The 56,383-nt window shown below is 70.2% G+C and carries 48 protein-coding genes and 1 tRNA gene; 26 read left to right on the top strand and 23 right to left on the bottom strand.

The window, feature by feature from the left end; all coding sequences use genetic code 11:
* The first annotated feature begins 57 nt into the window (after positions 1-57).
* Genes DY262_RS06030 through DY262_RS06015 form a run of 4 tightly spaced genes read left to right on the top strand, consistent with a single transcriptional unit; the run spans position 58 to position 5,393 of the window.
* Positions 58-1,029: a Bug family tripartite tricarboxylate transporter substrate binding protein gene (locus DY262_RS06030; RefSeq protein WP_116958067.1), complete on the top strand. Its 972-nt coding sequence runs from the start codon at positions 58-60 to the stop codon at positions 1,027-1,029.
* Between the two features lie 13 nt (positions 1,030-1,042).
* Positions 1,043-2,437 carry an aminotransferase family protein gene (locus DY262_RS06025; protein WP_116958066.1) on the top strand — a complete coding sequence of 465 codons (1,395 nt, stop codon included), beginning with the start codon at positions 1,043-1,045 and terminating at the stop codon, positions 2,435-2,437.
* Positions 2,434-4,701, top strand: coding sequence for a LamG domain-containing protein (locus DY262_RS06020; RefSeq protein WP_116958065.1), 2,268 nt, complete (start codon positions 2,434-2,436; stop codon positions 4,699-4,701). Before DY262_RS06025 ends, DY262_RS06020 begins: the two co-directional genes overlap by 4 nt.
* Entirely contained in the window at positions 4,698-5,393 is a 696-nt protein-coding gene (locus tag DY262_RS06015) for an enoyl-CoA hydratase/isomerase family protein (protein WP_116958064.1), read from the top strand. Before DY262_RS06020 ends, DY262_RS06015 begins: the two co-directional genes overlap by 4 nt.
* A gap of 42 nt (positions 5,394-5,435) precedes the next feature.
* Here the strand turns inward: DY262_RS06015 and DY262_RS06010 are convergent.
* From DY262_RS06010 to DY262_RS06000, 3 genes are all read right to left on the bottom strand, one after another.
* Positions 5,436-5,511 (bottom strand) — tRNA-Ala (locus DY262_RS06010).
* Positions 5,512-5,540: 29 nt separating this feature from the next.
* The gene (locus tag DY262_RS06005) at positions 5,541-6,449 is read right to left on the bottom strand and encodes an NAD(P)-dependent oxidoreductase (RefSeq protein ID WP_116958063.1); all 909 of its coding nucleotides are present in this window, start codon (positions 6,447-6,449) and stop codon (positions 5,541-5,543) included.
* Between the two features lie 95 nt (positions 6,450-6,544).
* The gene (locus DY262_RS06000; protein ID WP_116958062.1) at positions 6,545-7,282 is read right to left on the bottom strand and encodes a GntR family transcriptional regulator; all 738 of its coding nucleotides are present in this window, start codon (positions 7,280-7,282) and stop codon (positions 6,545-6,547) included.
* A gap of 119 nt (positions 7,283-7,401) precedes the next feature.
* Here DY262_RS06000 and DY262_RS05995 point away from each other — a divergent pair, with 119 nt between their 5' ends.
* Complete coding sequence (locus DY262_RS05995; RefSeq protein WP_245980843.1) at positions 7,402-8,283, top strand: alpha/beta hydrolase; 882 nt, start codon at positions 7,402-7,404, stop codon at positions 8,281-8,283.
* 16 nt (positions 8,284-8,299) lie between these two features.
* Here the strand turns inward: DY262_RS05995 and DY262_RS05990 are convergent, their stop codons facing one another.
* Complete coding sequence (locus tag DY262_RS05990; RefSeq protein ID WP_116958060.1) at positions 8,300-9,277, bottom strand: GMP reductase; 978 nt, start codon at positions 9,275-9,277, stop codon at positions 8,300-8,302.
* 209 nt (positions 9,278-9,486) lie between these two features.
* Between DY262_RS05990 and DY262_RS05985 the strand changes: the two genes are divergently transcribed.
* A complete protein-coding gene (locus DY262_RS05985) occupies positions 9,487-11,847 on the top strand; it encodes a UvrD-helicase domain-containing protein (protein WP_116958059.1) in 2,361 nt (786 codons plus the stop codon).
* 75 nt (positions 11,848-11,922) lie between these two features.
* Here the strand turns inward: DY262_RS05985 and DY262_RS05980 are convergent, their stop codons facing one another.
* Positions 11,923-13,041, bottom strand: coding sequence for a TIGR03364 family FAD-dependent oxidoreductase (locus DY262_RS05980; RefSeq protein WP_116958058.1), 1,119 nt, complete (start codon positions 13,039-13,041; stop codon positions 11,923-11,925).
* A gap of 86 nt (positions 13,042-13,127) precedes the next feature.
* Here DY262_RS05980 and DY262_RS05975 point away from each other — a divergent pair, with 86 nt between their 5' ends.
* Positions 13,128-13,670, top strand: coding sequence for an HD domain-containing protein (locus tag DY262_RS05975; RefSeq protein ID WP_116958057.1), 543 nt, complete (start codon positions 13,128-13,130; stop codon positions 13,668-13,670).
* Positions 13,671-13,865: 195 nt separating this feature from the next.
* Here DY262_RS05975 and asd read toward each other — a convergent pair whose 3' ends face one another.
* Positions 13,866-14,780, bottom strand: a complete 915-nt coding sequence (gene asd / locus DY262_RS05970) for an archaetidylserine decarboxylase (protein ID WP_116958056.1) — start codon at positions 14,778-14,780, stop codon at positions 13,866-13,868.
* A 56-nt stretch (positions 14,781-14,836) separates the two neighbouring features.
* Between asd and DY262_RS05965 the strand changes: the two genes are divergently transcribed.
* A complete protein-coding gene (locus DY262_RS05965) occupies positions 14,837-16,492 on the top strand; it encodes an aminotransferase class III-fold pyridoxal phosphate-dependent enzyme (protein ID WP_116958055.1) in 1,656 nt (551 codons plus the stop codon).
* A gap of 71 nt (positions 16,493-16,563) precedes the next feature.
* Here DY262_RS05965 and DY262_RS05960 read toward each other — a convergent pair whose 3' ends face one another.
* Positions 16,564-17,166 (bottom strand): hypothetical protein, encoded by a 603-nt coding sequence (locus tag DY262_RS05960; RefSeq protein ID WP_116958054.1) that lies wholly within the window; start codon positions 17,164-17,166, stop codon positions 16,564-16,566.
* A 176-nt stretch (positions 17,167-17,342) separates the two neighbouring features.
* Between DY262_RS05960 and DY262_RS05955 the strand changes: the two genes are divergently transcribed.
* A complete protein-coding gene (locus DY262_RS05955; protein ID WP_116958053.1) occupies positions 17,343-18,575 on the top strand; it encodes a glycosyltransferase family 4 protein in 1,233 nt (410 codons plus the stop codon).
* A 109-nt stretch (positions 18,576-18,684) separates the two neighbouring features.
* Complete coding sequence (locus DY262_RS05950; protein WP_116958052.1) at positions 18,685-20,625, top strand: PhoX family protein; 1,941 nt, start codon at positions 18,685-18,687, stop codon at positions 20,623-20,625.
* A 72-nt stretch (positions 20,626-20,697) separates the two neighbouring features.
* Here the strand turns inward: DY262_RS05950 and DY262_RS05945 are convergent, their stop codons facing one another.
* Genes DY262_RS05945 through DY262_RS05935 form a run of 3 tightly spaced genes read right to left on the bottom strand, consistent with a single transcriptional unit; the run spans position 20,698 to position 22,815 of the window.
* Positions 20,698-21,492, bottom strand: coding sequence for a BPSS1780 family membrane protein (locus DY262_RS05945; protein WP_116958051.1), 795 nt, complete (start codon positions 21,490-21,492; stop codon positions 20,698-20,700).
* Entirely contained in the window at positions 21,489-22,487 is a 999-nt protein-coding gene (locus DY262_RS05940) for a homoserine kinase (RefSeq protein WP_116958050.1), read from the bottom strand. The genes DY262_RS05945 and DY262_RS05940 overlap by 4 nt, the downstream gene beginning before the upstream one ends.
* 1 nt (position 22,488) lies before the next feature.
* Positions 22,489-22,815 (bottom strand): hypothetical protein, encoded by a 327-nt coding sequence (locus DY262_RS05935; RefSeq protein ID WP_116958049.1) that lies wholly within the window; start codon positions 22,813-22,815, stop codon positions 22,489-22,491.
* 77 nt (positions 22,816-22,892) lie between these two features.
* Between DY262_RS05935 and polA the strand changes: the two genes are divergently transcribed.
* From polA to DY262_RS05920, 3 genes are all read left to right on the top strand, one after another.
* Positions 22,893-25,688, top strand: a complete 2,796-nt coding sequence (gene polA / locus DY262_RS05930) for a DNA polymerase I (protein WP_116958048.1) — start codon at positions 22,893-22,895, stop codon at positions 25,686-25,688.
* Between the two features lie 73 nt (positions 25,689-25,761).
* Positions 25,762-26,661, top strand: a complete 900-nt coding sequence (locus tag DY262_RS05925; protein WP_116958047.1) for a dienelactone hydrolase family protein — start codon at positions 25,762-25,764, stop codon at positions 26,659-26,661.
* Between the two features lie 140 nt (positions 26,662-26,801).
* The gene (locus tag DY262_RS05920) at positions 26,802-27,617 is read left to right on the top strand and encodes a ZIP family metal transporter (RefSeq protein ID WP_116958046.1); all 816 of its coding nucleotides are present in this window, start codon (positions 26,802-26,804) and stop codon (positions 27,615-27,617) included.
* A 22-nt stretch (positions 27,618-27,639) separates the two neighbouring features.
* Here DY262_RS05920 and DY262_RS05915 read toward each other — a convergent pair whose 3' ends face one another.
* The 4 genes from DY262_RS05915 to DY262_RS05900 form a co-directional block, all read right to left on the bottom strand.
* A complete protein-coding gene (locus DY262_RS05915) occupies positions 27,640-30,237 on the bottom strand; it encodes a PAS domain S-box protein (protein WP_116958045.1) in 2,598 nt (865 codons plus the stop codon).
* Positions 30,237-31,088, bottom strand: coding sequence for a sulfurtransferase (locus DY262_RS05910; RefSeq protein WP_116958044.1), 852 nt, complete (start codon positions 31,086-31,088; stop codon positions 30,237-30,239). Before DY262_RS05910 ends, DY262_RS05915 begins: the two co-directional genes overlap by 1 nt.
* 45 nt (positions 31,089-31,133) lie before the next feature.
* Complete coding sequence (locus tag DY262_RS05905) at positions 31,134-32,024, bottom strand: DMT family transporter (RefSeq protein WP_116958043.1); 891 nt, start codon at positions 32,022-32,024, stop codon at positions 31,134-31,136.
* Positions 32,025-32,142: 118 nt separating this feature from the next.
* Positions 32,143-33,303 carry an aromatic ring-hydroxylating oxygenase subunit alpha gene (locus tag DY262_RS05900; RefSeq protein WP_116958042.1) on the bottom strand — a complete coding sequence of 387 codons (1,161 nt, stop codon included), beginning with the start codon at positions 33,301-33,303 and terminating at the stop codon, positions 32,143-32,145.
* Positions 33,304-33,544: 241 nt separating this feature from the next.
* On the opposite strand from DY262_RS05900, the gene xseB reads away from it, so the two are divergent.
* The 7 genes from xseB to dut all read left to right on the top strand — a co-directional run bounded on the left by xseB (position 33,545) and on the right by dut (position 40,902).
* Positions 33,545-33,796 (top strand): exodeoxyribonuclease VII small subunit, encoded by a 252-nt coding sequence (gene xseB, locus DY262_RS05895; protein ID WP_070398796.1) that lies wholly within the window; start codon positions 33,545-33,547, stop codon positions 33,794-33,796.
* Complete coding sequence (locus DY262_RS05890) at positions 33,793-34,695, top strand: polyprenyl synthetase family protein (protein ID WP_116958041.1); 903 nt, start codon at positions 33,793-33,795, stop codon at positions 34,693-34,695. Before xseB ends, DY262_RS05890 begins: the two co-directional genes overlap by 4 nt.
* A 33-nt stretch (positions 34,696-34,728) precedes the next feature.
* Entirely contained in the window at positions 34,729-36,636 is a 1,908-nt protein-coding gene (gene dxs, locus DY262_RS05885) for a 1-deoxy-D-xylulose-5-phosphate synthase (RefSeq protein ID WP_116958040.1), read from the top strand.
* Between the two features lie 170 nt (positions 36,637-36,806).
* A complete protein-coding gene (locus DY262_RS05880) occupies positions 36,807-37,886 on the top strand; it encodes a TRAP transporter substrate-binding protein (RefSeq protein ID WP_116958039.1) in 1,080 nt (359 codons plus the stop codon).
* Between the two features lie 148 nt (positions 37,887-38,034).
* Positions 38,035-38,631, top strand: coding sequence for a TRAP transporter small permease subunit (locus DY262_RS05875; RefSeq protein ID WP_116958038.1), 597 nt, complete (start codon positions 38,035-38,037; stop codon positions 38,629-38,631).
* Positions 38,632-38,642: 11 nt separating this feature from the next.
* Entirely contained in the window at positions 38,643-40,442 is a 1,800-nt protein-coding gene (locus DY262_RS05870; protein WP_116958507.1) for a TRAP transporter large permease, read from the top strand.
* A gap of 10 nt (positions 40,443-40,452) precedes the next feature.
* Positions 40,453-40,902, top strand: coding sequence for a dUTP diphosphatase (gene dut / locus DY262_RS05865; RefSeq protein WP_070398791.1), 450 nt, complete (start codon positions 40,453-40,455; stop codon positions 40,900-40,902).
* Positions 40,903-41,015: 113 nt separating this feature from the next.
* Here dut and DY262_RS05860 read toward each other — a convergent pair whose 3' ends face one another.
* The gene (locus DY262_RS05860) at positions 41,016-41,555 is read right to left on the bottom strand and encodes an FKBP-type peptidyl-prolyl cis-trans isomerase (protein ID WP_116958037.1); all 540 of its coding nucleotides are present in this window, start codon (positions 41,553-41,555) and stop codon (positions 41,016-41,018) included.
* A gap of 38 nt (positions 41,556-41,593) precedes the next feature.
* Between DY262_RS05860 and DY262_RS05855 the strand changes: the two genes are divergently transcribed.
* Together DY262_RS05855 and DY262_RS05850 are read left to right on the top strand one after the other, a co-directional pair.
* A complete protein-coding gene (locus DY262_RS05855) occupies positions 41,594-42,742 on the top strand; it encodes a JmjC domain-containing protein (RefSeq protein WP_116958036.1) in 1,149 nt (382 codons plus the stop codon).
* A 13-nt stretch (positions 42,743-42,755) separates the two neighbouring features.
* A complete protein-coding gene (locus tag DY262_RS05850) occupies positions 42,756-43,280 on the top strand; it encodes a hypothetical protein (RefSeq protein WP_116958035.1) in 525 nt (174 codons plus the stop codon).
* A gap of 27 nt (positions 43,281-43,307) precedes the next feature.
* On the opposite strand, the gene bamC is transcribed toward DY262_RS05850, so the two are convergent.
* From bamC to DY262_RS05830, 5 genes are all read right to left on the bottom strand, one after another.
* The gene (bamC, locus tag DY262_RS05845; protein WP_116958506.1) at positions 43,308-44,423 is read right to left on the bottom strand and encodes an outer membrane protein assembly factor BamC; all 1,116 of its coding nucleotides are present in this window, start codon (positions 44,421-44,423) and stop codon (positions 43,308-43,310) included.
* Between the two features lie 146 nt (positions 44,424-44,569).
* Positions 44,570-45,457, bottom strand: coding sequence for a 4-hydroxy-tetrahydrodipicolinate synthase (gene dapA / locus DY262_RS05840; RefSeq protein WP_116958034.1), 888 nt, complete (start codon positions 45,455-45,457; stop codon positions 44,570-44,572).
* Between the two features lie 69 nt (positions 45,458-45,526).
* Positions 45,527-46,081, bottom strand: coding sequence for a class I SAM-dependent methyltransferase (locus tag DY262_RS05835; protein WP_181936432.1), 555 nt, complete (start codon positions 46,079-46,081; stop codon positions 45,527-45,529).
* Positions 46,081-46,206: a hypothetical protein gene (locus DY262_RS22130; RefSeq protein WP_281272905.1), complete on the bottom strand. Its 126-nt coding sequence runs from the start codon at positions 46,204-46,206 to the stop codon at positions 46,081-46,083. The genes DY262_RS05835 and DY262_RS22130 overlap by 1 nt, the downstream gene beginning before the upstream one ends.
* Entirely contained in the window at positions 46,203-47,438 is a 1,236-nt protein-coding gene (locus tag DY262_RS05830) for an MFS transporter (protein ID WP_116958033.1), read from the bottom strand. The genes DY262_RS22130 and DY262_RS05830 overlap by 4 nt, the downstream gene beginning before the upstream one ends.
* 168 nt (positions 47,439-47,606) lie before the next feature.
* Between DY262_RS05830 and DY262_RS05825 the strand changes: the two genes are divergently transcribed.
* From DY262_RS05825 to DY262_RS05810, 4 genes are read left to right on the top strand one after another with little or no spacing between them, the layout of a single operon-like run.
* Positions 47,607-49,574, top strand: coding sequence for a DNA topoisomerase IV subunit B (locus tag DY262_RS05825; protein ID WP_116958032.1), 1,968 nt, complete (start codon positions 47,607-47,609; stop codon positions 49,572-49,574).
* Positions 49,574-51,919 (top strand): DNA topoisomerase IV subunit A, encoded by a 2,346-nt coding sequence (gene parC / locus DY262_RS05820; protein ID WP_116958031.1) that lies wholly within the window; start codon positions 49,574-49,576, stop codon positions 51,917-51,919. The genes DY262_RS05825 and parC overlap by 1 nt, the downstream gene beginning before the upstream one ends.
* 33 nt (positions 51,920-51,952) lie before the next feature.
* Entirely contained in the window at positions 51,953-53,083 is a 1,131-nt protein-coding gene (locus DY262_RS05815) for a DNA glycosylase AlkZ-like family protein (protein ID WP_116958030.1), read from the top strand.
* Between the two features lie 4 nt (positions 53,084-53,087).
* On the top strand, positions 53,088-53,267 hold the full coding sequence (locus DY262_RS05810) for a hypothetical protein (RefSeq protein ID WP_147326183.1): 180 nt from the start codon (positions 53,088-53,090) through the stop codon (positions 53,265-53,267).
* Between the two features lie 17 nt (positions 53,268-53,284).
* Here the strand turns inward: DY262_RS05810 and DY262_RS05805 are convergent, their stop codons facing one another.
* The 3 genes from DY262_RS05805 to DY262_RS21755 form a co-directional block, all read right to left on the bottom strand.
* Entirely contained in the window at positions 53,285-53,752 is a 468-nt protein-coding gene (locus DY262_RS05805) for a RidA family protein (RefSeq protein WP_116958028.1), read from the bottom strand.
* Between the two features lie 130 nt (positions 53,753-53,882).
* Positions 53,883-54,635: a hypothetical protein gene (locus DY262_RS05800; RefSeq protein ID WP_116958027.1), complete on the bottom strand. Its 753-nt coding sequence runs from the start codon at positions 54,633-54,635 to the stop codon at positions 53,883-53,885.
* A 10-nt stretch (positions 54,636-54,645) separates the two neighbouring features.
* A partial coding sequence (locus tag DY262_RS21755) for a hypothetical protein (protein WP_181936431.1) occupies positions 54,646-56,383 on the bottom strand: 1,738 nt, incomplete at its 5' end.

Genomic DNA, 56,383 nt, shown 5'->3' with positions numbered 1-56,383 from the left:
GGCCGCGGGCCTTTGCCAAATACTGCGCGGACCCTTTTCCATCCCACAGGTCCGCCCATGAAACTGTCCCGGTTCCTTCTTTGCTCCGCCCTGACGGCGCTGGCCGCGCTGCCCGCGATCGGCCACGCGCAGACCGCCAAGGCGCCCCTGCGCCTGGTCGTCGGCTACACGGCCGGTGGCTCGTCCGATGCGCTCGCGCGCATGGTCGCGGAGAAGCTCAAGGACGAGCTCGGCACGGCCATCATCGTGGACAACCGCCCCGGCGCGGGCGGGCAGATCGCGGCCGAGTACGTGCGCGCGTCGGCGCCCGATGGCAACACCATCCTGGTCGCCAACAGCCACATGATGGTGATGCTGCCGCTCACCACCAAGGGGGCGAAGTACAAGCCCGCCGAGGACTTCGCGCCCGTGGTGCGGCTCACCAGCTTCTTCGAGGCGCTGTCGGTGCCCAGCGGCGTGCCCGCGACCTCGATCGCCCAGTGGCTGGACCTGGCGCGCAAGAACCCGCAGGCCGGCAACTTCGGCGTGCCCGCGGCCGGCAGCGTGTCGCACTTCCTCGGCTACCGGCTGGGCCAGGACAACAAGGTCGATCTGCAGGCCATTCCCTACAAGGGCGCCGCGCCGCTGGTGCAGGACCTGCTGGGTGGCCAGATCCAGGCCGGCATCCTGCCCATCCTCGACGTCGCGCCGCACCACCAGGCCGGCAAGCTGCGTGTGCTGGCGGTGAACGGCGCCAAGCGCGCGCAGCTGCTGCCCACCGTGCCCACGCTGAAGGAACTCGGCATCGCCGGCTTCGACACGCTGGAGTGGACCGCGCTGCTGGCGCCGGCCGGCACGCCGGCGGCGCTGGTGGAGCGGCTCAACGCCGCGACGCGCAAGGTGCTCGCCACGCCCGACATCCAGGAACGCCTGCTCAAGCTGGGCATGGAAGCCAACCCCAGCAGCCCCGCCGAACTCGGCCAGCTGCTGGCCAGCGACCTCGCGCAATGGGCGCCGGTGGTCAAGGCCTCCGGTTTCACCGCGGACTGACGACGAGGTGGACATGCAGACAGCGACGGCCCGCCGCACGGTGGGCGATACGCCGGCGGGCGGATCGGTTCTCGGTTTCTACGCGCCCAAGGGCACGCCGCGCCCACCGCGCGTGGCGCGCGCCGAAGGGGTGTTCCTGTGGGACGAGGATGGCCGCCGCTACCTCGACGCCACCTCGGGCGCCGTGGTCACCAACATCGGCCATGGCAACCCCGCGGTGCTGCAGGCCATGCAGGCGCAGGCGCGCAAGGTCACCTTCGCCTACCCGCGCTTCTTTGAGAGCGAAGACAGCATCGCGCTGGCCGACCGCGTGTGTGCGCTCGCGGGCCCGGGCCTGGACCGCGCCTTTTTCGTCTCGGGGGGCTCGGAGGCCAACGAGTCGGCGCTCAAGCTCGCGCGCCAGTACGCGGTGGTCAGCGGCCAGCCTGGGCGCTGGAAAGTGATCTCGCGCAACCCCAGCTACCACGGCGCCACATTGGGCGCGCTCACCGTCACCGGCGACGCCAGCGCGCACGCGCTCTACGGCCCGATGCTGCGCGCCCAGCCCAAGGTGGCGGCGCCGCTGTCCTACCGCGTGCCGGACGGCCACAGCGTCGAGTCCTTCGAGGCGGCCTGCGCGCAGGCGCTGGAAGACACCATCGTGCGCGAAGGCGCCGACAGCGTGCTCGCCTTCATCCTCGAGCCCATCGGCGGACTGTCCACCGGCGCGGTTGTCTCGTCGCCGGCCTACTTCCGTGCCGTGCGCGAGATCTGCGACCGCCACGGGGTGCTGCTGGTGTTCGACGAGATCATGTCGGGCGCCGGCCGCACCGGCCGCTTCCTGGCCGCGCACCACTGGCCCGAGGCGCGGCCCGACCTGGTCACGCTGGCCAAAGGCTTGGCCGCGGGCTACACGCCGCTGGGCGCGGTGCTGGCGCCCGAGCGCATCGTCGACGCGGTCGCCGCGAGCGGCGGCTTCGTGCACGGCCACACCTATTTCACCAACCCGCTGTCCTGCGCCGTGGCCAATGCGGTGCTCGACGAGGTGGTGCGCCAAGACCTGGTGGCACGCGCGCAGGCCGCGGGCGCCTACCTGAAGGACCGGCTGCATGCGCTCGCGGCGCGCTCCCCCCTGGTGGGCGACGTGCGCGGCCTGGGGTTGCTGGGCGCGATCGAGCTGGTGGCGGACAAGGCCAGCCGACGGGCGCTGCCGGTGGACTTCAACGCCCCCGCGCGCCTCACGGAGCATGGCCTGCGCCACGGCATCGCGCTCTACAACCGGCGAGCCAACCGCGGCGAGTTCGGCGACTTCCAGATGGTCACCCCGCCGCTGACCGCCAGCGACGCCGAACTCGACCTGCTGGTGGAGTTGCTGGAGCGCGCGCTGGCCGACCTGCACGACGAGGTGCGCGGTCGGGGCCTCGCTTGAGCGCGGTCATCCCGCCGCACCGGGCCATCGCATTGCCCGGCCTGCACGCCTATGCGAGCGCCGTCAGCGTGGCGGCCGGCGAGGCCATCGGCTTTCACGTGAGCAGTTCGGTGCCTTACCGCTTTTCCTTCTGCGCGCTGGGGCCCGACGCCGACGACGCCTCGCGCGACCCGGTGCTGCACGCCGGCGGTGAGCACCCGGCGCGGGTGCAGGCCATCCACCCCGGCTCCTACGTGCACATCGAGCGCGGCCTGCCCGAGGACGCGCTCGAGGCGCTCACCCTGGAGTGCTGGCTCATGCCCTGGGGCTTCGGCGAGCGCCAGGCCGTGATCGCGCAATGCGACGACGAGGTGGCCGACGAAGGCGTCGGCCTGTTCATCGAGGCCGACGGCACGCTCATGCTGCGGCTGGGGCGTTCGCGGCTCACCGGGCCGGCCCTGGCGCCGCGCCAATGGGCGCACCTGGTGGCCGTGCTGCACCAGGGCCACCTGTCGCTGTGGATCGACGGCCGCCGGGTGGCGCAGGGCGCGGCGGGCCCTGGTCGGGCGGGCCGCGCCGCGCTGCGCCTGGGCGCCGCGTCGGCGGGGGGCGTGGCCACGCACTTTCTGGACGCGGACCTCGTGATGCCGGCGCTTTACGGCCGCGCGCTCGGCGCCGCCGAGATCGCCCAGCGTGGCGCGCAGCGCGGCCTGCAGGCCGCGCAGGGCCCCGGCGTGCTGGCCTGCTGGCCCTTGAGCGAGCAGCGCGGCGAACGCATCGCCGACGCCAGCGGGCAGGCCCGCGACGGCCGCCTCATCAACCACGGCACCTGGATGGTCGTCGGTCCGGCCTTCGACCCCGCGCGGGTGCCGCGCTTTTCGCGCCGCGAAGGCGAGTACGCCGCCGCCAGCGACCGCCTGCGCGGCCACGGCCTTCGCCTGGCAAGCGACGACCTCGTGGATTGCCGCTGGGCCGAATCGCACCGCGTGACGGTGCCGCGCGGGGCGAAGCCCGGCATCCACGTGGGCCGCTTCGAATGCGAAGTGGACGGCCGGCCCGTGCGCTACGACGTGAGCGTCGTCGTGCGGCCGGCCGCCGACGCCGCGCCCGCGCCGCTGCTGGTGCTGTGCGCGACCAACAGCTGGCGCGCCTACGCCGCGTCGCCGTTCGCGCGCAACGTGTCGGGCCCGGCGCACTGGCCGCGCCGCGCCGCGCCGCTGCCCAACAGCCACCCCGACGCCCCCGAGTACAACCACTACACGCCCCACCGGAAGGGCCAGCCCACCTACTACGCCGGCCTGCGCCTGCCGTGGCCCAACGCCGCGCCCGACGCCTTCTACGCGCCCGAGGGCAGCGGCTTCAGCCAGGGTCCGCGCCTGGAGCGCTGCCTGCACCGCTGGCTCGACGCGCAGGGCTACGCGTACGACGTGGTGAGCGACCTCGACCTTCACCGCGACCCCGGTCTGCTGCGCCGCTACCGCAGCGTGGTCATCAACGGCCACAGCGAGTACTGGTCGGCACCGGCCTTCGAGGGCCTGGACGCCTACCTGCGCGGGGGCGGCAGCGCGGTGGTGCTGTCGGGCAACTCCCTGTACTGGCGCGTGAGCTTCGATGAAGACGCCACGGTGATGGAGCAGCGCAAAACGCTGACACCCGCCGACGAGCACGAGGCGGCGCTGGACAAGCACGCGGCGCCCGGCGGCGTGCACGGCGAGCAGTACCACAGCCAGGACGGCGAGCGCGGTGGCCTCTGGCGCTTCAACGACCGCTCGTGCAGCGAGCTGATCGGCCTGGAAACTGCGGGCTGGGCCTTCGCCGATGCCTCGGATTTCGGTGTCTACCGCGTGCGCGACGCCGGCCATTTCCTGTTTCACCGGCCGCACGAGACCGGCCTGCGCGCCGGCGACAGCTTCGGCCACGGGCCCGGCGGCGCCCTGCCACGCGCCATCGGCCACGAGTGGGACCTGAGCATCGCCACGCTGCGCCGCATGACCCACCACATTCCGCGCGGCGCCGAGCTGCCGCGCGATCATCCCGGCCTGCAGGTGCTCGCCGAGGGCGTGCGCCGCGTGCCGGGCCGGCTGGACGCCTACCTTGACTTCTTCGAAGGCGCCACGCAGTCCCTCGACGGGCTGTCCGCCGAGATGGTCTACTGGGAGCGTCCCCAGGGCGGCCGCGTATTCAACGCCGGGGCCGTGGGGGCCAGCTGGGTGCTCGGGGCCGACGAGGCGTTCGGTGCCTTGCTGCGCAATGTGCTTCACCACTTTGGAGTCGAGCCCGCATGAACCCAGCCAAGCTTCTGGTCGAGGTCCGCGACGGCGTCATGGCGCTCACGCTCAACCGGCCTGAGAAACGCAACGCCATCGACAACGACCTCGCGCGCGCGCTGCTGGCGGCGATCGCGCTGGCCGAGCGCGACGACGCGGTGCGCGTGCTGTTGCTGCGGGGCGCCGGCCCGGTGTTCTGCGCGGGGCGCGACCTGGGGGCGCCGCCGACGCAGGACGACCTGCGGCTGGTGCAGGCCGTGGCGCAGGCCCTGGTGTCCCTGCCCAAGCCGGTGGTGGCCGCCGTGCAGGGCTGGGCCGTTGGCGCAGGCCTGGAGTGGGCGCTCGACGCCGACGTGGTGATCGCTGCCGAGGGCGCGCGGTTCAAGCTGCCCGAGGCCTCGCTGGGCGTGTTCGTCACCGGCGGCCTCACGGCCACGCTGCCCGCTGCCGTGGGCCTGGCGCGCGCCAAGGGGTTGGTGCTGCTCGGCGAGCCGATCGGCGCCGCGCAGGCCCAGGCCTGGGGCATGGTGTGGCAGGTGGTGGCCGACGACGCGCTCGACGCCTCGGCGCGGCAGGTGTGCGCGCGCCTCGCGCAACTGGCGCCCGAGGTGGCCGGGCGTTTCAAGAAGGTGCTCAACGAACTGGGCCTGGCCCATTTCCAGCGCGCGATCGAGGCGGAGAACACCGCGCAGCGCGGGCTGCCGTGCTGACAAGAAAAAAGGCCTTGCGGAGCAAGGCCTTTTTCAGTTCGGTGGTGGAGACGAGGAGGATCGAACTCCCGACCTTCGCATTGCGAACGCGACGCTCTCCCAGCTGAGCTACGTCCCCACGAAGCGCGCATTCTAGCGAATCTTTTGTCAGGCCATTCCGTTGCGGCTGGCGAGTTCCACGAACAGCGCGGAGTGGTCGAGGTCGGACAGGCCATGTTCCGCCGCCTCGGCGAACAGGCGCTCGAACAGCGCGGTGATGGGTGCCTCGAAGCCGATCTCCTTCGCCGTGCCGAGCGCGTTGCGCATGTCCTTCAGCTGCACCGCCATCGCGGCGCGCTTGCCGAAGTCGCGCTCCACCATGCGCTGGCCATGCACCTGCAGGATGCGGCTGTCGGCGAAGCCGCCGGTGATGGCCTGGCGCACCTTGGCCATGTCGGCGCCGCCCTTTTCGCACAGCAGCAGCGCCTCGGCCACGGCACCGATGGTGATGCCCACGATCATCTGGTTGGCCAGCTTGGCGAGCTGGCCCGAGCCGTGCGGGCCCACGTGCGTGACGCGGCCCAGCACCTCCAGCACGGCGCGCGCGCGCTCCACGTCGGCCGGTTTGCCGCCGGCCATGATGGCCAGGGTGCCGGCCTCGGCGCCCACGGTGCCGCCCGAGACCGGCGCGTCCAGGTGGTGCACGCCCCGCGCGGCCAGGCGGGCCGCGTGGTCGCGCGCCTGGCGCGGCTGGATCGAGGACATGTCGATCACCAGGCTGCCACGGGGCAGGGCCTCGGCCACGCCCTGGCGGAACAGCACGTCCTCCACCACCTCGCCGTTTTCGAGCATGGTGATGACGATGTCGGCGCCTTGCACGGCGTCGGCGGCCGTGCCGGCCACGCGCGCCCCAAAGGGCGCGAGCCGTTCGGCCTTGGTGCGCGAGCGGTTCCAGGCGCCCACGGCGCAGCCGGCTTCGCACAGGCGCCGGCCCATGGGGAAGCCCATCAGGCCGATGCCGAGCACGGCGACGGCGTGGGCGGGAGTGGTTGCCGAGGCGGCAGGGGAGTCGGTCACGGTGCGTGTCCCTTCAGGGCAGGGCGCGGAGGCGGCATTCGGGCAAAAAAAATCGCGGTCCCCGGCTCGCGCCGAGGACCGCGCAAGTGGACCGGCTATCGAGATAGCTGGGGACCACGGAGTTGAACGGTGTCGTCCTCGGCGGATTCGGCCGAGGCGTGGGCGATCTGCTCGGCCAGGGTGCCGCAGGCATTGTCGGCGTGTTCGGCGATGAGCGATTCGGCCCCGTCCGCGTCGCCCTGGGCGATGGCGCGGGCAATGGCCTCGTGCTCGTCCCACACGGGCTCGCGCAGGTGTTCCAGCTGCAGCGCCAGGCCCATGGCGCGGCGGATGTGCTGCCAGTGCAGCAGCGCGCTCTGCTCGATCAGCGGATTGCCGGCGGCGCGGTAGATTGCGGTGTGGAAGGCCAGGTCGGTGTCGATCAGGGCCTTCACGTCGTCGCGGCGCTCGGCGGCGCGGCCGGCCTCGAGCACGGCGGGGTCGATGACGGTGCGCTGCTGGGCGGCCAGCCGCACGGCCAGGCGGTCCAGCGCCACGCGCACCTGGTAGACCTGGGCGATCCAGCGCCCGTCCAGCGGCGTCACCTGCAGGCCGCGCACGCGGCCGGGGTCGCCGCTGGTCTGGGGCGCGTCCTGCACGAAGCCGTCCTTGCGCAGCAGGCGCAGGGCCTGCATCACCGGCTGGCGCGACACCGCGAAGCGCTCGGCCAGCTCTTCCTGGCGGATGCGCTGGCCCGGCCGCAGCGCGCCCGAGCTGATCGCGTCGAGCAAGGCCCGGTAGACCTGGTCGGCCAGATCGGGCGTCGATTCGATCCTGAACAACTGCGCGGTCATGGGGCCGAGGCGGGTGGTGCGAATTCTGTATACGGAATTCGCGCAGCATACCCCAGGCGGTGCCGGCGCCGGCGTCCTCAGAGGGAATACCCCAAGCCCCCATGACACAATCGCCCGCCATGCAATCGCCCTTCCCCCGAGACCCGGCCTGGCTGGACCGTGAATACAACAACCGCGCCCGGGTGCCCGAGCACCCGGCGTACTTCGAGCGCTGGGCCCGGGACTCGAAACAGGTGCGCGAGCGGGGTGGGGCGCTGATCGATCTGCGCTATGGGCACGGGCCCGCCGAACAGCTGGACGTCTTCCCGGCCCAGGGGGGCGCCGGCGGTGCCGCGCCGGTGCTGTTCTTCATCCACGGCGGCTACTGGCGCGCCCTGGACAAGTCCGACCACTCCTTCCTGGCACCGCTGTTCCAGCGCCTGGGCGTGTGCGTGGTGATGCCGAACTACGCGCTGTGCCCGGCCACCACCGTCCCGGGCATCACGCTGCAGATGGCGCAGGCCCTGGCCTGGACGCACCGCCACATCGCGGTGCACGGGGGCGACCCGAGCCGCATCACGGTGGCGGGGCATTCGGCGGGCGGCCAGCTGGCGGCCATGATGCTGGCCTGCCGCTGGCCCCAGGTGGGCGCCGACCTGCCCGCCGCGCTGGTCCGCAACGCGCTGTCGGTGTCCGGCCTGTTCGACCTGGAGCCGCTGCGCCTGGCGCCGTCCCTGCAGTCCTCGCTGAAGCTCACGCCGGACCAGGTGCGCAAGGCCAGCCCGGCGCGCCTGCCCTCGCCCGGGCTGCGGCAGGGGCGCGGCGAACTGGTGGCCGTGGTCGGTGGCCAGGAAAGCGGCGAGTACCACCGCCAGAACCACCTCATCCGCGAGGCCTGGGGCCGCGACGTGGTTCGGGTCTGCGAAGAACTGCCGGGGCGGGACCACTTCAGCGCGCTGGACGCGCTGGTGGAGCCGGGTCACCGCCTGCACCAGCTCGCGCGCGGCCTGCTGGGCGTGTGAAGCGCCGGGCGGCGCCTCACATCAAGAGGTGCTCGCCTGCGTTGTCCCCGCCCAGGATGACGTAGTTCACCTTGCGGATGTCCAGCAGCTTGGTGCCGCCGGCGTAGCTGATGGAGCTTTGCACGTCCTGCTCCATCTCGATCAGCGTGTGCGCGAGCGGGCCCTTGATCGGCTCCAGGATGCGCTTGCCTTCCACGTGCTTGTATTCGCCCTTGTTGAAGTCGCTGGCCGAGCCGTAGTACTCCTTGTAGAGCGCACCGTCGACTTCCACCGTCTGGCCGGGTGATTCCTCGTGTCCGGCGAACAGCGAGCCGATCATCACCATGCTGGCGCCAAAGCGCACGCTCTTGGCAATGTCGCCGTGGCAGCGGATGCCGCCGTCCGCGATGATGGGCTTGGTGGCCACGCGCGCGCACCACTTGAGCGCGCTGAGCTGCCAGCCGCCGGTGCCGAAGCCGGTCTTGAGCTTGGTGATGCAGACCTTGCCGGGGCCGATGCCCACCTTGGTCGCGTCGGCGCCCCAGTTCTCCAGGTCGATCACCGCCTCCGGCGTGCCCACGTTGCCCGCGATCACGAAGGCCTTGGGCAGCTTTTCCTTCAGGTAGCCGATCATCTTCTTGACGCTGTCGGCGTGGCCGTGCGCGATGTCGATGGTGATGTACTCGGGGCACAGGCCCTGGGCCACCAGCGTGTCCACGGTGGCGTAGTCGGGCGCCTTCACGCCCAGCGAGATGGAAGCGAAGCTGCCCTTGGCCTGCATCTCGCGCACGAAGGCCACGTTGTCCAGGTCGAAGCGGTGCATGACGTAGAAGTAGCCGTTCTGCGCCAGCCAGGTGCAGATGGACTCGTTGACCACCGTCTTCATGTTGGCGGGCACCACGGGCAGGCGGAAGCGCCGCCCGCCGAGCTCCACGCCGGCATCGCATTCCGAGCGGCTTTCCACGCGGCACTTGCGCGGCAGCAGCAGGATGTTGTCGTAGTCGAAAATTTCCATTGAAACCAAGCTCCAGAAAGCTGTTGTCGAACAGATGAGCGCTTGGCCTGGCCGGTTCTCCTGCCGCGGCGGGCAAAAAGAAACCGGGCGCAAGAATCTTGGGCCCGGTGCGCGATTCTAGACCGATGGCCCGTCCCTCGCCCGGTATGGGGTTCATATGCCCCCACGTATGGAGCGGCCTGCGCGCGGGCGCTTTCTACAATCCGTCGATGCCCCTGGACACCGCCCCGAATCCCTCGCCGCTGGTCGCCGGCCTCAATGCCGAGCAGGCCGCCGCCGTCACCCTGCCCGCCGAACACGCGCTCATCCTCGCGGGCGCAGGCTCGGGCAAGACGCGCGTGCTCACCACGCGCATCGCCTGGCTGCTGCAAACGGGCCAGGTGGGACCGGGCGGCGTGCTGGCCGTGACCTTCACCAACAAGGCGGCGAAGGAAATGGTCACCCGCCTGTCGGCCCTGCTGCCGGTGAACGTGCGCGGCATGTGGATCGGCACCTTCCACGGCCTGTGCAACCGCCTGCTGCGCGCGCACCACCAGCTCGCGGGCCTGCCGGCCACCTTCCAGATCCTGGATACCCAGGATCAGCTCTCGGCCATCAAGCGCCTGTGCAAGCAGTTCAATGTCGACGACGAGCGCTTCCCGCCCAAGCAGCTGCAGTACTTCATCGCCGGTTGCAAGGAAGACGGCCAGCGCCCGCGCGACGTGCCCGCGCGCGATGAAGAGACGCGCAAGAAAGTCGAGCTCTACGCGCTGTACGAGGAGCAATGCCAGCGCGAAGGCGTGGTCGATTTCGGCGAGCTGATGCTGCGAAGCTACGAGCTGCTGCGCGACCAGGACGCCATCCGCGCGCACTACCAGCGGCGCTTCCGCCACATCCTGATCGACGAGTTCCAGGACACCAACAGGCTGCAGTACGCCTGGATCAAGCTGTTCTCGCCGCCCCCCATGGAGGGCCTGGACGTGGCCGCGGGCAACGCGGTGTTCGCGGTGGGCGACGACGACCAGAGCATCTACGCCTTTCGCGGCGCGCGCGTGGGCAACATGGCCGACTTCGTGCGCGAGTACCGCGTGCAGCACCAGATCAAGCTGGAGCAGAACTACCGCAGCGTCAGCAACATCCTGGACGCCGCGAACCACCTCATCGGCCACAACCAGCGCCGCCTCGGCAAAAACCTGCGCACCGACGCGGGCGCGGGCGAGCCGGTGCGCATCAACGAGTCGCCCAGCGATTTCATCGAGGCGCAGTGGGTGGTCGACGAGATCAAGTCCCTGGTGCGCGAGGAAACGCCGCGCAGCGAGATCGCCATCCTCTACCGCAGCAACGCGCAGAGCCGTGTGATCGAGACCGCGCTGTTCAACGCCGGCCTGCCCTACCGCGTGTACGGCGGCCTGCGCTTCTTCGAGCGCGCCGAGATCAAGCACGCCCTGGCCTACCTGCGCCTGATCGAGAACCCGCGCGACGACACCAGCTTCCTGCGCGTGCTCAACTTCCCGCCGCGCGGCATCGGCGCGCGCAGCGTGGAGCAGCTGCAGGACGTGGCGCGCGCGGCCGGCTGTTCGCTGCACGACGCGGTGAGCGCGGTCACCGGGCGCGCGGGCACGGCCATCGCGGGCTTCGTCGCCAAGATCGACGTGATGCGCGAACGCAGCGAGGGCAGCCACCTCAAGGGCATCGTCGAACTGGTGCTGGAGCACAGCGGCCTGGTGGAGCACTACCGCCAGGAGCGCGAAGGCCAGGAGCGCGTGGAGAACCTGGAAGAACTGGTCAACGCGGCCGAGAGCTTCGTGATGCAGGAAGGCTTCGGCCGCGAGGCCGTGGCGCTGACGCAAAGCCCCGCCAGCCAGGGCCTGGACCTGAACGTCCCCGTGCTCGACGAGCCCCTGGCCCCCGACGCCGACACCGGCGAGACCCTGAGCCCGCTCGCTGCCTTTCTGTCGCACGCCGCGCTCGAATCGGGCGACAACCAGGCCCAGGCCGGGCAGGACGCGGTGCAGCTCATGACCGTGCACGCGGCCAAGGGCCTGGAGTTCGACTGCGTCTTCATCGTCGGCCTGGAGGAAGGCCTGTTCCCGCACGAGAACGCCATGAGCGACCGCGACGGACTGGAAGAGGAGCGCCGGCTGATGTACGTGGCGATCACGCGCGCGCGCCAGCGCCTGTACCTGAGCCATTCGCAGACGCGGCTGCTGCACGGCCAGACGCGCTACAACCTCAAGAGCCGTTTCTTCGATGAATTGCCCGAGCACTGCCTGAAGTGGCTGACGCCGCCGCAGCCTTCGGGCTGGGGCGGCACGGGCAGCGCGGGCTGGGGCGGCCACCGCGCGCTGGGCACGCCGGTGCCGCAGCCGGCGTGGTCGCCGGCCTGGAAGGCCGCCAGCGCGCCCGCGCCCGAACCCGACCGCGGCACGCCGATCAAGAGCGGCATGGCGGTGTTCCACAACAAGTTCGGCGAGGGCAAGGTGCTCGCGGTGGAAGGCGCGGGCGACGACGCGCGTGCGCAGGTGAACTTCCCGCGCCACGGCACCAAGTGGCTGGCGCTGAGCGTGGCCAAGCTCACGCCCATCGAGTAGTCCAGCGCCCGCACCGTCGAGGCGGGCGCTGGCCCTGGGCAGGCCGATGGCTGGCCCGGCGCCGACCCGGCCCCGTCACCAGCCCGCGAACACGTCCTCGGCGATGCCGAACGCGGTGCTGGCGCCGGTGCCGCTGGTCACCAGCGCCAGGCGCAGGTGGTCGGCCGGCGCGTGGATGAGCGCGTCGGCGCCGTGGCCGGTCGGATAGACACCGGTCCAGCGCTCCACCACCTCGCAGCGGTCCAGACCGACCACCTCGTGCAGGTGGCCCAGGATGCGCTCGTCCACCGCCTCGCTGGCGAAGGGCTCGGGCGTGGCGTGCGGGTGGTGCGAGTCGCCTACCACCAGCGTGCCGTCGGCGCTCTGCACGGCGATCAGGTGGATGCCGTCGTCCAGGCTGGGGCCGCACTCGGCGCGCAGTTGCTCCAGCAGCGGCGCCGAACTGGCGAGGTCGGCGTAGCCGTGGTAGCGCACCAGGCTGAGGTCGCTCATCACCGCCGCGCCCAGCCGCAAGCCGGCCGACGGGCGCACGCGCAGCATCTGCAGGCGCGTCAGCCGCAGCGCGTGGTCGGGCAGCAGGCGCCGCGCCACGCCATTGAGCTCGGTGCCGGGGCAGACCACGATGCGCTCGGCCGTCCACTGGCCTTGCGCGCCGTGCACCGTGGACCCCTCGATGCCCAGCACCTCCTGCCCCCAGATGAAGCGCACGCCCTGCGCCTGCAGCCAGCGCGCGAGGGCGGGAATGGCTTCGCGCGACTCGACGCGCAGCTCGTGCGGGCTGTACAGCGCGCCCGCCACGCCGTCGGACTTGAGCGACGGCATGCGTGCGCCCCAGGCCTGGCCGCGGTGCAGTTCGCAGCGCTCGCCCATCTCGGTGCCGACGAACTCGGCCAGCACGTCCAGCGCCCGCGCGCGCTGGGCCACCACCCACAGGCCCTGGTGCACGATGGGGATGCCTGCCTGCGGCGCCAGCTCGGCCCAGAGGTCGCGCGAGCGCCGGGCGCGCCGCCAGGTGTCGCCGGCGCGCTGGCCGGTCACGGTGACGAAGCCGAAATTGCGGATGGAGGCGCCCACGCAGCGGTGGTCGCGTTCGATCAGCGCCACGCGCAGGCCACGGCGCAGCCCCATCCAGGCATGGGCGAGGCCGGCGATGCCGCTGCCCACCACGATCAGGTCGAAACGCTTGTCGTTCACGGGAAAGGCGAAGGGGGTACTTCGAATGGACGTCGGGCCGTCATGTTGATTGCACACAATGAAAGCCCGTTGACAGTTCCACGCGCATGATCCCTTCCTTCGACTCACTCTGGGCTCTGCTGGCCGCGCGCGGCCACGAGCGTTACACCGGCGAGCCGGTGACCCACCTGGAGCACGCTCTGCAGACCGCTGACCTGGCGCGCCGCGGCGGCGCGGGCGAGGCCCTGGTGCTCGCCGCGCTGTTGCACGACGTCGGCCACCTGATCCATGGCGTGGCGGGCACGCCCAGCGCCGCCGGCGTCGACGACCGCCACGAAGCGATCGCCGCCGACGCGCTGCAGCGCCTGTTCGGCCCCGCCGTGAGCGGACCGGTCGGCCTGCACGTGATGGCCAAGCGGCGCCTGTGCGCCGATCCGCGCTACCTGCGGGCCCTGTCGGACGATTCGCGCCGCAGCCTGGCGCTGCAGGGCGGTCCGCTGGACGCGGCGGGCTGCGAGGCCTTCGACCGCCTGGCCCACGCGCAGGACGCGCTGCGCCTGCGCCGCTGGGACGACGCGGCCAAGCGACCGGCGCGCGAGGTACCGCCGCTGGACACCTACCGGGCGATGGCCGAGGCGCTGCTGCGCTGAGTCCGGGGCGGATAAAAAAAGCCCTCCGGCCAAATGACCGGAGGGCCCGCAGGGTGCGATGGCGAGCGGCTTCAGGCGCCGATCACCCCGCCATCGTTCTTCGTCGTGCCAACCGCGTCGTGCTGGCTGGTCGGCTGGGTTGCGCGCCATCGTCCGTGGCTGGCGTGACGGGCGCATGACAGGGTGGGCGCGCGCTCAGGCTGGCCGCGCCAGCAGCGGCCGGCCCATGCGAATGGACGCGCCCGGTGCGACCCCGGGCGCGGGCGTGAAGCCCGGCGGCACCAGCACGACGATGGTGGAGCCGTGTTCGAAGTGGCCCATCTCCTGGCCGCGCGCGTAGGCCGCCTCGCAGGGCAGCTCGTCGGGGCCGCGGTAGCGCGTGTTGAGCGGCAGCGGCAGGGCGCGCAGGCGCAGGCTGGCCACCAGGATGGCGGCCACGGGCACCAGCACCAGCGGCGTGCCGTCGGCCAGGCGCGCGAACAGCGCCGCGCGCTCGTTGCGGCAGAACAGGCGCTCCACGCGCTTGAGGGCGATGGGGTTCACGTTCCAGGTGTCGCCGCTGAAGTGCGTCACGTGCTCCAGCGTGAGCGCCTCGGGCGCGTGGAAGCGGTGGTACATGGCCGAGGTCAGGCGCAGCGTCACGAACTGGCCGCCGCGCAGGGCGGCGATGGCGGCCCGCGCGCGCGGCGAGTCGCCGAGCAGGTCGGTGAGCGCGTACGGAAAGCCCTTGGCCTGGAACACCTGGGCGCAGGGGTCTTCGCCGATGCGCCCGCTGGCGCCGACGATGGCGTCGCAGGGGCTGACCAGCACCGACGGCGTGGTGTCGACGGGCCTCGCACCCTCGCGCAGCTCGCGCGTGAAGCAGTCGTGCAGGCTGTCGAAGCGCGGCTTCTTTGCGTCGCTCAGGTCGAGGTCGGTGAAGGCCCTCCACACCGCCATGGACGCGTCGCGCACCAGGGGCTGGCGGATCCGACTGAACCAGCCCATGAAGCGCGTGAGCGCCAGGCGCGGCACGCGGTTGGTGAGCAGGAAGTTCAGGTCTTCGCTGAGCGCGAGGCGGCGCAGCTGGCGCCGCACAAGGCCGTGGGGATTCTGTCGCAAGGCTTTCATCGTTGGGTCATCCGGGGGCCATACAAGAGCGGGAACACCACGACGCCCCGAACGCCATGTCCCTTCTGCCTTATGCCTTGCCAGCCGGTTCGCTCCTGCTGGCCTTGCCGTACCTGAAACAGCGCCTCGAGCTTTCGCGCGCCAAGCACCGCTCGCTGGCGGGCCACTCGCGCTGGGCCAAGCGCCTGGCGGGCTGGTTGCCGGGCTACGCCTTCGACGAGCGCCGCTTCTTCCGGGCCGACGGCGCCGACGACGCGCTGGCCGCGCGGCGCCGCGCGGCCTTCGACGCCCTGTGCGCGGGCTACGCCCAGCGCTACGAACGCTCGCTCGCCCTGACCGCCGACGCGCGCGAGGGGCTGGCCGATCTGCAGCTCACCGGTGCCTACCGCGCGCCCTTTCCCTTCAGCCCCTACCTGCGCGAACGCCTGAAGGTCGGCGCCTTCGTTCGCTCGGCCGGTGGCCTGGAGGTGGAGGACCTCGACGGCAATCGCTTCCTCGACCTCACGGGCTCCTACGGCGTCAACGTCTTCGGCGTGGACTTCTACAAGGCCTGCATGGAAGAGGGCGCGGCCATCGGCCTCGAACTGGGCCCCGTGCTGGGCGCCTACCACCCGGTGGTGGCCGACAACATCGCGCGCCTGAAGGCGGTCTCGGGTCAGGACCAGGTGTCCTTCCACATGAGCGGCACCGAGGCCGTGATGCAAGCCGTCCGCCTGGCGCGCTACCACACGCGCAAGAAGCACCTGGTGCGTTTCTGCGGCGCGTACCACGGCTGGTGGGAGGACGTGCAGCCCGGCCCCGGCAACCCGATGCCGCCGCGCGAGACCTACACCCTCAAGGACATGGACGACCAGAGCCTTCGGGTGCTGCGCACGCGCCGCGACATTGCCTGCGTGCTCATCAACCCCTTGCAGGCCCTGCACCCGAACCGCAACGCGCCGGGCGACTCCACGCTGATGACTGGCCTGCGCCAGGCGGGCTATGACCGCGAGGCCTACACGCGCTGGCTCCAGCGGCTGCGCGAGGTCTGCACCGAACGCGGCATCGTGCTGATCTTCGACGAGGTTTTCTTGGGCTTTCGCCTGGCGCCCGGCGGCGCGCAGGCGTACTTCGGCGTGAAGGCCGACCTGGTGACCTACGGCAAGTCGGTCGCGGGCGGCTACCCGGTGGGCGTGGTCTGCGGACGCGCCGATCTGATGAAGCGTTTCCGCGCCGAGCGCCCCGCCGACCTGTGCTTCGCGCGCGGCACGTTCAATGCGCACCCGCACGTGATGGGCGGCATGCACGCCTTCCTTCGTCGCCTGGAAACGCCTGAGTTGCGAGCGGTGTACGCCGGCGGCGATCAACGCTGGAACGCGCGCCGCGAGCGCTTCAACGCCGCCATGGCCGACGCCGGCCTGCCGGTGCGCGCGGCGAACCTGCACAGCGTGTGGACGCTGGACTACACGCAGCCGGGCCGCTACCACTGGATGTTCCAGTACTACCTGCGCTGGCATGGCCTGGCCTTGAGCTGGGTGGGCACGGGTCGGTTCATCTTCGCGCTGAACTTCGACGACGCGGCGTTCGATGAAGTGGTGCGGCGTTGCGTGGCGGCCGGCCGGGCCATGCAGGCCGACGGCTGGTGGACGCTGCCCGAGGGCGTGGACGCCAAGGCGATCGGCAAGCAGTTGCGCAGGGAAACCCTGTCGGCGATGTTCCGCCAGAAGGGCTGAGCCCTGCAGCGGCCCCGAGCCCGAGCGGGGTGTTCGGGCGCCAGGCACCCAACACCCACCATCCCAGGACGTCAGCGGTGCCCGACGCCCGGGTCGATGAGCTGGCCCTTCATGAGGTACAGGGGGGCCTTGTGGTACAGCTTGATGTCGTGGAACGGGTCGGTGAGGATCTTGGTCGCCCACACCAGGCCCGTCTGGATGTCCTGCAGGAAGAACAGGTGGATGGTGCGGAACAGCAGCCCACCGATGCCCAGCCCCAGCCACAGCGTGCCCACGTGGCGCGTATAGCCCCAGTGGTCGTGGTGCGCCTCGAACAGGCCCATCACCGTCGGGTCGATCCAGACCAGCACCGGCACCAGCGCCCACAGGCTCATGAGCACCACCTTGCGCTGCAGGTTGTAGCCCACCTTGATCTCTTCCTTGTACTCGTGCGTGGCCTGGTTCACGTGGTCGTAGCCCTTGGGCTCGAAGAAGAAATGGCCGGCCTGGCGCGAGGTCATCGAGACCAGCCAGGCGATCAGCGCGGAAATCACGGGATCGAACCACAGCATCACGTACGCGACCACGAAGCTGATCGCGCTGACCAGGTGCAGCGACTGGTTGATGCGGCTGTGGTGGTAGTAGCGGTGGTCGTCCCAGCGCTGGATCTCCAGGGTCTTGAAGAAGTCGTTCAAGGCGGTCTCCGTCGGCAATGAGGAAGAAGGTGAAAGAAGGGGAAAAGCGGCCGCATGGTGGTTGCCACGCGTGACAGCGCGGTGACATCGCCGGTGCGTCACCGCGCGGGCACACGCGCGTCACGCCGCTGTCGCGGTGTCATCAATCTGCCGCGAAGCCGCCGCACCATGCCCCCATGCCCGACACGAGCGCCGAAACGATCCTGGTGGAGGCCTTCCCGGCCGCCCGCCCGTCCCTGCGGCTCGCCGTGGTGACGGAGACCTGGCCGCCCGAGATCAACGGTGTTTCGCTCACGCTGTCGCGTCTGGTGCAGGGCCTGCGCGCGCGCAACCACGAGGTGCAGCTCGTCCGCCCGCGCCAGACGCGCGAGGACGCCGCGCGCAGCGACCCGGGGTTTCACGAGGTGCTCATGCGCGGCATGCCCATCCCGCGCTACCCCGAACTCAAGCTCGGCCTGCCCGGCAAGGGCGCGCTGGTGCGCGCCTGGACCCTGAGGCGGCCCGATCTGGTGCACATCGCCACGGAAGGCCCGCTGGGCTGGTCGGCCCTGCAGGCAGCGCGCCGCTTGCGCCTGCCGGTGACGTCCGACTTCCGCACCAACTTCCACGCCTACAGCCAGCACTACGGCGTGGGCTGGCTCAAGACGCCCATCGTGGCCTACCTGCGCAAGTTCCACAACCTCACGCGCTGCACCATGGTGCCCACGCAGAGCCTGCGCGCGGAGCTGCAGGCCATCGGCTTTCGCAACGTCAGCGTGGTGGCGCGCGGCGTCGACACGCAGCGGTTCAACCCCGCGCGGCGCAGCGCCGAGCTGCGCGCCAGCTGGGGGGCGGGCGACGGCAGCCTGGTGATGGTGGCCGTCGGCCGCCTGGCGGCCGAGAAGAACCTGGGCGTGGTGCTGCAGGCCTATGAGGCCATGCGCGCGCAGAACCCCGACGTGAAGCTGGTCTTCGTGGGCGACGGCCCGCAGCGCGCGGCCCTGCGCCAGCGCTGCCCCGAGGCCGTGTTCGCCGGCATGCGGCGCGACGAGGACCTGGCCGCGCACTACGCCAGCGCCGACCTGTTCGCCTTCGCGAGCCTGACCGAAACCTTCGGCAACGTCACCATCGAAGCCCTGGCCAGCGGCCTGCCGGTGCTGGCCTTCGACACCGCCGCGGCGGGCGACTGGGTGCGCGGCGGGCACAACGGCTGGCTGCTGCCGGTGGACGACGAAGCCGCCTTCGCGCGCCAGGCCGCGCTGCTGGCGCGCGACCCGGCGCTGGTGCGCGCGGCCGCATCGCAGGCGCGCGCGCAGGTGGCGGCGCTGGACTGGCGGCACATCGCTGGCCAGGTGGAAGGGATCTTCCTGCAGACCGTGGGCTGGCCGCACGCGCTGCCCGACAGCTGGAGCCCGTCGCTGGCGTTGTGAGCCGCCACCCGCGGTGCGCTCGAGCGCCATGCCACCGGATTCACGAGGTTTTCACGAGGCCTGCGTAGCCTTCTCGCCTGTCGTATTTCCCAACCCCACAGGACATTCCATGACCCTCGACTTCGATAGCGAAGACCTGCCCACCAACACCAGCCGGAACGAGCACTTCCAGAACGTGGTGAACCGCGCGGTCAACCGCCGCGGCTTCCTGTTCAAGACCGGTGTGGGTGCCGCTGCCGTGGCCTTCCTCTCCGCCGGCCTCGCGGGCTGCGGCGGTGGCGGCGGCGACGCCGACCCGACGCCCGTGCCGCCCGCGGCCGATCCCGACCTGCTGGGCTTCACCGGCATCGCCATCGGCACCGACGACAGCGTGCACGTCGCCCCGGGCTACACCGCCTCGGTGCTGGCACCCTGGGGCACGCCGCTGTTCTCCACCGGCGCGGGCTCGACCTGGGCCGGCGACGCCAGCGAAGACGCCGCCGCGCAGGCGCGCCAGATGGGTGACAACCACGACGGCATCCACTACTTCGCCCTGGCCGGCCGCAGCGATGAAGGCCTGCTGGTGATGAACCACGAGTACACCAACCCGCAGTACCTGTTCACCGACGGCGTGGTCAACAGCCTGGACGACGCGAACAAGGACCTCAACGCGCACGGCGTGAGCGTGGTGCACATCCGCCGCACCGCCGGCGTGTGGAACATCGTGCTGGACTCCACCTACAACCGCCGCATCACGGGCGATACGCCGATGCAGCTGACCGGTGCCGCCGCCGGCCACGCGCTGCTGCAGACCACGGCCGACGCCACCGGCACCGTCGCGCTCGGCACGCTGAACAACTGCGGCAACGGCTTCACCCCCTGGGGCACCTACCTGACCTGCGAAGAGAACTTCAACCAGTACTTCGGCACCACCAACACCGCCGTTCCCGGCATGACGCGCAACGCGAACCAGCTGCGCTACGGCCTCTCCAGCGCCGGCACCTCGCGCAAGTACGAGCAGTACCACGACCGCTTCGACTGGCAGAAGGAACCCAACGAAGCCAACCGCTTCGGCTGGATCGTCGAGATCGATCCCTTCGACCCGGCCTCCATGCCCAAGAAGCGCACCTCGCTGGGCCGCATCAAGCACGAGAACGCCGCCTACGCCATTGCCGCCGACGGCCGCGTGGTGGTCTACATGGGCGATGACCAGGCCAACGACTACATCTACAAGTTCGTGACCGCCGGCCACTACATCGAAGGCGACACCGCCAACAACCGCGACCTGCTCGACACCGGCACGCTGTATGTGGCCAAGTTCAACGCCGGCGCCGTGGCGAACGACATGATGGGCACCGGCGAGTGGATGCCCATGACCACGGCCAACCCGGCCCTCGCCGCCTACGCCACGCAGGCCGAGATCCTGGTCAATACGCGCCTGGCGGCCGACGCCATGGGGGCCACGCCCATGGACCGCCCCGAGTGGGTGGCGGTGCATCCGCAGACCCAGGAGGTCTACGTCACGCTGACGAACAACTCCGGCCGTTCGACGACCGACGACGCCAACCCGCGCGCGGCCAACGTCTACGGTCAGATCATCCGCTGGCGCGAGACCGGCGGCGACCCGACCGCCCTGACGTTCGAGTGGGACCTGTTCGTGCTGGCCGGCAACCCCACCATCGCCCAGGCCAACCCCTTGAACAAGGGCTCGGCCAACGTGACCAGCGACAACACCTTCAACAGCCCCGACGGTCTGGGCTTCGACCGCGATGGCCGCCTGTGGATCCAGACCGACGGCAACTACAGCAACACCGGCAACTACGCCAACCAGGGCAACAACCAGATGCTGTGCGCCGATCCCCGCACCAAGGAGATCCGCCGCTTCTTCGTCGGCCCCGTGGAGTGCGAGGTCACGGGCCTGACCTTCACGCCGGACAGCAAGACGCTGTTCATCAACATCCAGCACCCGGGCGAGGGCGGCAACAGCCACTGGCCCGAGGGTGGGGCGGCGCTGCCGCGCTCGGCCACCGTCGTCATCACCAAGGACGATGGCGGCGTGATCGGTACCTGACCCGGCGCTCGCGCCAGAACAAAGCCCGCACCCTTGGCCGGTGCGGGCTTTTCTTTTGGGCGCCCGCGGGGCTCAGGCCGAGGGGGGGGTGTTCGGTTCGGGCGCGTCGAAAGCGAAGCTGTCGCGCACGGTGAACCACAGCGAGGTGTGGAACATCGAGGCCATGAACAGCACGATGGGGTAGACCACCACCTGCATCACCTCGGGGCCGCCGACGATGGAGCCCAGCATGCCCAGGAGCAGGCCGGTCAGCATGAAGACCACCGTCCAGCCGGCGACGAAGAGCAGCATCGCGCCCTTGTTGCTCCAGCAGGCCACCAGGCTGAAGAACAGGCTCTTGGCGGGCGGCACGCCGTGCCAGAACACCAGCGCCGGCGCGTGCCAGAAGGCCATCAGCACGGGCAGGTAAGCCAGCAGGGCCGCCCACAGGCCGGGGCGGCCGATGGCGGCGCCCACCATGTCGGGCGTGACCTCGGCGGTGCCCTCGGGCAAGGGGGTGGGCGAGCCGTCGGCGAACAGTGCGCCGACGCCCATGACCAGGAACAGCGCCACGGCGTACATGGCGCCCAGCAGCAGCATGCCGCGCCGGCGCTCGGCCCCGCCCCGGAAGGCCGTGAGCAGCAGCGAGGGCATGGGAAAGCGGCCTTGCTCGGCCTCGCGCGTGGCGGCCATCAGACCCAGCGTGGCCGCGGGCACCAGCGCCGCCGCGACCGCCGTGCCCAGGATGGGCACGATGGACAGCACCGAGACCAGGGCCATGAACATGAAGAACAGGCCCGACATCGCGAGCGGCTGGCGCAGGAAGGTGCGCATGCCGAGCTTGACCCACATCCAGCCCAGGCTGGCCTTGTTGACCTGGAGCTTCATGCGGCCATGGCCTCCGGCGCCGCGCTCGGCGCGGGCGCGTTCGGCAGGCGGGCGCGCAGCACGCGCTGGAAGTGGCCCGGGTCGTGCGCCTGCAGCATGGCGGCCTCGCGCGGCAGGTGCAGGTCCCACAGACGCGACAGCCAGAAGCGCAGCGCGCCCGCGCGCTGCATGGCGGGCAGCAGGCGGCGCTCGGCCGGCGTCAGCGGACGCACGCCTTCGTAGGCCGAGAGGAAGGCCTGCTCCAGCGCGGGCTCGGGCTGGCCGTCGGTGTCGCCGCCGTGGCGCACGCACCAGTCGTTCAGGCACACGGCGATGTCGAACAGCCAGGTGTCCACGCCGGCGAAGTAGAAGTCGAAGACGCCGCTGACCGCGCCGTCTTCGAACATCGCGTTGTCGCGGAACAGGTCGGCGTGGATGGGGCCGCGTGGCAGGGCCAGGTAGGCGCTGCTCTGCGCCACGTGGTTCTGGTAGGCCAGCTCGGACCGCAGCAGGGCGGCCTGGGCGTCGTCGATGAAGGGCAGCACCACGGGCACGGTCTCGTTCCACCAGGGCAGGCCGCGCAGGTTGGGCTGGCGGCGCTCGAAGTCGCGGCCGACCAGGTGCAGGCGGGCCAGCAGCGCGCCCACCGCGGCGCAGTGCGCGGCCGTGGGTGTCAGCTCGCTGGCGCCGCGCAGCTTGTCGACCACGGCGGCGGGCTTGCCTTGCACGCGGTGCAGGATCTCGCCCTGGGCGTCGGCCGCGGGCTCGGGCACCGGGATGCCGTGCGTGGCCAGGTGCTTCATCAGGTGCAGGTAGAACGGCAGCTGCTCGGCGCTCAGGCGCTCGAACACCGTGAGCACGTGCTCGACGGTCTGGCCGTCGCGTTCGCTGGTGACGAAGTAGTTGGTGTTCTCGATGCCGCCCTGGATGCCGCGCAGCTCGGTGAGGGTGCCCAGGTTCAGTCGTTCGATGAGGGCGGCGGCTTCGGCGAACGGGACCTCGGTGTAGACGGCCATGTCAGAAGTTGAGGAGGCGCCAGCTGCTGCGGCCGCTGTTGCCCGAGGGGCGGCCCGCGGTTTCGCCGGGGGTGTTGGCGGCGCCGCGCGGCTGGATTTCATAGGCTGGCGCGCCGTTCTTGGGCTGCACCTGGATGGATTGGGTCTGGCCGTCCACGCGCAGTTCGTCGATGCGGGTGAGCGCGTCCTCGTGCGTGATGCGCTCGATGCGATCGCCCGGGGCGCGCTGCAGCGGCACGGACTCGGCCGGCGCGGGCTGCTGCGCCAGGGCCGGTGCGGCCAGCGCGGCGAGCAGGACCGCGCGCAGAAGGGAAGGGGTGGAGGCCATCCGCGCATTGTAGGCACCGGGGTGGCCCCGCGTGGCATGGGCCCGCCGCCGGCACGGCCTTCCCCCACAATGTCGGGATGACCCAGGACGCCACCCGAACCCTGCTGCTGATCGACGGATCGAGCTACCTCTACCGCGCCTACCACGCCATGCCCGACCTGCGGGCCGTGCCGGGCGACCCGACGAGCCCCGCCACCGGGGCCATCCGGGGCATGATCAACATGGTGCAGAGCCTTCGCAAGGAGGTGCCCGCGCTGTTCGCCGCCTGCGTCTTCGACGCCTCGGGGCCGACCTTCCGCGACGCGATCTACGCCGAGTACAAGGCCCACCGCAGCCCCATGCCCGAGGACCTGCGCGCGCAGATCCCGCCCATCCACGAGGTGGTGCGCCTGCTGGGCTTTCCCGTGCTGGACGTGCCCGGCGTGGAGGCCGACGACGTGATCGGCACCCTCGCCCACGCGGCGGCGGCGCAGGGGTTCGACGTCGTCGTCAGCAGCGGGGACAAGGACCTGGCCCAGCTCGTCAACGAACGCATCGCCATCATCGACACCATGAGCGGCAAGCGCCGCGACCTCGCGGGCGTGCAGGCCGAGTTCGGCGTGCCGGCGCACCTGATGGTCGACTACCAGACCCTGGTGGGCGACGCGGTGGACAACGTGCCGGGCGTGGACAAGGTGGGCCCCAAGACCGCCGCCAAGTGGCTGATGGAATACGGCTCGCTGGACGCGCTGGTGGCGCGCGCCGGCGAGATCAAGGGCGTGGCCGGCGAGAACCTGCGCAAGGCGCTGGACTGGCTGCCCACGGGGCGCCAGTTGCTGACCATCAAGACCGACTGCGACCTGAACGGCTTCGTGCCCGGCCTGCCCGCGCTGGACGCGGTGCGCCTGGGCGAGCCCGACCACCAGGCGCTGCAGGCCTTCTACGACAGGTACGGCTTCAAGTCGCTCGCCGCCAAGGCCGCGGCGGGCCAGGAGGCACCGGTGGCGCCGGGTTCGACCGCCGTGGCGCCCGGCGCCACCGAAGGCCTGTTCGACGACCCGCCCGCGCCCGCGTCCGGCCAAGCGCGTCCCGCGCTGAAGTACGACACCATCCTGAGCTGGGACCTGTTCGACACCTGGCTGGCGCGCCTGCAGGCGGCCGAGCTGACCGCGCTGGACACCGAAACCACCTCGCTGGACGAAATGGTGGCCGAGATCGTCGGCATCTCCTTCAGCGTGACGCCCGGCGAGGCGGCCTACATCCCGCTGCGCCACGTGGGCCCGGACGCGCCGGAGCAATTGCCCTTCGACGAGGTGCTTGCCCGGCTCAAGCCCTGGCTGGAAGACCCCATGCGGCCCAAGCTGGGCCAGCACGTCAAGTACGACCGCCACGTCTTCGCCAACCACGGCATCGAGGTGCGTGGCTACGAGCACGACACCATGCTGCAGAGCTACGTGCTGGAGGTGCACAAGCCGCACGGGCTGGAAAGCCTGGCCGAGCGCCATACCGGCCGCAAGGGCATCAGCTACGAGGCCATCTGCGGCAAGGGCGCGCACCAGATCCCCTTCGCCCAGGTGGACGTGGCCAAGGCCGCCGAGTACTCCTGCGAGGACAGCGACCAGACCCTGGACGTGCACCGCGTGCTGTGGCCGCGCCTGCAGGCCGATGAGAAGCTGAGGTTCATCTACGAACTGGAGATGGCCAGCAGCGAAACGCTGTACCGGGTGGAGCGCAACGGCGTGCTGATCGACGCGCCCACGCTGGCCGCGCAGAGCCACGAACTGGGCCAGCGCATCGTGGCGCTGGAGCAGGAGGCCTATGCCATCGCCGGCCAGCCCTTCAACCTGGGCAGCCCCAAGCAGCTCGGCGAGATCTTCTTCGACAAGCTGGGCCTGCCCGTCATCAAGAAGACCGCCACCGGCGCGCGCAGCACCGACGAGGAGGTGCTGGAAAAGCTCGCCGAGGACTACCCGCTGCCGGCCAAGATCCTGGAGCACCGCGGCCTGTCCAAGCTCAAGGGGACCTACACCGACAAGCTGGCGCAGATGGCCAACCCGCGCACCGGCCGCGTGCACACGCACTACGCGCAGGCCGTGGCCGTGACGGGGCGCCTGTCCAGCAACGACCCGAACCTGCAGAACATCCCCATCCGCACGCCCGAGGGCCGGCGCGTGCGCGAGGCCTTCGTGGCCCCGCCGGGCAGCGTGATCGCCAGCGCCGACTACTCGCAGATCGAGCTGCGCATCATGGCCCACATCAGCGAGGACGCGGCCCTGCTGCGCGCCTTCCAGGAAGGCCAGGACGTGCACCGCGCCACCGCGGCCGAGGTGTTCGGCGTGGAACTGCAGCAGGTGAGCAGCGAGCAGCGCCGCTACGCCAAGGTGATCAACTTCGGCCTCATCTACGGCATGAGCGCCTTCGGCCTGGCCAAGGCCCTGGGCATCGACAACACGGCGGCGAAGAACTACATCCAGCGCTACTTCGAGCGCTTCGAGGGCGTGAAGCGCTACATGGAGCAGACGGTGGCCTCCGCGCAGAAGAAGGGCTACGTGGAAACCGCCTTCGGACGCCGCCTGTACCTGCCGGAAATCAACGGTGGCAACGGCCCGCGCAAGAAGGCGGCCGAGCGGCAGGCCATCAACGCGCCCATGCAGGGCACGGCGGCCGACCTCATCAAGATGAGCATGGTGGCCGTGCAGGCCGCGCTGGACGACCAGGAGCGCCGCACCAAGATGATCATGCAGGTGCACGACGAACTGGTGTTCGAGGTGCCCGCGGACGAGGTCGATTGGGTGCGCAGCGAAGTGCCGCGCCTGATGGCCGGCGTGGCCGAACTCAGGGTGCCGCTGCTGGCCGAGATCGGCGTCGGGCCCAACTGGGACAAGGCCCATTGAGCGCCGGCGCGCCTGAACTTCGGTCCCTGGGCCGAGTCAGCTTGACTTTCCACCACCCGTCAGGAGACAACCCATGCTCGAACAAGACATGACCCGCGACGCCGAAGCCCTGTTGGGCGGCAGTGCCGATCAAGCCGGGGCCACCCGCCGCACCGCCCTCAAGGCCGCTCTGGGCGCGGGCTATGCCGCCGCCGCCGCGCCGCTGATGGCCCAGACGGCGATTCGCACCCCGTCCGACGGCCTGACCGTGGGCGAGGTGATGATCGACGTGGCCGGCTTCAAGATGCCGGCCTACCGCGCCGCGCCGGCCGGCAAGACCGGCTTGCCCGTGGTGCTGGTGTTGTCCGAGATCTTTGGCGTGCACGAGTACATCGCCGACACCGCGCGCCGCTTCGCCAGGGCGGGCTACCTGGCCATCGCGCCCGAGCTGTTCGTGCGCCAGGGCGATGCCCAGGGCTACGGCGAGATGGCCAAGCTCATCGCGGAGGTCATCAGCCAGGTGCCCGACGCCCAGGTGATGGGCGACCTGGACGCCACCGTGAAGTGGGCGGCCGCCAACGGCGGCGACGCCAGCAAGCTGGGCATCACCGGCTTTTGCTGGGGTGGGCGCCAGGTCTGGCTGTACAGCGCGCACAACCCGGCGGTGAAGGCGGGCGTGGCCTGGTACGGGCGCCTGGTGGGGCAGCAGAATGCGCTCACCCCGAAGAACCCGGTGGACGTGGCCGGCCAGCTGCACGGCCCGGTGCTGGGGCTCTACGGCGCGGCCGACACCGGCATCCCGCTTGACACGGTTGATAAGATGAAATCGGCCTTGGCGGGCGGCAGCGCGGCGGCCAAGGCGTCGAGCTTCGTGGTGTACCCGGACGCACCGCACGCCTTCCACGCCGACTACCGGCCGAGCTTCCGCAAGGAGCCGGCCGAGGACGGCTGGAAGCGTGCCCTGGCCTGGTTCAAGCAGCACGGCGTGGCCTGAAACGAGACCCCCCGCCGCGCTTTGCGCGACCCCCTCAAGGGGGCGACACCGGCGGCCCGGCACAGCCGGTTCCGCGGTGTCACTCGGTTCGACCGCCCGTGCTCCGCAGGTCTTGTTCTACCGAGTAACTGAATACTGATATGACCTTGTTGGCCATTCTTGTCGGCACCGTCGCGGCCGGTGTCGGCAGCGTGTGGATCGCGGCGCTGTTGGGCTACGCCATGCTGGCGCGCTTCACGCAGCACATGCTCAGCCTGGCGGCCGGCGCCCTGCTGGCCACGGCCTTCATGCACCTGCTGCCCGAGGCCTTCGAGAGCGCGGCCGGCGCGCACGAGCTGTTCGCGCTGCTGCTGGGTGGCCTGGTGTTCTTCTTCCTGCTCGACAAGGCCGAGCTCTGGCACCACGGCCACGAGCATGGCCATGAACACGGCCAGGAGGCCGGGGACGGGCACGCCCACCACCATCAGCACCACCACGGGCACCACCACCACGAGGAGCGGCGCACCGGCGGCTGGGCCGTGCTGCTGGGCGACAGCGTGCACGCCTTCGGCGACGGCATCCTGATCGCCTCGGCCTTCGTGGCCGACCTGCGGCTGGGCGTGGTGGCGGCACTGGCGGTGCTCGCGCATGAGGTGCCGCACCACATGGGCGATCTGGTGGTGTTGCGCCAGACCTCGCGCTCGCCGCGCGCGGCCCTGCTCAAGGTGTCGATGGCGGGCACGGTCACGGCCCTGGGCGGTCTGGTGGGCTACGCGCTGCTGGCCTCGCTGGACGACTGGCTGCCGTACTTCCTGGTGGCGGCCTCCAGCAGCTTCGTCTACGTGGCCCTGGCCGACCTGATCCCGCAGCTGCAGAAGCGGCTGAGCCTGCGCGAGACGGCGGCGCAGATCGCCTGGCTGGCGGTGGGCATCGGCATGGTCACGCTGGTGAGCGGCCTGGCGCACGGCGGGCACTGATCGCGCCGGGCCGGGCGCCCGATCACAGCTTCTGCGACTCGCTCTCGCTCCAGCGCGGCGGGTTGCCAAAACCGAAGCGGAAGGTGGCGCCCTGGCCGACGGCGCCTTCGGCCGAGAGCCGGCCGTCGTGCCGCTCGATGATGCGGCGCACCGTGGCCAGGCCGATGCCGGTGCCCTCGAACTCGCTGGGCCGGTGCAGGCGCTGGAAGGGTTTGAAGAGCTGGTCGACGTACTTCATGTCGAAGCCCACGCCGTTGTCGCGCACGAAGAAGCTGGGCGTGCCGTCCTCGGCAATACCGTCCAGGCCGAACTCGATGTGGGCCTCCTCGCGGTCGCGCGTGTATTTCAGCGCGTTGCCGATGAGGTTTTCCAGCACGATGCGGGCCAGGCGCGGGTCGCAGTCGGCCTCCAGGCCTTGCGCCAGCTCGGCGCGCACGCGGCGCTGCGGCGCGCGTGCCAGTTCGTGGTCGAGCACGCTGCGCGCGAGTTCGCTGAGGTCGATGGGGCTGCGCTGCAGCACACCCTGGCTCACGCGCGCCAGCGCCAGCAGGTCGTTGATGATGGCGCCCATGCGCTGAGAGGACTGCAGCACGCGGTCGAACAGCTGCTGCGTGTCCTCGTCGAGTTTGCCATCGAGTTGCTCCTGCATGAGGCGCGTGAAGCCGTCGATGGCGCGCAGCGGCGACTTGAGGTCGTGCGAGACGGAGTAGGCGAAGGCGTCGAGTTCGGCGTTGAGCTTCTGCAGCTCGGCCGTGCGCTCGCGCACGCGCTGCTCCAGCGTTTCGTTCAGGCTCACGATCTCGCGCTCGCGGCGCAGGCGCAGCAGCTCGGCGTTGGCGCGGCTGGCGAAGATGGAGATGAGGGCCTGGACGTCGGCCTTCACCGTCACCGGCGCGCGCCACATGGCGATGAGCATGCCCGTGGCCTGGCCGTCGGCGTCGCGCAGCGCCTGGCCCAGGTAGGCCTGGAAGCCCTGGGCGCGCAGCTGCGGCGCGTTGGGGTAGTTCTCGGCCAGCTGGGCGGTGCAGGTCATCAGGCCGGTCTGGCGCAGGGTGTCGGCGCAGGGCGTGCCGACCACGTTGAAGCGGAAGTTGCGCGCGGCGCGGCCGTCGCGCCACACGCCCAGGGTCTGCAGTTCACCGTCGTCGGTGGTTTCGGCCAGGGCCACGAGGTTGGCGCCGATGGCGTTGCTCAGGGTCTCCGCCAGCGCGGCGAAGAAGGCCTCGCCGGTTTCGGCTGCCACGCCCTTGGCCACCTCGAGCAGCAGGGCCTCGCGGCGCTTTTCCTCGCTGACGTTGACGCTGGAGGACAGGATGCAGGGCTCGCCGTCGATGTCGACGATCTCGGCCCAGACACGCGAGTCGACCAGCGTGCCGTCCTTGTGCCGCATCTGCGTGTCGTAGCCGTCCACGTGGCCGTCGCGGCGCAGGCGCTCGATGAAGCGCTCGCGGTCCTCTGGCGTGAGCCAGGCGCCGACCTCCACCGAGGTGCGTCCCAGCAGCTCCTCGGGTTCGAGGCCCTGCGCCTTGTCCTTGGCGCGGTTCACTTCCAGGAAGCGGCCGTCGGACAGGCGCGTGATGGTGAGATTGAGCGGCGCGAAGTGGAAGGCCTTGGAGAACAGCGCCTCGGAGCGCTGCAGGCGGCGGATGAGTTCTTCGCGGCCGGTCATGTCGCTCACCGTGGTGATGATGAGCCGGTCCTCTTCGTCGTTGCCCATCTCGCTGGAGACCATGGCGTCGAACTCGCTGCCGTCGGCGCGGCGGCCGCGGGCGCGGTGCTGGGCGATGTGGCGCTCGGCGATCAGGCGCTCCATGTAGCGCTCGCGCTCCATGGGGTCGGCCCAGAGGAAGGTGTCCTGTCGGCCCAGCACCTGGCCGCGCCGGTGGCCGTAGCAGCGCTCGAAGGCGGGGTTGACGTCGAGGATGGCGCCCGTGCGCGCGGACTGCGCGATCATGGGGCTCGGGCTGGAGCGGAAGATGCGCGTGAAGCGTTCCAGGCTGCGGTCGCGCTCCTGCTCGGTCTGGTGGCGCCGCTCGAGCTCGTGTCGCAGGCGCTGCAGTGCACGGAGGCTGACGGCGCGGCCGTGCATGACGACCAGTCCCACGACAACCAGGGTGGTGGCCTGCGTGAGCCACACGCGCAGGTTCATCGAGAAGTTGGGTGTGTGCGCGAAGCCGCCCTGGGCTTCGATCCAACCCAGCAGGCCCAGCAGCGCGGCGGTGACCACCACCGAGGCCAGCAGCGCGCGCCGTCCGAGAAAGATGCCCGCCCCGACCACCGCGGCCACGAACAGGAAGTTGACCGCCGTGCGCACCGAGCCATAGGCGATCACCGAGAAGGTGGCGGTGGCCAGTACGCCCAGGATGACCAGCGCGGCCACCGGTTCCGGCGAGAGCCGGCGCGTGCGCAGCGCCAGCCAGCAGGCCCAGGCGATGGCCGACAGGGCGCCGGCGATGGTGGCCTCGCTCTGCTCGGGTGGCGACAGCAGCAGGTCCACGGCGGCGATGCCCAGGGCCGCGATGCCGACCACCATACAGACCCACAGCAGGGTCTTGCGCAGGTCCGCCGCGTCAGGCGTCTCGGCCCGCGCCGATACGCCGACCGAGTCAGGCCCTTGCATCAGCCTCTCGCACGTGGCGTTCCCTCGGTGTTGCACCAGGCGCTCCAGCTGCCCGGGTACAGGGTGGTGGTGCCCAGGCCGGCGACGGCCATGGCCAGCAGGTTGGGCACGGCGCTCACGCCGCTGCCGCATTGGTGCACCACGCCGGCGGGGTCGCGGCCGCCCAGCAGTGCGTCGAATTCGCGGCGCAGCTGGTCGGCGGGCTTGAGGCGGCCGTCGGCCTGCAGGTTTTCGCCGAAGGGGCGGTTGAGCGCACCCGGGACGTGGCCCGCCACCGGGTCCAGCGGCTCGACCTCGCCGCGAAAGCGCGCACCCGCGCGCGCGTCGATGACGGTGGTGTCGGCCCGGCCCAGGCGGGCTTGCAGGCCCGCCGTGTCCACCGTGGGCGCCAGCGAAGGCCCCAGGCGGAAGCCGCCCGCCGGGCGGGCCTGCGCCGGGCCGCTGTCCAGCGCGCCGCCGGCGGCTTTCCAGGCGGCCAGGCCGCCGTCGAGCACGGCCACGGCCTCGTGGCCGCACCAGCGCAGCATCCACCACAGCCGGCCGCAGTAGTTGAGGCCCTGGCGGTCCATGGCCACCACTTGCACGCCGGGGTTCAGGCCCAGCTCGGCCAGCCGGGCCGCGAAGCGCTCGCGGCTGGGCAGGGGGTGGCGGCCTTCGCTGGCGGGGCGGCCCTTGTCGCTGAGGTCGTGGTCCAGGTCCACGTAGATCGCGCCGGGCAGGTGCTCGGCTTCGAACTGCGCGCGGCCCGCGGCCGGGTTCATCAGGTCGAAGCTGCAGTCCATCACCAGCACGGGGGCGCCCGCGTCGAGCAGGGCCCGCAGCTCGCGGACCTGAATCAACAAGTTAAGCATGCGCACATTGTGATGCAGATCGCATGCGTTTCCCGTGGCCCGGGGCTAGGGTTCTTCCGCAGGCACGGGCGGTACGGTGCGCGAGCGCAGCACGGTGGCCGCGATGCCGCTGACGACGATCAGCGCCATGCCGACCCAGCCGATCAGCGGCAGGCGGTCGCCGAACACGGTGATGCCGAACAGCGCCGCGAACACGATGCCCGAGTACTGCAGGTTGGCGACCACCATGGTGGCGCCTTGCGCGTAGGCGCGCGTCAGGCACAGCTGGCCGAACACCGCGAGCAGGCCGATGGGCAGCAGCCACAGCGCACCGGGCCAGCGCCAGGGGCTGGCGCCGACGAACAGCATGCCGAGGAGCCCCGCCAGCGCCGAGCCGAGCGAGAAGTAGAAGACCGTGCGGCTCTCCGGCTCGCCCACCTTGGACAGCGCGGCCACCTGCAGGTAGGCCAGGGCAGCGAACACGCCCGACAGCAGGCCCACCAGGCCGGCGAAGGCCTGGTCTTGGTGGAAGCTGGGCCGCAGCATGAGGCCCACGCCCACGAAGCCCGCGATCACCGTGAAGAACAGCGGCGCCTGCTCGCGAACCGGCGAGCCGCGCGCCTGCGTGAGCACCGCGCCGCCCAGCAGGAAGGTGGCGATCCACACGCTGCTCATGTAGTTGAGCGTCATGGCCGTGGCCAGCGGCAGCAGGGCGATGGCGTAGAACCAGGCGGTGAGCGAGATCGTGCCGACCAGGCTGCGCCAGGCGTGCATCATGGGTACCCGGGTGGCCAGCGACACACCCTGCCAGCGCGACAGGCCCCACAGGAAGGCCATGCCCACGAGGCCGCGGTAGAACACGGTCTCGAAGCTGTTGAAGTGCGCGGCGGCGAACTTGATGCACACGCCCATGCTCGCGAAGAAGAGGGACGCGAGCAGCATCCAGAGTGCCTGCATGACCTAACCCCCACGCTCCGTCGCTGCGCGGGTCGCTAACCCCCGGGGAGGCGCGTTTCGCCTGGGGGCGACCCGACGGCGAAACCCACTCGCATTGGCTGTCATGTGTGGTGCGCCATCAGCCCTGGAAGGCCGCTCCCATCTTCTCGCGGTACCACTCGTGGAAGTGCTGCATGCCGTCTTCCATGGGGCTCTGGTAGGGGCCGACCTCGTTGTCGCCGCGCGCCAGCAGGGCCTTGCGGCCCGCGTCCATGCGCTCGGCGATCTCGTCGTCCTCGATGCAGGTCTCCATGTAGGCCGCGCGCTGCGCCTCGACGAACTCGCGCTCGAAGGCGGCGATTTCCTCGGGGTAGTAGAACTCCACCATGTTGAGCGTCTTGTCCACGCTGATCGGGTGCAGCGTGGAGACGGTCAGCACATGCGGGTACCACTCCACCATGATGTGCGGGTAGTAGGTGAGCCAGATCGCGCCGTGCTCGGGCAGCTGGCCCTGGCGGTAGTTCATCAGCACGTCGTGCCAGCGCTGGTAGGTGGGGCTGCCGGCCTGGCCCAGCAGGTTCTGCGCGCCCACCGTCTGCACCGAGTACTCGGGCCGGAACTCCCAGCGCAGGTCTTCGCAGGTGACGAAGTTGCCCAGGCCCGGGTGGAAGGGCCCCACGTGGTAGTCCTCGAGGTAGACCTCGATGAAGGTCTTCCAGTTGTAGTTGCATTCGTGCAGTTCGACGTGGTCGAGCACCATGCCTTCGAAGCTCAGCGTCTCGCGCGGGCCCATGCCGGCCAGGTCGGCCTCGATGTCGCGGCCGTTGTCCTCGAACAGCAGGCCGTTCCACTCGCGCAGCCGGTAGTTGTTGAGGTTCAGGCAGGGGTCGTGCGCGAAGTGGGGCGCGCCCAGCAGCTGGCCGGCGGGGCCGGCGCCGGCGGGCGTGTGGGTGCCGCTGTAGGTCCAGCGGTGCAGGGGGCAGACGATGTTGCCGCCCGCGTGGCCGGGCTGGTGCCCCTGCAGGTTCCCGCGGCCCTTGAGCATGATGGCCTGGCGGTGGCGGCAGACGTTGGAGATCAGTTCGACGCCCGAGGGCGTGCGCACCAGCGCGCGGCCCCCGCCTTCTTGCGGCAGGGCGTGGTAGTCGCCGATGTTCGGAACGGAAAGAGCGTGCCCCACGTAGCGGGGCCCGCGCTGAAAGATCGTCTCCAGCTCGCGCTGGAACAGCGCCTGGTCGAAGTAGCTCGACACCGGGAATTGGCTTTTGGCCTGCTGCAGTTGAAGACTCAAATCAGACATGCTTGTCCTGACCTAAAGACTCCCCCTATGAAGGGGCAGGGAAGCGCTGTGCTCGTCAGACGAATTCGCGCGGGATGGGTGTGGGTGCGTCCCTCCGGGCCCGCAGGGCCCGTCGTTTCGGAAAAAAAGAGCGCGATTGTACCCCTGGGGTACATCGGGCGTGGGGCGGCGGAAATGCCCCCTCGCTAAAATGACCGCTTTGTCTCGAATGCCCCCCAGGGGTTTCTTTCCCACGAGGCCCATGACGCCACCGCCCGCCCGCAAGGCCCCCGCCGAGACACCGCCCGTGGCGCCCAGCTATGAGGCCGCGCTGCAGGAGCTGGAACAGCTCGTTGCCCAGCTCGACGCCGGCCAGCTGCCCCTTGACCAACTGCTCTCGCGCTACCAGCGCGGCGCCGAGCTGCTGGCCTTCTGTCGCGACCGCCTGCAGGCGGTGGAGCAGCAGATCCAGGTGTTCGAGGCCGGGCAGAGCAAGCCCTGGGAGGCCGAATGACGAGCGCGGTGCTGGACCAGACCTTCGTGCAGTGGCGCGGTGCGCAGCAGGCCGCGGTGGAGCAGGCGCTGTCGGGCTGGGTGCCCCTGGACGCCCCCGCTGGCCTGGGCGAGGCCATGCGCTATGCCGTGCTCGACGGCGGCAAGCGCCTGCGCCCGCTGTTGGTGCTGGCCACCTGCGAGGCCGTGGGCGGCCAGGCCGACGCCGCGATGCGCGCCGCCTGCGCGGTGGAACTCATTCACGCCTACTCCCTGGTGCACGACGACATGCCCTGCATGGACAACGACGTGCTGCGCCGGGGCAAGCCCACGGTGCACGTCCAGTTCGGCGAGGCCCAGGCCCTGCTCGCGGGCGACGCCCTGCAGGCCCTGGCCTTCGAGCTGCTGGTGCCCGGCGATGGCAGCCTGGGCGACGCCATGAGCGCGCGCCTGTGCCGCCTGCTGGCCCTGGCCGCCGGGGCCGACGGCATGGCCGGCGGCCAGGCGGTGGACCTGGCCAGCGTGGGCATCGCGCTGGACCAGCGCCAGCTGGAGGCCATGCACCGGCGCAAGACCGGCGCCTTGCTGCAGGCCAGCGTCACCATGGGCGCGGCCACCGGCGCCGTGGCGCGAGACACCCTGGCCGCGCTCGCCGACTACGGCGCCTGCGTCGGCCTGGCCTTCCAGGTGGTCGACGACATCCTCGACGTCACCGCCGATTCGGCCACACTGGGCAAGACCGCGGGCAAGGACGCCGCGGCCGACAAGCCCACCTTCGTGTCGCTCATGGGGCTGGGACCGGCCCAGACCTATGCCGACAATGTGCTGGCGCGCGCCCACGCCGCGCTGGACCGCAGCGGCCTCGAGCGGCCTGGCACGCTGCATGCCCTGGCCGACTGGGTGGCCCACCGCGCCAGCTGAGGCCCGAGAACCGTCCGTGAACGACGACGCTCCATGAACGCACCGATCACCGCCTTGCTCGACACCATCTCATCGCCGGCGCAGCTGCGCCAGCTCACGCGCCTGCAGCTCAAGCCGCTGGCGGACGAGCTGCGGCAGTTCCTGCTGAACAGCGTGGCGCGCACCGGCGGGCACCTGAGCTCCAACCTCGGCACGGTCGAACTCACCATCGCGCTGCACTACGTCTTCAACACACCCGAGGACCGGCTGGTGTGGGACGTCGGCCACCAGACCTACCCGCACAAGATCCTCACCGGCCGGCGCGACCGCATGGACACGCTGCGCCAGCTCGGCGGCATCAGCGGCTTCCCGCGCCGCGACGAGAGCGAGTACGACACCTTCGGCACCGCCCACTCGTCCACCAGCATCTCGGCCGCGCTGGGCATGGCCCTCGCGGCCAAGGCCAAGGGCGAGGACCGCCGCGCCGTGGCCATCATCGGCGACGGCGCCATGACCGCCGGCATGGCCTTCGAGGCCCTGAACAACGCCGGCGTGGCCGACGGCAAGCTGCTGGTCGTGCTCAACGACAACGACATGTCGATCTCGCCACCCGTGGGCGCGCTCAACCGCTACCTCGCGCAGCTCATGAGCGGGCAGTTCTACGCCGCCGCCAAGCACGTGGGCAAGCAGGTGCTCAAGGGCGCGCCGCCGCTGTTCGAGCTGGCCAAGCGCTTCGAGCAGCAGGCCAAGGGCATGGTGGTGCCGGCCACGCTGTTCGAGAAGTTCGGCTTCAACTACATCGGCCCCATCGACGGCCACGACCTCGACTCGCTGATCCCCACGCTGGAGAACATCCGCCAGCTCATGGACGCCCACGAGGGCCCGCAATTCCTGCACGTGGTCACCAAGAAGGGCCAGGGCTACAAGCTCGCCGAGGCCGACCCGGTGGCTTACCACGGCCCCGGCAAGTTCGATCCGGCCGTGGGCCTGACCAAGCCCGCCACGCCGCCCAAGGCCACCTTCACGCAGGTCTTCGGCCAGTGGCTGTGCGACATGGCCGCGGCCGATTCGCGCCTGGTCGGCATCACGCCGGCCATGCGCGAGGGCTCGGGCATGGTCGAGTTCCAGCGCCGCTTCCCCGACCGCTACTTCGACGTCGGCATCGCCGAGCAGCACGCCGTGACCTTCGCGGCCGGCCTGGCCTGCGAGGGCCTCAAGCCGGTGGTGGCCATCTACTCCACCTTCCTGCAGCGCGCCTACGACCAGCTCATCCACGACGTGGCGCTGCAGAACCTGCCGGTCGTCTTCGCGCTGGACCGCGCGGGCCTGGTGGGCGCCGACGGCGCCACGCACGCGGGCGCCTACGACATCGCCTACCTGCGCTGCATTCCCCAGGTGTCGGTGGCCTGCCCGGCCGACGAGGCCGAGTGCCGCCAGCTGCTGTCCACCGCTTTCGCGCAGGACCATCCAGTGGCCGTGCGCTACCCGCGCGGCGCGGGCGTGGGGGCGGCCCAGCCCGAGGGCCTGGACGGCCTGCCCTTCGGCAAGGGCGAGCTGCGCCGCAAGGGCCGCCGCGTGGCCATCCTGGCCTTCGGCACGCTGCTCTACCCGGCGCTTGGCGCGGCCGAGCGGCTGGGTGCCACGGTGGCGAACATGCGCTGGGCCAAGCCACTCGACACCGACCTGCTGCGCGAGATCGCGCGCACGCACGAGGCCATCGTCACGGTGGAAGAGGGCTGCGTCATGGGCGGCGCCGGCAGCGCCGTGATGGAGGCGCTGCAGGCCGAGGGCCTGGCGCTGCCGGTGCTGGCGCTGGGCCTGCCCGACAGCTTCATCGAGCACGGCGACCCGGCCAAGCTGCTGTCCCTGCAGGGCCTGGACGCCGCCGGCATCGAGCGCAGCGTGCGCGAGCGCTTCGGCGCGCTCCTGGACGGTGCGTCGGGCCTGAAGGTCGTAGCCTGATTCCCGGCCGCGCTCAGCCTGACGCCAGGCTGAACGCTTCCCCCGGGCAAGCCCTCGCTTCGAGGGAAAACCCCCGAGGTGAGCGCGGGGTCGATTTCTAGAATTCCGTGGCCCTCTGGGGCGCCCGCACGCAGTGGCGGGCCGACATAACCACCACGGAGTTGAAACACATGGACCGTCGTTCTCTCATCCGGCATGCCGGAGTCGCCGGCGTGCTCGCCGCCGGCATCGCGCCTGCGGTGCACGCCCAGGCCACCATCCGCTGGCGCCTGACATCCAGCTTCCCCAAGGCGCTGGACACCATCCACGGCGCCGCCGACGTCTTCGCCACCAGCATCAAGGCGATGTCGGGCGGCAAGTTCGAGGTCAGCGTGCACGCGCCGGGCGAACTGGTGCCGGCGCTCGGCGTCGTCGACGCGGTGCAGGCCGGCACGGTGGAGATGGGCCACACGGCGCCCTACTACTTCTTCGGCAAGGACCCGACCTTCGCCATGGCCACCGCCATTCCTTTCGGCCTGAACAGCCGACAGCTCACGGCCTGGATGTACGACGGCAACGGCCTCAAGCTGTTCCGTGAGTTCTACGACCAATACAACATCGTCGATTTCCCCGGCGGCAACACCGGCGCGCAGATGGGCGGCTGGTACCGCAAGGAAATCAAGACCGCGGCCGACATCAAGGGCCTGAAGATGCGCATCGGCGGCTTCGCCGGCCAGGTGCTCACGCGCATGGGCGGTGTGCCGCAGAACATCCCCGGCGGCGAGATCTACCAGGCGCTGGAGAAGGGCACCATCGACGCCACCGAATGGGTGGGCCCGTACGACGACGAGAAGCTGGGCTTTCAGAAGGTCGCCAAGAACTACTACTACCCGGGCTGGTGGGAGGGTGGCGCGCAGCTCGAGTTCTACGTCAACAAGGCCGCCTACAACGGCCTGTCGGCCGAGCACAAGGCCATGGTCGAGAACGCCGCCTCGCACGCCCACACGGTGATGCAGGCCCGCTACGACGCGCGCAACCCCGCGGCCCTCAAGCGCCTGGTGGCCGGCGGCGCGAAGGTGCTGGCCTTCCCCAAGCCGATCATGGACCTGGCCTTCAAGGAGTCCATGGGCCTGTACGAGGAGCTCAACGCCTCCAACCCCCACTGGAAGAAGATCTACGCCGACTATTCGAACTTCCGCCGGGACCAGAACCTGTGGTTCCGCTTCACCGAGGCCCAGTTCGACCGCTACATGCAATCGGCTAAGCTCTGAGCCTCGCCGGCCCCCGGGCCGGCACCCCGCCACGGCGGGGTTTTTTTCTCGGGCCTTCGTGGCCCCTGTCCCGCGGGTGACACGCCCGCGGGGCCCCCGGCCAAGCGGCCACCGCCGCGCGGCCCACGCCCATACCCATGGGGTTCACATGCAAGCCTTACTTTCGATCTCTCGATTCATCGACGCCATCAACGACCGCATCGGCCGGCTGATGATGTGGTTCGTTCTCGCGGCCACGCTCATCAGCGCGGTCAACGCCATCGTCCGCAAGGTGTTCGGCACCAGCTCCAACGCCTGGCTGGAGGTGCAGTGGTACCTGTTCGCCGCGGTGTTCCTGCTGGGCGGCGGCTACGCCTTCCTGCGCAACGCGCACGTGCGCATCGACTTCCTGTCCTCCAAGTTCAGCGCGCGCCAACGCAACTGGGTGGACATCCTCGGCATCGTCATCTTCCTCGCGCCGCTGTGCCTGCTCATGATGTATGAAGGGTGGCCAGTGTTCGCGCGCGCCTGGGCGTCGGGCGAGATGTCGTCCAACGCCGGTGGCCTCATCCGCTGGCCGGTGTACCTGCTGATTCCGCTGGGTTTTGCCATCCTGCTGTTGCAGGGTTGCTCCGAGATCGTCAAGCGCGCGGCGTTTCTGAGCGGCCGAGGCCCCGACGTGCTGGCCCACAAGGAGCCCGAAGAGGCCGATTTCCTGGTGCGAGAAATGTCCGAGGCCGACACCGCCTCCCATAAGAAGGCTTGAGCGAGCGCACCATGGTCGAATTCCTCACCCACAATTTTGTGCCCTTGCTGTTCGGTGGCCTGCTGGCCTTCCTGCTGTCGGGCTTCCCGGTCGCCTTCGCCCTCGCGGCCACAGGCCTGTTCTTCGGCTACGTCGGCATGGAGATCGGGCTCTTTCCGTCCGGCCTATTCCAGGCCCTGCCGCTGCGCGTGTTCGGGATCATGCAGAACGAGACGCTGCTGGCCATCCCGTTCTTCACACTCATGGGCATCATCCTGGAGCGCAGCCGCATGGCCGAGGCGCTGCTGTCGACCGTGGCCCAGGTGTTCGGCCCGGTGCGCGGTGGCCTGGCCGTGGCGGTGATTCTCGTGGGCGCGCTGCTCGCGGCCACCACCGGCGTGGTCGCCGCCGCCGTGATCTCCATGGGCCTGATCTCGCTGCCCATCATGCTGCGCTACGGGTACAACCGCACCATCGCCATGGGCACCATCACGGCCTCGGGCACCTTGGCGCAGGCCATCCCCCCCTCGCTGGTGCTGATCGTGCTGGCCGACCAGATGGGCCGTTCGGTGGGCGACATGTACGCCGGCGCGCTGGTCCCGGGTCTGATGCTCGTGGGCCTGTACCTGTTGTTCATTGCCGTGGTGGCCATCGTGCTGCCCAAGTGGGTGCCGGCGCTGCCCAAGGAAGCGCGCATCTACTCGGAGCCCAGCGGCGCCTCGGGCCACCGCTCGCTGCTGGTGCTGCTGGTGATCTGCGCGGTGGCCGGCTGGATCTGGGCCCGCAACCACGAGGCCATCATCAACCCCCTGATCGGTCGCCAGATGGCGCCCGGTGGCGACGAGGTGGTGATCATGTCCATCAGCGTCGCATCGGTGCTCGCGCTGGTGCTGGCGCTGCTCAACCGCCTGTTTCGCCTGGGCCTGCTCTCGCGCCTGGCCGAGCAGGTCACCTTCGTGCTCATCCCGCCGCTGGTGCTGATCTTCCTCGTGCTGGGCACCATCTTCCTGGGCGTGGCCACGCCCACCGAAGGCGGCGCCATGGGCGCGCTGGGCGCCCTCATCATGGCCGCGGGCCGGCGCACGCTGAGCCTCCAGCTGCTGCGCGAAGCGCTGGAGAGCACCACCAAGCTGTCCATCTTCGTGCTGTTCATCCTGATCGGCTCCACGGTCTTCAGCTTCACCTTCAACGCCGCCGATGGCCACATCTGGGTCGAGCACCTGTTCGACAAGCTGCCCGGCGGACAGATAGGCTTCCTGATCGTCGTGAACTTCCTGGTATTCGTGCTGGGCATGTTCATCGACTTCTTCGAGATCGCCTTCATCGTGGTGCCGTTGCTGGTGCCCGTGGCCCAGAGCCTGGACATCAACCTGATCTGGTTCGGCGTGATCCTCGCGATGAACATGCAGACCTCCTTCCTCACGCCGCCCTTCGGCTTCGCGCTGTTCTACCTGCGCAGCGTCGCCGCGCGCCAGGACTACACGGACAAGGTCACCGGTCAGCTGATCCCGGCGGTCACCACGGCGCAGATCTACAAGGGCTCGATCGCCTTCATCGTCCTTCAACTGATCATGGTCGCCGTGGTCATGCTCAACCCGGGCATCGTGGTCGGCAGCCTGGGCAAACCCGTCAAGGTGGACAACGCGACCGTGCAGGAGATGCTGCGCGAGATGGCGCCGCCGTCCGAGGACAGCGGCTACGGCACGGAGGAAGAGACGCCGTCGGCAGAGCCGTCCGCCGACGGGCTCAAGCCCGAGCCAGAAGAAGCGGCGCCGGCGGAGGTCGACCCGAACAAGGCGCTGGAAGACGCGCTGAAACCCAAAGGCAACTGAGACCGAGCGCATGCAGATCGACGTCAAGATCCTCGACCCGCGCATGGCGGGCCAGTTGCCCGCCTACGCCACGCCGGGCAGCGCCGGGCTGGACCTGCGCGCCTGCCTGGACGCCCCGCTGCACCTGGCGCCCAACGCCTGGCAACTGGTGCCCACCGGCCTGGCCATCCACCTGGCCGACCCGGGCTACGCGGCGCTGATCCTGCCGCGCTCGGGCCTGGGCCACAAACACGGCATCGTGCTGGGCAACCTCGTTGGCCTGATCGACAGCGACTACCAGGGCCAGCTCATGGTGAGCGCCTGGAACCGCAGCGACGTGGCCTTCACCATCGAGCCCATGGAGCGCCTGGCGCAGATGGTCATCGTGCCCGTGGTGCAGGCGCGCTTCAACGTGGTCGACGACTTCGCGGCCGAGAGCGCCCGCGGCGCGGGCGGCTACGGCTCGACGGGACGAGGCTGAAAAACTTCCGCCGCACCAGCCACGCAACCAAGAGGCGCCGCGGAACCGGCTTTGCCGGGCCGCAGGCGCCGCCCCCTTGAGGGGGGCGCGAAGCGCGGCGGGGGTGTTTCTTGTCAGTGCAGGGTCGGCGGGACCGGCGGCGACTGCGCCGGGTCCGTCACGTCGAGCTGGGTGCGAAAGAAGCCCGCCCCCAGCGTGCCCTGACCGATCTCTTCCTCCGTGGCCTCGCGCACCGCGTGCAGCTTGAGGTGGATGCGGATGGCGATGCCCGCGAGCGGGTGGTTGCCGTCGAGCACCACGTGGTCGGGGTAGATGTCGCTCACGAAGAAGAGGCGGTCGCGCGGCGCGGCGGGGTTGCAGCCGGGGGGCAGGCCCTCGAAGCCCATGCCCTCTTCCAGCTGCTCGGGGAAGCGGTCGCGCGGCTCCAGGAACAGCAGCTGGTCGTCGTAGTCGCCGAAGGCGTCGAGCGGCTCCAGGTGCAAGTCCAGCGTGTCGCCGGCCACGTGGCCCTGCAGGGCCTCTTCGATCTTGCCGAGCAGGTCGTTGCCGCCGACGAGGAACTCGACCGGCTCCTCCAGCACGTCGAGTTCCTCGCCCAGCGTGTCCTTCAGGGTCCAGGAGAGCGCCACGACGCACTGGGGCGTCACGGCCATCGGGGAAGCGGCGTCGGATTTCATCGGACAATTCTCCCATGAGCCCCAACACCGGCCCGAGCACCGCCCCCCTGTCCGACGAACCGCTGGCCCTGCTCGGCGGCCTCAGCCCCGAGCGCTTCATGCGCCGCCACTGGCAGAAGAAGCCCTTGCTGATCCGCCAGGCCATCCCGGGCTTCCAACCGCCGCTGGCGCGCGCCGCCCTGTTCGAGCTGGCCGGGCGGGAGGGTGTCGAGTCGCGGCTCGTCGAGCACGCCCGCGCCGGCTGGCGTCTGCGCCACGGCCCGTTCGCTCGGCGCGCGCTGCCGCCGCAGAACCGGCCGCGCTGGACGCTGCTGGTGCAGGGCGTGGACCTGCACAGCGACGCCGCGCACGCGCTGCTGCAGCGCTTCCGCTTCGTGCCCGACGCGCGGCTGGACGACCTCATGGTGTCCTGGGCCAGCGAGGGCGGCGGCGTGGGTCCGCACTTCGACAGCTACGACGTCTTCCTGTTGCAGGCCACGGGCCGGCGGCGCTGGCGCATCGGCCGCCAGAAGGACCTGAGCCTGCGGCCCGGCGTGCCGCTCAAGATCCTCCAGCACTTCGAGCCGGAAGAGGAGTTCGTGCTGGAGCCCGGCGACATGCTCTACCTGCCACCGCGCTGGGCGCACGACGGCGAGGCCGTGGGCGGCGATTGCATGACCTGCTCGATCGGCTTTCGCGCGCCGCAGCGCGGTGGCCTGGCCGGCGAACTGCTGCAGCGCATGGCCGACGCGCTGGAGGACGACACCCTCTACCGCGACCCGGCGCAGGCCGCCACCGCGCAGCCCGCCCGGCTGCCCGAGGGCCTGCAGGCCTTCGCGGCCGACGCGCTGCAGCGCCTGCTGGGCGAGCGCGAGGCGCTGGCGCTGGCCCTGGGCGAGGTGATGACCGAGCCCAAGCCCCACACCTGGTTCGACGAGCCCGCCAGCGCCTGGGCGCCCGGCGCCTTGCGGCTGGATCGGCGCACGCGCATGATGTACGACGACCGCCACGTGTTCATCAATGGCGAGGGCCTGCGCGCCGGCGGCGCCGACGCGCGCCTCATGCGCCGCCTGGCCGACCAGCGACGCTTGAGCGCGGACGACACCCGACGGGCCAGCGCCGAGGCCCAGGCCGTGCTGGCCGACTGGTTCGAGGCCGGCTGGCTGCACCACGACACCGAGTGAGCGAGGAAAGCCCATGTCCGACGCCGAAGCCCGCGACAGCCCCGCGCCCGACCCGGTGGAATTGCCCGAAGGCCGGCTGGTCGGGCGCGTGGCCTTTGCCGATGCGGTGCGCCAGGGCATCGGCGCGGCGGCCTCGCAGGCCTGGCCGATGCTCTGGCTGGTGGACGATGACTTCGCCGACTGGCCGCTCGGGGAGCGCTCGGTTATCGCGGCGCTGAACGCCTGGGCCCAGCGGGGGCGCCGCATGCGCCTGCTGGCGCGCGACTTCAGCGCCTTGCGCACCCTGCACCCGCGCTTCACGGCCTGGCGCACCACCTGGGCCCACCTGATCGAGGCCCACGCCGTGCCACAGACCTCGCCGCACGAGCTGCCCGGCGTGATCTGGACCGCGGACTGGACGCTGGAGCGTCTGGACCCGGTGCGCTGCAGCCTCGTGGCCAGCCGCGCGCCCGAGCGCCGCGTGGCGCTGCACGAGCGCCTGGACGAGTGGTGGATGAAGGGGCGGCCGGCCTTCGCGCCAACCACCTTGGGCCTGTAAGGCCGCGCGCCAAGCGCGGCGGGGGGATTACAGATCCGCGGCCAGCAGCTGCACGATGCGCTGCGCATTCGCCGAGCCGTCGGGCTGGCCCTGCGCGTCGAGCACCGACACCGTGGTCAGCTCGGCCTCGCTCTTGACGACGATGCGGTAGCGCTGCGGCGTGGGCTGCTTGTCGTCGGCGCCGAACATGCGGGCGAAGAAGCCGGGCTTCTCACCCGGCTTGGCCGGCTCCACGTAGCGCACGAAGTAGGTGCCTTCGCTGCGGTTGCGGTCTTCCACCGTGAAGCCGCTGCGGTCCAGCGACAGGCCCACGCGGCGCCAGGCGCGGTCGAAGTTGTCCTCGAACTGCAGCGCCGGCCGGTTGTTCACCGTGGTCACGCGCGCGGCCTGCGACTTCGTGGGCGCGGTGGCGGCCACCGCTTGGGCCTGGGTCTCGCTCACGCCGAGCTTGACCATCAGGCGGCGCAGGAATTCGGCTTCGAGCTCCGGGTCGGCCGGGCGGGGCTGCCACGCGGTCTGGTTCTCGCGCTGGTTGGCATAGACCTCGACCATGCCGCGGTGGGTGATGTAGATCTCGGTGCCGCCGCTGGCGTTGCGCTCCAGCCGGGTGCGGAACTTGTCGTACTCGCCGGTGGAATAGAGGCTGTCGAACAGGCGGCCGATGGTGCGCCGGATGATGTCCTGCGGCAGCTTGGCGCGGTTCTCGGCCCAGTCGGTTTCCATGATGCCCAGGGTTTCCTGGTCGGTCTCGAGCAGGAAGCCGTTCTCCTGCCAGAAGTCGCGGATGGGGCCCCACAGCTGGCCGGCCGGGCGGTTGACCACCAGCCAGCGCTGCGAGCCGGCGCGTTCGATGCGCACGTCGCCCACCTCCACGGTGGCGGTGCCGCTGCCCTGTGCGGCGGCGGCATTGGCCTGGCCGGCCTGGAAGCCGCTGGCGGTGACGGCCGAGCCCGGCACCACGTAGCGCGACTCGCGGCTGAGCTGCGTCAGGTCGGGCGGCACATCCAGCCGTTTGCCTTCCTGCGCGGTCTTGTAGTCGATCTTGTCCTCTTTGAGGATGGAACAACCCGTGGCGAGCAGCGCAGCGCACGCGATCAGGCCGAGGCGAAAGAGCGGACGTGCGGAGTGGGCGAATGAGCGCATCGGCATGAGGGGTAAGGGCAGAAGAACGGGAAGGTGGCTTCAGTGTCCCGCGCGCGTGCCTTGTGGAGTGGCACCGCGGAACTGGCTTTGCCAGGCCGCAGGTGCCGCCCCCTTGAGGGGGACGCGCGAAGCGCGGCGGGGGTGTTTCATGTCAGCAGGCCGGACTCGCGCAGTGCGGCTTCGACCTGCGGCACGTACTGGCGCGACATGGGCGTGAGCGGCAGGCGCATGGTCTCGCCGCACAGGCCCAGGCGGGCCATGGCCCACTTGAGCGGAATGGGGTTGGATTCGCAGAAGAGCTGCTTGTGCAGGGGCAGCAGGCGCTTCTGGATGGCCATGGCCTGCTTCGCGTCGCCCGCGACGGCGGCCACGCAGAGCTCGTGCATGGCGCGCGGCGCGATGTTGGCGGTGACGCTCACGTTGCCGTGGCCGCCACAGAGCATGAGGGCGACGGCGGTGGGATCGTCGCCCGAGTAGATGGCGAAATCCGCCGGCGCCTCGCGGATGAGCCACTGCGCGCGCTCGATGTTGCCGGTGGCTTCCTTGATGCCGACGATGCCCTTGACCTGGCTCAGGCGCAGCACGGTGTCGAGCTGCATGTCGGCCACGGTGCGGCCGGGCACGTTGTAGAGCACGATGGGCAGGTCGCCCGTGGCCTCGGCGATGGCCTTGAAATGCTGGAACTGGCCTTCCTGCGTGGGCTTGTTGTAGTAGGGCACCACCTGCAGCTGGCAGTCGGCCCCCACGCCGCGCGCGAACTTGGCGAGGTTGATGGCCTCGGCCGTGGAGTTGGCGCCGCAGCCGGCCATGATGGGCACGCGCTTGTTGGCCTGCTCCACCGATACGCGGATGATTTCGCAGTGCTCTTCCACCGTGACCGTGGGCGATTCGCCCGTGGTGCCGACCACGCCGATGCAGTCGGTGCCCTCGGCGATGTGCCAGTCGACCAGCTTGCGAAGGCCGGGGTAATCGACGCTGCCGTCGGGGTTGAACGGGGTGGCCAGGGCCACGATGCTGCCGGTGATCATTTGCATGGCGGATCGGTGTGTCAGCGCGGCCGGGCGCGCGCTGGACGCCCTCGAGGGGCGGATAAGCGGAGCATTCTACCCAGCGGCATCCAGGGGGTACCGGGCGGGTGCTGCCTCGCGGGAACGGGTCTCGCGCACCGCCGCCAGGCGCTGCACGAAGCGGTCGGGGGCCGCGCAGAAACCGTCTTCATAGGCCACGATGCGAAGACCGCTGGCCGCCGTGAGCAGTTCCCCGGGGCGCAGCAGGAAGTCGGGTCGCGAGGGCTTGCCGACGCTGGCGTGGTCGATGGCGAAGGTCTCGTAGATCAGCACGCCGCCCTCGGCCACGCTGTCCAGCAGGTGGGGCATCAGCGAGCGCCACAGGTAGTTGGTGACCACCACGCCGGCGAATCGCTGGCCCTCGAAGGGCCAGGGGCCGTTCTCGATATCGGCCTGCACGGCGCGGCCCAGTCCCTGGATGGCGGCGATGGCCTCGGGGTCCCGGTCCACGCCCGTCACCGGGTGGCCGCGCTGCGCGAACCAGCGCAGGTGGCGGCCGTGGCCGCAGGCCACGTCCAACACCGCGCCGCCCCCGGGCACCAGGTGGGACCAGCGCCGCACCCAGGCCGATGGCGCCAGCGTGCCGTGCATCAGAAGCAGCTCCAGAGCCGGTCGGCGAGGTCCACGAGGAAGTCGGGCCGCTGGTACAGCGCGAACGTGGCCAGCAGGCCCGCAAGCGCCGCGCTCCAGACCAGGCCGCGCTGCAGCAGGCTCATGCGGTGGCTCCCACGCGCCGCGGCCCGCGCAGGATCGGCGCCTCGCGCACCGGCAGGTTCACGAGGGCCGCGAACACGCCCAGGGCGATGGCGATGTACCAGACGATGTCGTAGCTGCCGGTCCGGTCGTACAGGTAGCCGCCCAGCCACACGCCCAGGAAACTGCCGATCTGGTGGCTGAAGAAGACGAAGCCGCCCAGCATGGACAAGTGGGCCACGCCGAAGATCTGCGCCACGGTGGCGTTGGTGGGCGGGATGGTGGACAGCCACAGCAGGCCCATCACCGAGGAGAACACGTAGACGCTCAGGGGCGTGAGCGGCGCCCACAGGAAGCAGGCGATGGCGACCGCGCGCGCCAGGTAGATGAAGGCCAGGATGTGGCGCTTGGCGATGCGCTGGCCCAGCGCGCCGGCGGCGTAGGTGCCGATGACGTTGAACAGGCCGATGAGCGCGAGCGCGTAGCTGGCCACCTGGGGCGACAGCCCGTTGTCCTTGAGGTAGCTGGGCATGTGCACGCCGATGAACACCACCTGGAAGCCGCAGACGAAATAGCCCGCCATCAGCAGCTGGAAGCTGCGGTACCGGAAGGCCTCGCGCAGGGCCTGGGCGATGGTCTGCTCGCGCCTGGCCGGCGCGCTGCCCGCGAAACCGGGCTCGCGCAGGCCCACGGCCAGCGGCGCGATCAGCAGCACCGCCACCGCCAGCACCAGCAGCGCGTTCTGCCAGCCCAGCCCCGCGATCAGCCAGCCTTCCACCGGCACCATGAGGAACTGGCCGAAGGAGCCGGCCGCCGCGGCCACGCCCATGGCCCAGGAGCGGCGCTCGGCCGCGATCTGGCGGCCGATCACGCCGTAGATGACGGCGTAGGTGGTGCCGGCCTGGGCCGCGCCGATCAGCACGCCCGTGGTGAGCGCGAACGACAGGGTGGACGTGGACAGCGCCATGCCCGCCAGGCCCAGGGCATACAGGCCGGCGCACACCAGCAGCACGCGGAAGGCGCCGAAGCGGTCGGCCGCCATGCCGGCGAAGATGCCGAACACCCCCCAGGCCAGGTTCTGCACCGCCAGCGCGAAGGCGAAGGTTTCGCGCGTCCAGCCCTGGGCCTGGGTGATGGGCTGCAGCCACAGGCCGAAGCCGTGGCGGATGCCCATGGACAAGGTGACGATCAGGGCCCCGCAGAGCAGGACCTGGGTAGCGGAGAGGCGCGGAGCGCCCGGGGTGGCGGAGGTCATCGGCGGATTGTGCCCAAGGGCCATTCGCCCCGGGCGTCGCGGGGGAGGCAGGGGCGATTGAAATTTCTGCGCGTTTTTGTTGCGCGCAGGGCATCGCCGGCCCGCGCCGACAGAAGGGCTGGGAATCCATCCAGTGGTTTTCGCCGTCCGCCCCTACAATCCGCGCCCATGGCAAGCACCCCCTCCACCTATTCGGAAGGCTCCATCCGCGTCCTCAAGGGGCTGGAGCCGGTCAAGCAGCGGCCGGGCATGTACACCCGCACCGACAACCCGCTGCACATCATTCAGGAAGTGCTGGACAACGCGGCCGACGAGGCGCTGGCGGGGTTCGGCAAGAAGATCAAGGTCACGCTGCACGCCGACGGTTCGGTCGGCGTGGAAGACGAGGGCCGGGGCATCCCCTTCGGCCTGCACCCCGAGGAACGGGCCCCGGTGGTCGAGCTGGTGTTCACCCGCCTGCACGCGGGCGGCAAGTTCGACAAGGGCAAGGGCGGCGCCTACAGCTTTTCGGGCGGCCTGCACGGCGTGGGCGTGAGCGTGACCAACGCGCTGTCCAAACGGCTGGAGGTCACCAGCTTTCGAGACGGCCAGGTGGCGCGCCTGGCCTTCTCCGGCGGTGACGTGATCGAGCCGCTGGCCGTGGCACCGCGCGGCGAGGGCGACCGCAAGCAGGGCACCTCGGTGCGCGCCTGGCCCGATGCGAAGTACTTCGAATCGGCTGCGCTGCCCATGAACGAGCTCGTGCACCTGCTGCGCAGCAAGGCCGTGCTCATGCCCGGCGTGACCATGCAGCTGGTGGTCGAGAAGACGAAGGAGACCCAGACCTGGCAGTACAAGGGCGGCCTGCGCGACTACCTGCAGCAGACGCTCACCGCCGATCCGGTGATCCCCATGTTCGAGGGCGAGGGCTTTGCCGAGGCCGGCCACGACAGCTTCGCCGAAGGCGAGGGCGCTGCCTGGTGCGTGGCCTTCACCGAGGACGGCGCGCCGGTGCGCGAGAGCTACGTCAACCTCATCCCCACCAGCGCCGGCGGCACGCACGACAGCGGCCTGCGCGACGGCCTGTTCCAGGCGGTCAAAAGCTTCATCGAGCTGCACGCCCTGCTGCCCAAGGGTGTGAAGCTGCTGCCCGAGGACGTGTTCGCGCGCGCCAGCTACGTGCTCTCGGCCAAGGTGCTCGACCCGCAGTTCCAGGGCCAGATCAAGGAGCGCCTGAACTCGCGCGACGCGGTGCGCCTGGTCTCCAGCTTCGTGCGCCCGGCGCTGGAGCTCTGGCTCAACCAGCACGTGGAACACGGCAAGAAGCTGGCCGAACTGGCCATCAAGGCGGCGCAGACGCGCCAGCGCGCGGGCCAGAAGGTGGAGAAGCGCAAGGGCAGCGGCGTGGCCGTGCTGCCCGGCAAGCTCACCGACTGCGAAAGCCGCGACCTCAGCCACAACGAGATCTTTCTGGTCGAGGGCGACTCGGCCGGCGGCAGCGCCAAGATGGGCCGCGACAAGGAATGCCAGGCCATCCTGCCGCTGCGCGGCAAGGTGCTCAACACCTGGGAGGTGGAGCGCGACCGCCTGTTCGCCAACAACGAGATCCACGACATCGCGGTCGCCATCGGCGTCGACCCGCACGGCCCCAACGACTCGCCCGACCTGAGCGGCCTGCGCTACGGCAAGGTCTGCATCCTGTCCGACGCCGACGTCGACGGCTCGCACATCCAGGTGCTGCTGCTGACGCTGTTCTTCCGCCATTTCCCCAAACTGATCGAATCGGGCAACGTCTACGTGGCGCGCCCGCCACTGTTCCGCGTGGACATTCCCGCGCGCGGCAAGAAGCCCGCGGCCAAGGTGTACGCGCTGGACGAGGGCGAGTTGCACGCCGCGCTCGACAAGGCCGCCAAGGAAGGCGTGCCGGCCGAAAAATGCCAGGTCAGCCGCTTCAAGGGCCTGGGCGAGATGAGCGCCGAGCAACTCTGGGACACCACGCTCAACCCCGACACCCGCCGCCTGCTGCCCGTCACCCTGGGCGCGCACGACTTCGCCACCACCGAGGCACGCATCACCCAGCTGATGGGCAAGGGCGAAGCCGCCGCGCGGCGCGAACTCATGGAACTTCACGGTGACGCCGTGGAGGTGGATATCTGATGTCTGATGTGAACACCCCCGAACTGCCGCTGGCGCCCGCGGCCGAACCCGACGACAGCCTGGCGGCCTACGCCCAGCGCGCCTACCTCGAGTACGCGCTGTCCGTCGTCAAGGGCCGCGCGCTGCCCGACGTGTGCGACGGCCAGAAGCCGGTGCAGCGGCGCATCCTCTACAGCATGGAGCGCATGGGCCTGGGCTACAGCGGCAACGCCGCCGCGCGCCCGGTCAAAAGTGCGCGCGTGGTCGGCGACGTGCTCGGCCGCTTCCACCCGCACGGCGACCAGGCCGCCTACGACGCCCTGGTGCGCATGGCGCAGGACTTCGCGCAGCGCTACCCGCTGATCGACGGCCAGGGCAACTTCGGCTCGCGCGACGGCGACGGCGCCGCGGCCATGCGCTACACCGAGGCCCGCCTGGCCAAGATCAGCGGCCTGCTGCTCGACGAGATCGACGAGGGCACGGTGGACTTCGTGCCCAACTACGACGGCTCCACCACCGAGCCCCGGCAGTTGCCCGCGCGCCTGCCCTTCAACCTGCTCAACGGCGCCAGCGGCATCGCCGTGGGCCTGGCCACCGAGGTGCCCAGCCACAACCTGCGCGAGGTCGCCGAGGCCTGCGTGGCGCTGATCAAGAGCCCCAGGCTCAGCGACGAAGAACTGTTCGCCCTGGTCCCCGGCCCCGACTACCCGGGCGGCGGCCAGATCATCAGCCCGGCCGGCGACATCGCCGACGCCTACCGCAGCGGCCGCGGCAGCCTCAAGGTGCGGGCGCGCTGGAAGATCGAGGACCTGGCGCGCGGCCAGTGGCAGATGGTGGTGACCGAGCTGCCGCCGGGCACCAGCACGCAGAAGGTGCTGGAAGAGATCGAAGAGCTCACCAACCCCAAGCTCAAGACCGGCAAGAAAGCGCTCACGCAGGAGCAGAACCAGCTCAAGGCCAGCATCCTCGCGGTGCTCGACGGCGTGCGCGACGAGTCGAGCAAGGACGCGCCGGTGCGACTGGTCTTCGAGCCCAAGAGCAGCCGCATCGAGCAGCAGGAGCTCATCACGCAGCTGCTCGCGCACACCAGCCTCGAAACCTCGGCCTCGATCAACCTCACGGTGATCGGTCTCGACGGCCGGCCGGTGCAGAAATCGCTGCGGCAGATGCTGGTGGAGTGGATCGAATTCCGCCAGACCACCATCACGCGCCGCTCCCAGCACCGCCTCGACAAGGTGCTGGACCGCATCCACATCCTCGAAGGCCGGCAGCTCGTGCTGCTGAACATCGACGAGGTGATCCGCATCATCCGCCACAGCGACGAGCCCAAGGCCGCGCTGATCGAGGCCTTCCGGCTCAGCGAGCGCCAGGCCGAGGACATCCTCGAGATCCGCCTGCGCCAGCTCGCGCGGCTGGAGGCGATCAAGATCGAGCAGGAGCTCAAGAACCTGCGCGAGGAACAGGCGAAGCTGGAGGACATCCTCGCCAACCCCGCCAGCCTCAAGCGTCTGATGGTCAAGGAGATCGAGGCCGACACCAAGGCCTTCGCGGACGAGCGCCGCACGCTGATCCAGGCCGAGAAGAAGGCCGTGGCCGAGATCAAGGTGGTCGACGAACCCGTGACGGTGGTGGTGTCGAGCAAGGGCTGGGTGCGCGCGCGCACCGGTCACGGCCACGAGGCCTCCGCGTTCGCCTTCAAGGCCGGCGACGGTCTCTACGGCACCTTCGAATGCCGCACGGTGGACGTGCTCATCGTGATCGGCAGCAACGGCCGCGTGTATTCGGTGCCCGTGGCCAGCCTGCCCGGCGCGCGCGGCGACGGCCAGCCCGTCACCACGCTGATCGACCTGGAAAGCGGCACCCAGCCGCTGCACTACTTCGCGGGACCCGCGAACGCGGCGCTGCTGCTGTCCAGCAGTGGCGGCTACGGCTTCATCGCCACCGTGGAGTCCATGGTGTCGCGCCAGCGCGGCGGCAAGACCTTCATCAGCCTGGGCGAGGGCGAGACGCCCTGCGCGCCCTCGCACGCGGCCTTCTCCTCGGGCGGCCAGCCGCTGGCGCCGGCCACGCACGTGTGCTGCGCCTCCACGGGCGGTCGCATCCTCACCTTCGAGATCACCGAACTCAAGCAGATGGACAAGGGCGGACGCGGCCTGATGCTGCTCGACCTGGAGCCCAAGGACACCTTGGCCGGCGCCGCCGCCTACATCCGCAGCGTGAAGATCGAAGGCATCGGCCGAGGCGGCAAGGAGCGCGACGAAACCTTGGAGATCCGCAGCCTGAACAACGCCCGTGCCGCGCGCGGCCGCAAGGGCAAGGCGGCGGACCTGGGCTTCAAGCCTTCACGGGTCACGCGGGTCGAGTAAGCCGCGCGGCCCCGGCGCCTTCCTTCGTTGCCGATGGCCACGCCCCTGACCCTCGACGCGCTGCGCCGCCACGCGATCGCGCGCAGCCTGTTCAGGCCGCTGGCGCTGCCGGCCGCGGTGCGCCGGCTGGGCTTCGTGCAGGCCGACCCCATGCGCGCGCCGGCGCGCGCGCAGGACCTCATCCTGTTCCAGCGCGTGCGCGACTACCGCGCGGGCGACCTGGAGCGCCGCTACGAGCGCCTGGGCCTGGAGGAAGACGCCTTCGTCAACTACGGCTTCGTGCCGCGCGGCATGCTGGCCCTGCTGCACCCGCGCACGCCGCGCCAGGCCTGGGATGCCGACACCACCCAGCGCGCGCGGGCCGTGCTCGATTTCGTGCGCGAGCGCGGCCTGGCCCACCCGCGCGAGGTGGGCCAGGCCTTCGCCCACCACGGCCGCGTGGCCGGTTACTGGGGTGGCGACCTGAACGCCAGCACGCGCCTGCTGGACCACATGCACTACCACGGCTGGCTGCGCGTGCGCCGGCGCGAAGGCGGCACGCGGCTGTACGAGGCCATGGAGCACGCCGCGCAGGACGACAGTCCCGCCGCGCGCCGGGCGCGCGCCGAGGCGCTGGTCGACGCCATCGTGAACCTCTACGCGCCGCTGCCCGCATCCAGCCTCGGCTACCTGGTCACGCTGCTGCGCTACGGCGCGCCGCAGCTCGCGGCCGAGGCCCGCGCCGTCGCCCAGGCCGCGCGCACGCGCTACGGCCACGCGGTGGTCGATGGCACCACCTGGTTCTGGCCGGCCGACGAAAACCCCGCCTCGCGCCGCCACCAGCCGGACGGGACAGGCCTGCGGCTGCTCGCTCCCTTCGATCCGGTGGTGTGGGACCGCCGCCGCTTCGAGATGCTGTGGGGCTGGGCCTACCGCTTCGAGGCCTACCTGCCGGCGCCCCGGCGCACCATGGGCCACTACGCGCTGCCGCTGCTGTGGGGGGAACAGGTGCTGGGCTGGGCCAATCTGCGCCTGGAACGCGGGCGCCTGGTGCGCGAGCTGGGTTTCGTGTCGGGCCGGGCGCCGCGCGATGCCGCCTTCAAGCGCGCGCTCGACGAGGAACTGGCGCGCTTCGAGGCGTTTCTGTCGGGTTATGGGCGCGCCGTGGGCGGGCCCCAGGAGTGAAACGATGCCATCTGGCGAGCTCACCGGCGTGGTGATCGCGGTCGCGTTCGGGGTGCTGGCGTTCGCTGTGTCCCGCTACGCCACGAGGTACTTCACCCAGCGGCGCGCGGACCGGGAGAAGGCGAAGCAAGCCGCCGGCCAGAGCCGGCAGGTGCGGCGCGCGAACGCGCGCCGCCAACGCTGAACCTCAAGCGCTGAGCCTCAGTTCAGCTCCGCGATCAGCTCGATCTCCACGCAGGCCCCCATGGGGAGCTGCGCCACACCGAAAGCGCTGCGCGCATGCTGGCCGGCGTCGCCGAACACCTCGCCCAGCAGCTCGCTGCAGCCGTTGGTGACCAGGTGCTGCTCGGTGTAGGTGGGCGTGCTGTTGACCAGGCTCAGCACCTTGACGATGCGCTTGACGTCGTCCAGCGTCTTGCCCGAAGCCTGGCAGGCGGCCTGCAGCGTGCCCATGAGGGCGATGGCGATGCTGCGCGCGGCCTCCTTGCCCTCGTCGGTTTCCATGGTCAGGCCCAGCTGGCCGACCCAGGCCTTGCCGTCCTTGCGGGCGATGTTGCCGCTGATGAACACCAACTGGCCGGTCTGCACGAAGGGCACGTAGGCGGCGGCCGGGGTGGCCACGGGGGGCAGGGTGATGCCCAGTTGCTTGAGCTTGGCGAGTGCGCTCATCGGTCGCTCCTAAGGGATGGGAATGGCGAAAAAGAGCGGGCCATTCTAGTGGCGCCCCAAGGGCGTGATTGGTGGTCTGCGTGCGAGGGACACGCCGCGGCCTCTTTCGCTGGGCCCAACACCTCGACGCTCAATCGGCGTAGGGAAACGCCAAATCCACCCCTGCGCGTTGGGCCTCTTCGGCCCAGATGCGCTTGACCACCGCACGGGGCAGGTACCTGGAGGTATAGAGGAAGGGCTCGACCTCGGTGGCGTATTGACTCTCTTCATCGACGTTGCCGGCTTTGTGAGCGGCGAACGAGGCGCGCATCATCTGGCGGAAATGAAAGGCGTCGTCGCCGGGCCCCAGCCCCGCAATGAGATTGCCTTGCCATATGCGCGAGTAGATGGCGGCGGAGTGGGATTCGGTGTCCCAGTAAACCGTGAAAGAGCTGCCTTCGTAGTCAATCGAGTGTTTTCCTCCCCCAAAGGGCTTGAAGCCCTGCGCTGTTCGCAAATGGATTTCTCGCGGTTGGAACAGCAAGATGGGCTTGCCCTTCACGTTTCCGTACGGCTCCTTGTCGCTCGAGACGATCGCATCGCACCAGCCATCACCGTCGATGTCGACCCAAGTTACGTCGATGACATCCTCCTTGCGCCATCGCGCATCGGACTCTTTGATCCGTTGCTTGAAATAGGGGTCGTTCCATAGTCTCGGGTCAACATCGAGTTTTCCCGGAGAAAACAACTTCCAAGCTTTCATGTCCCGTCTGCACGCGGGCAGATCGATCGTCAACCCCGTGGCTTCGGTGTTCGAAGGGTTTGACGGCTCCTGCCCCTGCACGGGTCCCGAGGCAACGATCAACAACGTCGTGGCGATCGATATCCAAGCAGTTGGTGTCATTACGCTTCTCCTATTGCGTCGATTTGATGGGGTCGAGTGCCAGTCGTGGCGCGTTCATGACGTCGCAGGGCATTTTGGCGGTATTGCTCCAGATGCCCACCAATCCCTTCGCATACCCAAAATTCCGCGCCATCGACAAGGTCGTGGCGTCCGAACCCGCGTTATGGAAGTAGCCGATGCGCGCCACGATGTCTTCTTCCGTCTCATTGGGGTACTTGACTCTGTACGCCGCGTACTTCCATCGAATCTCGCGGTCGGAGATCAGATCGAATTTCTGTCGGCTCTTGAACAAGGCACTTGGCGCATCTAATAGCATCGCCTTGAGCGTTTTGTCCGTGAAGACGGCAGCTGAAGCAAAGCCCTGCCAACCTTCGTTCCAGTTCGCAGGCTGCTTCAGATAGAGACGAAACCCGTCGCGCGTGATCCCCAAATTGGCCAGCAGTGCATCGAATTGCTGTTCCTTTGTCGTGGCAACGCCTTGCGCCTGCTCCTTAAGGCTTTCTTTTCTCAGCAATGCATAGGCTTCATCGGGGCTTCCTCTGGCGGTCTTGCGAAGCTCATTCATCAAATCAAACATCTTCGCCCACCTCACCATCCTGACGTACATACCGTACGCCTCACTGCTCGTGCTGCCGGGCGTGTGGCTGAAGCCTGTTTCCTTGGCGAACTGCTGCACTTGGCTGTCGCTGGCGGGGTCGATCGGCGTGTTCGCCGTCAAACGGGTTCTCCAACCCACAATACGTTGTCCCTTGTAGGTTCCACCCAGGACGTAGACGGCATGCTGCAGCGCCTGGTCCAAGCGCTGCCTCAATCCCGTGTCCTGCCCCTGCGCATCAAGGAACCCCAAGGCCTTCTTCTCCTCCTCGCTCAGATTCGCCTGGCTGTTGAACAAGGTTTGATAGACCAGGTTCGGGTTCGTGCTGGGTTTGCGCACATCCGAGAACGTCAGCATTCGGTCCACGAAGGTGGAGACCACGAACTGGGTGGAGCCGTAGCTGGCCGGTGTGCCTGCGGGGTTCTGCGCCAACGCGGCGCAGCCCGTCTTGCTGCAGTCCATCCCGCCGGACTCCTTGATCTGCACCGCGCGCTTGAGCCGTTGGAAGGCGCGCTCGGGCGTCATCGCCTGCTGGCACGTCAGGCTATCGGCGCCTTGATCGATGCGTTGCCCACCCGGCTCGTCGTTGAGCCCTGCGATGCCCCCCGGTGAGAGCGTGACCCCGCGCAGCTTCACGCTCGGCAGCACGAGCTGGTAATCGGCCCCTCCTGCCGCGTTGCCGCCCGAGCACGCCGCCGCGATGTACTTGCGCGTGACGTCACCGAAGGTCTGCAGGTCCTCCAGCAGCTGCAGGGCGGCGGCATCGTCGATCTCCTGCGTGAAGCTGTCGGGCGAGAGCATGTCCTTGACGTAGTAGGACACGAAGGCCTGGACGGTGCCCTGTGTGTTGGGCTGGGACGAAGTCCACTGCGCATAGGCTTTGGAGGAGGCGCCCAGCGGGTTGGCGGAGGAGCCGAGGAAGCCGCCGCGCGGGTCGTAGAGCACCTGCGTGAGGGCGTTGGCGCCGCCCATGTCGCGCAGCCAGAAGGCCCAGCGGGCCGTCACGCCGCTGGCCTTGTACACGCCCGGCTCGGTGTCGATGAGGTAGTAGGTGAGTCTGGCCGCGCCATCGGGATCGAAGTACGCGTCGGGGCGCCCGCCCGCGTAGGCGTAGAGGTCCAGCAGCAGGCCCGCGGGCAGATCGTTGATGGCG

This window comes from Hydrogenophaga borbori, assembly GCF_003417535.1.
In the GTDB taxonomy this organism is placed as follows: Bacteria; Pseudomonadota; Gammaproteobacteria; order Burkholderiales; family Burkholderiaceae_C; genus Hydrogenophaga; species Hydrogenophaga borbori.
This window is presented reverse-complemented; position numbering and strand designations above follow the sequence as displayed.

Coding starts and splice junctions, on each gene's coding strand:
- DY262_RS05990 (WP_116958060.1), bottom strand. CDS start 9,277: ATGGAAATTTTCGACTACGACAACATCCTGCTGCTGCCGCGCAAGTGC.
- DY262_RS05875 (WP_116958038.1), top strand. CDS start 38,035: ATGCAAGCCTTACTTTCGATCTCTCGATTCATCGACGCCATCAACGAC.
- DY262_RS05935 (WP_116958049.1), bottom strand. CDS start 22,815: ATGGCCTCCACCCCTTCCCTTCTGCGCGCGGTCCTGCTCGCCGCGCTG.
- dut (WP_070398791.1), top strand. CDS start 40,453: ATGCAGATCGACGTCAAGATCCTCGACCCGCGCATGGCGGGCCAGTTG.
- DY262_RS06015 (WP_116958064.1), top strand. CDS start 4,698: ATGAACCCAGCCAAGCTTCTGGTCGAGGTCCGCGACGGCGTCATGGCG.
- DY262_RS05985 (WP_116958059.1), top strand. CDS start 9,487: ATGCCCCTGGACACCGCCCCGAATCCCTCGCCGCTGGTCGCCGGCCTC.
- polA (WP_116958048.1), top strand. CDS start 22,893: ATGACCCAGGACGCCACCCGAACCCTGCTGCTGATCGACGGATCGAGC.
- dxs (WP_116958040.1), top strand. CDS start 34,729: ATGAACGCACCGATCACCGCCTTGCTCGACACCATCTCATCGCCGGCG.
- DY262_RS05890 (WP_116958041.1), top strand. CDS start 33,793: ATGACGAGCGCGGTGCTGGACCAGACCTTCGTGCAGTGGCGCGGTGCG.
- DY262_RS05800 (WP_116958027.1), bottom strand. CDS start 54,635: ATGACACCAACTGCTTGGATATCGATCGCCACGACGTTGTTGATCGTT.
- DY262_RS05955 (WP_116958053.1), top strand. CDS start 17,343: ATGCCCGACACGAGCGCCGAAACGATCCTGGTGGAGGCCTTCCCGGCC.
- DY262_RS05830 (WP_116958033.1), bottom strand. CDS start 47,438: ATGACCTCCGCCACCCCGGGCGCTCCGCGCCTCTCCGCTACCCAGGTC.
- DY262_RS05905 (WP_116958043.1), bottom strand. CDS start 32,024: ATGCAGGCACTCTGGATGCTGCTCGCGTCCCTCTTCTTCGCGAGCATG.
- DY262_RS05880 (WP_116958039.1), top strand. CDS start 36,807: ATGGACCGTCGTTCTCTCATCCGGCATGCCGGAGTCGCCGGCGTGCTC.
- DY262_RS05995 (WP_245980843.1), top strand. CDS start 7,402: ATGCAATCGCCCTTCCCCCGAGACCCGGCCTGGCTGGACCGTGAATAC.
- DY262_RS05855 (WP_116958036.1), top strand. CDS start 41,594: ATGAGCCCCAACACCGGCCCGAGCACCGCCCCCCTGTCCGACGAACCG.
- DY262_RS05835 (WP_181936432.1), bottom strand. CDS start 46,081: ATGCACGGCACGCTGGCGCCATCGGCCTGGGTGCGGCGCTGGTCCCAC.
- DY262_RS05810 (WP_147326183.1), top strand. CDS start 53,088: ATGCCATCTGGCGAGCTCACCGGCGTGGTGATCGCGGTCGCGTTCGGG.
- DY262_RS05945 (WP_116958051.1), bottom strand. CDS start 21,492: ATGAAGCTCCAGGTCAACAAGGCCAGCCTGGGCTGGATGTGGGTCAAG.
- DY262_RS05920 (WP_116958046.1), top strand. CDS start 26,802: ATGACCTTGTTGGCCATTCTTGTCGGCACCGTCGCGGCCGGTGTCGGC.
- asd (WP_116958056.1), bottom strand. CDS start 14,780: ATGAAAGCCTTGCGACAGAATCCCCACGGCCTTGTGCGGCGCCAGCTG.
- DY262_RS06025 (WP_116958066.1), top strand. CDS start 1,043: ATGCAGACAGCGACGGCCCGCCGCACGGTGGGCGATACGCCGGCGGGC.
- bamC (WP_116958506.1), bottom strand. CDS start 44,423: ATGCGCTCATTCGCCCACTCCGCACGTCCGCTCTTTCGCCTCGGCCTG.
- xseB (WP_070398796.1), top strand. CDS start 33,545: ATGACGCCACCGCCCGCCCGCAAGGCCCCCGCCGAGACACCGCCCGTG.
- DY262_RS05915 (WP_116958045.1), bottom strand. CDS start 30,237: ATGCAAGGGCCTGACTCGGTCGGCGTATCGGCGCGGGCCGAGACGCCT.
- DY262_RS05925 (WP_116958047.1), top strand. CDS start 25,762: ATGCTCGAACAAGACATGACCCGCGACGCCGAAGCCCTGTTGGGCGGC.
- dapA (WP_116958034.1), bottom strand. CDS start 45,457: ATGCAAATGATCACCGGCAGCATCGTGGCCCTGGCCACCCCGTTCAAC.
- DY262_RS05900 (WP_116958042.1), bottom strand. CDS start 33,303: ATGTCTGATTTGAGTCTTCAACTGCAGCAGGCCAAAAGCCAATTCCCG.
- DY262_RS06030 (WP_116958067.1), top strand. CDS start 58: ATGAAACTGTCCCGGTTCCTTCTTTGCTCCGCCCTGACGGCGCTGGCC.
- DY262_RS05975 (WP_116958057.1), top strand. CDS start 13,128: ATGATCCCTTCCTTCGACTCACTCTGGGCTCTGCTGGCCGCGCGCGGC.
- DY262_RS05965 (WP_116958055.1), top strand. CDS start 14,837: ATGTCCCTTCTGCCTTATGCCTTGCCAGCCGGTTCGCTCCTGCTGGCC.
- parC (WP_116958031.1), top strand. CDS start 49,574: ATGTCTGATGTGAACACCCCCGAACTGCCGCTGGCGCCCGCGGCCGAA.
- DY262_RS05860 (WP_116958037.1), bottom strand. CDS start 41,555: ATGGCCGTGACGCCCCAGTGCGTCGTGGCGCTCTCCTGGACCCTGAAG.
- DY262_RS05815 (WP_116958030.1), top strand. CDS start 51,953: ATGGCCACGCCCCTGACCCTCGACGCGCTGCGCCGCCACGCGATCGCG.
- DY262_RS06000 (WP_116958062.1), bottom strand. CDS start 7,282: ATGACCGCGCAGTTGTTCAGGATCGAATCGACGCCCGATCTGGCCGAC.
- DY262_RS05850 (WP_116958035.1), top strand. CDS start 42,756: ATGTCCGACGCCGAAGCCCGCGACAGCCCCGCGCCCGACCCGGTGGAA.
- DY262_RS05805 (WP_116958028.1), bottom strand. CDS start 53,752: ATGAGCGCACTCGCCAAGCTCAAGCAACTGGGCATCACCCTGCCCCCC.
- DY262_RS05870 (WP_116958507.1), top strand. CDS start 38,643: ATGGTCGAATTCCTCACCCACAATTTTGTGCCCTTGCTGTTCGGTGGC.
- DY262_RS05910 (WP_116958044.1), bottom strand. CDS start 31,088: ATGCTTAACTTGTTGATTCAGGTCCGCGAGCTGCGGGCCCTGCTCGAC.
- DY262_RS05950 (WP_116958052.1), top strand. CDS start 18,685: ATGACCCTCGACTTCGATAGCGAAGACCTGCCCACCAACACCAGCCGG.
- DY262_RS22130 (WP_281272905.1), bottom strand. CDS start 46,206: ATGAGCCTGCTGCAGCGCGGCCTGGTCTGGAGCGCGGCGCTTGCGGGC.
- DY262_RS05825 (WP_116958032.1), top strand. CDS start 47,607: ATGGCAAGCACCCCCTCCACCTATTCGGAAGGCTCCATCCGCGTCCTC.
- DY262_RS05940 (WP_116958050.1), bottom strand. CDS start 22,487: ATGGCCGTCTACACCGAGGTCCCGTTCGCCGAAGCCGCCGCCCTCATC.